Annotated in this window: 46 protein-coding genes, 1 pseudogene and 1 riboswitch (1 of these 48 only partly in view); of the genes and pseudogenes, 41 read left to right on the top strand and 6 right to left on the bottom strand. The window is 49.1% G+C overall.

What is annotated here, in order from left to right; genetic code table 11:
• Nucleotides 1-542 precede the first annotated feature (542 nt).
• From QP860_RS05760 to QP860_RS05710, 11 genes and pseudogenes are all read left to right on the top strand, one after another.
• Nucleotides 543-1,652 (top strand): annotated as a pseudogene (locus QP860_RS05760) (PTS sugar transporter subunit IIC); the annotation flags it as partial.
• Between the two features lie 314 nt (nt 1,653-1,966).
• Entirely contained in the window at nt 1,967-3,553 is a 1,587-nt protein-coding gene (locus QP860_RS05755; protein ID WP_284912336.1) for a sensor histidine kinase, read from the top strand.
• Entirely contained in the window at nt 3,531-4,286 is a 756-nt protein-coding gene (locus tag QP860_RS05750) for a response regulator transcription factor (RefSeq protein WP_284912335.1), read from the top strand. The genes QP860_RS05755 and QP860_RS05750 overlap by 23 nt, the downstream gene beginning before the upstream one ends.
• On the top strand, nt 4,276-5,292 hold the full coding sequence (locus QP860_RS05745) for an extracellular solute-binding protein (protein ID WP_070616683.1): 1,017 nt from the start codon (nt 4,276-4,278) through the stop codon (nt 5,290-5,292). The genes QP860_RS05750 and QP860_RS05745 overlap by 11 nt, the downstream gene beginning before the upstream one ends.
• A gap of 285 nt (nt 5,293-5,577) precedes the next feature.
• Nucleotides 5,578-5,691, top strand: a riboswitch (FMN riboswitch).
• 138 nt (nt 5,692-5,829) lie between these two features.
• The gene (gene ribD, locus QP860_RS05740; RefSeq protein ID WP_070616685.1) at nt 5,830-6,930 is read left to right on the top strand and encodes a bifunctional diaminohydroxyphosphoribosylaminopyrimidine deaminase/5-amino-6-(5-phosphoribosylamino)uracil reductase RibD; all 1,101 of its coding nucleotides are present in this window, start codon (nt 5,830-5,832) and stop codon (nt 6,928-6,930) included.
• Nucleotides 6,915-7,550 carry a riboflavin synthase gene (gene ribE / locus QP860_RS05735; RefSeq protein WP_070616687.1) on the top strand — a complete coding sequence of 212 codons (636 nt, stop codon included), beginning with the start codon at nt 6,915-6,917 and terminating at the stop codon, nt 7,548-7,550. The genes ribD and ribE overlap by 16 nt, the downstream gene beginning before the upstream one ends.
• A gap of 13 nt (nt 7,551-7,563) precedes the next feature.
• Nucleotides 7,564-8,772: a bifunctional 3,4-dihydroxy-2-butanone-4-phosphate synthase/GTP cyclohydrolase II gene (locus tag QP860_RS05730; RefSeq protein ID WP_070616688.1), complete on the top strand. Its 1,209-nt coding sequence runs from the start codon at nt 7,564-7,566 to the stop codon at nt 8,770-8,772.
• 1 nt (nt 8,773) lies between these two features.
• Entirely contained in the window at nt 8,774-9,256 is a 483-nt protein-coding gene (ribH, locus tag QP860_RS05725) for a 6,7-dimethyl-8-ribityllumazine synthase (protein ID WP_070616690.1), read from the top strand.
• Between the two features lie 139 nt (nt 9,257-9,395).
• Complete coding sequence (locus QP860_RS05720) at nt 9,396-11,264, top strand: flavocytochrome c (protein WP_284912334.1); 1,869 nt, start codon at nt 9,396-9,398, stop codon at nt 11,262-11,264.
• Nucleotides 11,265-11,840: 576 nt separating this feature from the next.
• The gene (locus QP860_RS05715) at nt 11,841-13,058 is read left to right on the top strand and encodes a sodium/glutamate symporter (RefSeq protein WP_070616694.1); all 1,218 of its coding nucleotides are present in this window, start codon (nt 11,841-11,843) and stop codon (nt 13,056-13,058) included.
• 114 nt (nt 13,059-13,172) lie between these two features.
• Nucleotides 13,173-13,676, top strand: coding sequence for a VanZ family protein (locus QP860_RS05710; RefSeq protein ID WP_070616696.1), 504 nt, complete (start codon nt 13,173-13,175; stop codon nt 13,674-13,676).
• A 74-nt stretch (nt 13,677-13,750) separates the two neighbouring features.
• On the opposite strand, the gene QP860_RS05705 is transcribed toward QP860_RS05710, so the two are convergent.
• A complete protein-coding gene (locus tag QP860_RS05705) occupies nt 13,751-14,863 on the bottom strand; it encodes a mechanosensitive ion channel family protein (protein WP_284912333.1) in 1,113 nt (370 codons plus the stop codon).
• Nucleotides 14,864-14,963: 100 nt separating this feature from the next.
• Between QP860_RS05705 and QP860_RS05700 the strand changes: the two genes are divergently transcribed.
• From QP860_RS05700 to QP860_RS05655, 10 genes are all read left to right on the top strand, one after another.
• Nucleotides 14,964-15,977: an amidohydrolase family protein gene (locus QP860_RS05700; protein WP_070817355.1), complete on the top strand. Its 1,014-nt coding sequence runs from the start codon at nt 14,964-14,966 to the stop codon at nt 15,975-15,977.
• Nucleotides 15,978-16,065: 88 nt separating this feature from the next.
• Nucleotides 16,066-16,506: a lipocalin-like domain-containing protein gene (locus tag QP860_RS05695; RefSeq protein ID WP_070616701.1), complete on the top strand. Its 441-nt coding sequence runs from the start codon at nt 16,066-16,068 to the stop codon at nt 16,504-16,506.
• Nucleotides 16,507-16,520: 14 nt separating this feature from the next.
• Nucleotides 16,521-17,276 (top strand): SDR family NAD(P)-dependent oxidoreductase, encoded by a 756-nt coding sequence (locus tag QP860_RS05690; protein WP_284912332.1) that lies wholly within the window; start codon nt 16,521-16,523, stop codon nt 17,274-17,276.
• 379 nt (nt 17,277-17,655) lie between these two features.
• Nucleotides 17,656-18,954: an SLC13 family permease gene (locus QP860_RS05685; RefSeq protein WP_070616705.1), complete on the top strand. Its 1,299-nt coding sequence runs from the start codon at nt 17,656-17,658 to the stop codon at nt 18,952-18,954.
• A 379-nt stretch (nt 18,955-19,333) separates the two neighbouring features.
• The gene (locus QP860_RS05680; protein WP_284912331.1) at nt 19,334-20,032 is read left to right on the top strand and encodes a DUF969 domain-containing protein; all 699 of its coding nucleotides are present in this window, start codon (nt 19,334-19,336) and stop codon (nt 20,030-20,032) included.
• Between the two features lie 5 nt (nt 20,033-20,037).
• Nucleotides 20,038-20,961, top strand: coding sequence for a DUF979 domain-containing protein (locus tag QP860_RS05675; protein ID WP_070617108.1), 924 nt, complete (start codon nt 20,038-20,040; stop codon nt 20,959-20,961).
• 21 nt (nt 20,962-20,982) lie between these two features.
• On the top strand, nt 20,983-21,633 hold the full coding sequence (gene pcp / locus QP860_RS05670) for a pyroglutamyl-peptidase I (protein WP_070616710.1): 651 nt from the start codon (nt 20,983-20,985) through the stop codon (nt 21,631-21,633).
• 596 nt (nt 21,634-22,229) lie between these two features.
• Nucleotides 22,230-22,886: a TVP38/TMEM64 family protein gene (locus tag QP860_RS05665; RefSeq protein ID WP_284910713.1), complete on the top strand. Its 657-nt coding sequence runs from the start codon at nt 22,230-22,232 to the stop codon at nt 22,884-22,886.
• 82 nt (nt 22,887-22,968) lie between these two features.
• Nucleotides 22,969-23,862: a methylated-DNA--[protein]-cysteine S-methyltransferase gene (locus QP860_RS05660; protein WP_284912330.1), complete on the top strand. Its 894-nt coding sequence runs from the start codon at nt 22,969-22,971 to the stop codon at nt 23,860-23,862.
• A 28-nt stretch (nt 23,863-23,890) separates the two neighbouring features.
• On the top strand, nt 23,891-24,637 hold the full coding sequence (locus QP860_RS05655) for an SDR family NAD(P)-dependent oxidoreductase (RefSeq protein WP_284912329.1): 747 nt from the start codon (nt 23,891-23,893) through the stop codon (nt 24,635-24,637).
• 72 nt (nt 24,638-24,709) lie between these two features.
• Here QP860_RS05655 and QP860_RS05650 read toward each other — a convergent pair whose 3' ends face one another.
• Nucleotides 24,710-25,210 carry an ECF transporter S component gene (locus QP860_RS05650; RefSeq protein ID WP_070616719.1) on the bottom strand — a complete coding sequence of 167 codons (501 nt, stop codon included), beginning with the start codon at nt 25,208-25,210 and terminating at the stop codon, nt 24,710-24,712.
• A gap of 246 nt (nt 25,211-25,456) precedes the next feature.
• Between QP860_RS05650 and QP860_RS05645 the strand changes: the two genes are divergently transcribed.
• From QP860_RS05645 to lplA, 13 genes are all read left to right on the top strand, one after another.
• Nucleotides 25,457-26,944, top strand: a complete 1,488-nt coding sequence (locus QP860_RS05645) for an FAD/NAD(P)-binding protein (RefSeq protein ID WP_284912328.1) — start codon at nt 25,457-25,459, stop codon at nt 26,942-26,944.
• 9 nt (nt 26,945-26,953) lie between these two features.
• Nucleotides 26,954-27,547 (top strand): sugar O-acetyltransferase, encoded by a 594-nt coding sequence (locus QP860_RS05640; RefSeq protein ID WP_070616723.1) that lies wholly within the window; start codon nt 26,954-26,956, stop codon nt 27,545-27,547.
• Between the two features lie 59 nt (nt 27,548-27,606).
• A complete protein-coding gene (locus QP860_RS05635; RefSeq protein WP_070616724.1) occupies nt 27,607-28,071 on the top strand; it encodes a hypothetical protein in 465 nt (154 codons plus the stop codon).
• A gap of 15 nt (nt 28,072-28,086) precedes the next feature.
• A complete protein-coding gene (locus QP860_RS05630) occupies nt 28,087-28,446 on the top strand; it encodes a metal-sulfur cluster assembly factor (protein WP_070616726.1) in 360 nt (119 codons plus the stop codon).
• A gap of 138 nt (nt 28,447-28,584) precedes the next feature.
• Entirely contained in the window at nt 28,585-29,175 is a 591-nt protein-coding gene (locus tag QP860_RS05625) for a YdcF family protein (protein WP_070616728.1), read from the top strand.
• A gap of 237 nt (nt 29,176-29,412) precedes the next feature.
• Nucleotides 29,413-30,744, top strand: coding sequence for a branched-chain amino acid transport system II carrier protein (gene brnQ, locus QP860_RS05620; protein WP_083294273.1), 1,332 nt, complete (start codon nt 29,413-29,415; stop codon nt 30,742-30,744).
• A 112-nt stretch (nt 30,745-30,856) separates the two neighbouring features.
• The gene (locus QP860_RS05615; protein ID WP_070616730.1) at nt 30,857-31,807 is read left to right on the top strand and encodes an LCP family glycopolymer transferase; all 951 of its coding nucleotides are present in this window, start codon (nt 30,857-30,859) and stop codon (nt 31,805-31,807) included.
• 54 nt (nt 31,808-31,861) lie between these two features.
• A complete protein-coding gene (locus tag QP860_RS05610; RefSeq protein ID WP_070616732.1) occupies nt 31,862-32,773 on the top strand; it encodes a DUF975 family protein in 912 nt (303 codons plus the stop codon).
• A gap of 343 nt (nt 32,774-33,116) precedes the next feature.
• A complete protein-coding gene (locus tag QP860_RS05605) occupies nt 33,117-34,169 on the top strand; it encodes a methionine ABC transporter ATP-binding protein (RefSeq protein ID WP_070616734.1) in 1,053 nt (350 codons plus the stop codon).
• Nucleotides 34,166-34,846 carry a methionine ABC transporter permease gene (locus tag QP860_RS05600; RefSeq protein WP_371325972.1) on the top strand — a complete coding sequence of 227 codons (681 nt, stop codon included), beginning with the start codon at nt 34,166-34,168 and terminating at the stop codon, nt 34,844-34,846. Before QP860_RS05605 ends, QP860_RS05600 begins: the two co-directional genes overlap by 4 nt.
• Nucleotides 34,847-34,872: 26 nt before the next feature.
• Complete coding sequence (locus tag QP860_RS05595) at nt 34,873-35,790, top strand: MetQ/NlpA family ABC transporter substrate-binding protein (RefSeq protein WP_070616736.1); 918 nt, start codon at nt 34,873-34,875, stop codon at nt 35,788-35,790.
• Nucleotides 35,791-35,928: 138 nt separating this feature from the next.
• Nucleotides 35,929-36,444: a GNAT family N-acetyltransferase gene (locus tag QP860_RS05590; protein WP_070616738.1), complete on the top strand. Its 516-nt coding sequence runs from the start codon at nt 35,929-35,931 to the stop codon at nt 36,442-36,444.
• Nucleotides 36,445-36,454: 10 nt separating this feature from the next.
• Entirely contained in the window at nt 36,455-37,474 is a 1,020-nt protein-coding gene (gene lplA / locus QP860_RS05585; protein WP_070616741.1) for a lipoate--protein ligase, read from the top strand.
• A gap of 472 nt (nt 37,475-37,946) precedes the next feature.
• Here lplA and QP860_RS05580 read toward each other — a convergent pair whose 3' ends face one another.
• Together QP860_RS05580 and spxA are read right to left on the bottom strand one after the other, a co-directional pair.
• Complete coding sequence (locus tag QP860_RS05580) at nt 37,947-38,594, bottom strand: adaptor protein MecA (RefSeq protein WP_070616742.1); 648 nt, start codon at nt 38,592-38,594, stop codon at nt 37,947-37,949.
• A 270-nt stretch (nt 38,595-38,864) separates the two neighbouring features.
• Nucleotides 38,865-39,260, bottom strand: a complete 396-nt coding sequence (gene spxA / locus QP860_RS05575) for a transcriptional regulator SpxA (protein ID WP_070430294.1) — start codon at nt 39,258-39,260, stop codon at nt 38,865-38,867.
• Nucleotides 39,261-39,710: 450 nt separating this feature from the next.
• Between spxA and trpS the strand changes: the two genes are divergently transcribed.
• The 3 genes from trpS (at nt 39,711) to pepF (ending at nt 43,791) form a co-directional block, all read left to right on the top strand.
• Entirely contained in the window at nt 39,711-40,703 is a 993-nt protein-coding gene (gene trpS, locus QP860_RS05570; RefSeq protein ID WP_284912327.1) for a tryptophan--tRNA ligase, read from the top strand.
• 245 nt (nt 40,704-40,948) lie between these two features.
• Nucleotides 40,949-41,968: a competence protein CoiA gene (locus tag QP860_RS05565; RefSeq protein WP_070616744.1), complete on the top strand. Its 1,020-nt coding sequence runs from the start codon at nt 40,949-40,951 to the stop codon at nt 41,966-41,968.
• Between the two features lie 26 nt (nt 41,969-41,994).
• Entirely contained in the window at nt 41,995-43,791 is a 1,797-nt protein-coding gene (gene pepF, locus QP860_RS05560) for an oligoendopeptidase F (RefSeq protein WP_070616745.1), read from the top strand.
• A gap of 96 nt (nt 43,792-43,887) precedes the next feature.
• Here pepF and QP860_RS05555 read toward each other — a convergent pair whose 3' ends face one another.
• Both QP860_RS05555 and QP860_RS05550 read right to left on the bottom strand, forming a co-directional pair.
• A complete protein-coding gene (locus QP860_RS05555) occupies nt 43,888-44,625 on the bottom strand; it encodes a DsbA family protein (protein ID WP_284912326.1) in 738 nt (245 codons plus the stop codon).
• A 33-nt stretch (nt 44,626-44,658) separates the two neighbouring features.
• Entirely contained in the window at nt 44,659-45,249 is a 591-nt protein-coding gene (locus QP860_RS05550) for a CYTH domain-containing protein (RefSeq protein WP_284910730.1), read from the bottom strand.
• A 357-nt stretch (nt 45,250-45,606) separates the two neighbouring features.
• Between QP860_RS05550 and QP860_RS05545 the strand changes: the two genes are divergently transcribed.
• The 4 genes from QP860_RS05545 to metA form a co-directional block, all read left to right on the top strand.
• Nucleotides 45,607-46,401: an NAD kinase gene (locus QP860_RS05545; protein ID WP_067975559.1), complete on the top strand. Its 795-nt coding sequence runs from the start codon at nt 45,607-45,609 to the stop codon at nt 46,399-46,401.
• Between the two features lie 34 nt (nt 46,402-46,435).
• A complete protein-coding gene (locus QP860_RS05540) occupies nt 46,436-47,359 on the top strand; it encodes an RluA family pseudouridine synthase (RefSeq protein ID WP_284912325.1) in 924 nt (307 codons plus the stop codon).
• 31 nt (nt 47,360-47,390) lie between these two features.
• Nucleotides 47,391-48,761 carry a magnesium transporter gene (mgtE, locus tag QP860_RS05535; RefSeq protein WP_210382781.1) on the top strand — a complete coding sequence of 457 codons (1,371 nt, stop codon included), beginning with the start codon at nt 47,391-47,393 and terminating at the stop codon, nt 48,759-48,761.
• 466 nt (nt 48,762-49,227) lie between these two features.
• Nucleotides 49,228-49,697 carry the 5' portion of a homoserine O-acetyltransferase MetA gene (gene metA / locus QP860_RS05530; RefSeq protein ID WP_070616751.1) on the top strand. It continues 469 nt past the right edge of the window, so only the first 470 of its 939 coding nucleotides appear in the window; it begins with the start codon at nt 49,228-49,230; its stop codon lies off the right edge, out of view.

Here is a 49,697-nt window from a genome sequence, read left to right as displayed (position 1 = left end):
GAAGACTGAAAGTCTTCGGCGGATTTTGGTGAAGAGGAGCTATTTCTGCTAGCCTGAACCCGACTAGATGTGAATTATGGATAGTCGGCGTAAGCCGTTACTAGCCGTTTGAAGCTCGCTAGGTGAGGGACCATGGCCCGAACCGGTGCCATGGCTCTATAACGACCAAAAATTAAAGCGGAACGCATGCTCATTAGCACATTTTTTCAAAAAAGTATAGAATTTTCCACATTCTAGCCTACTTTTCCCCTATTTAAGCCTTTTCATTCCTTCTATAATTCAACTATAGAAGTTATGAGGAGGTTTTTCTTGTGTTTGAACAGGAATCCCGGGCCATTTTGGCTGCACTAGCCGGCTCGGACAACATTAAATACATCGAATTAGTGGATGAGGGGATTGAGTTGGAACTCAAAGACCTCTCCTTAGTGAAATTGGACCAATTGGCCAGCCTGGATGGCATCCAATCCCTGGACCTGGACGGCTACCAGCTGACCCTCCACATCCAGAACAACCGCCAGGAGATCTACGAGAAGGTCCTGGAAATGATGGATGGAGGGGAAGAAGCAGAAGCTAAGGAAGAGAAGAAGGAATCCGTCTTCAACAAGGCTATTAAGGCCATTACAGCTTCCTTGTCACCAGTTGTTCCAATCATGGCCGGGGCTGGCCTGGGCAAGGTCATTGTCCTGGTCCTCAACCTAACAGGGGTCCTGGCTGAGGACGATAGCTTGTACATCTTCCTCAAGTTTATCTTCGATACGTCCTACTACTTCCTGCCCGGCTATGTGGGCTTCTCGGCCGCCAAGGTCTTCGGGGCTAACCGCTACCTGGGCGCCTTCATGGGCTTGATGACCGTCCACCCTACCTGGGTTAAGATGATTGAAGCGGGGACGGACGTCAACTTCCTGGGCTTCCATATTCCCCTGATTGAGTATGACACGACCCTGGTTTCGGCCCTTCTGACGGTCTGGATGATGTCTTACATTGAGCGCTTCTTCCGTAAGTACATCCCTGACATGATCAAGGTCTTCGGCGTCCCACTGATGACCATGTTAGTCACGGCACCGCTGACCTTCCTTGTCTTCGGTCCGGTCGGCGACTGGGTGTCTCATGTGATTGCAGACGGTTCGGTTTGGCTCTATGACAACATTGGCTTCATCGCCATTCCCCTCCTGGCTGCTGCTTATCCTTGGTTGGTTTCCATCGGGGTCCACAAGTCGCTCAGCCCCATCTCTATCACCCTGGTGGCGGAACAAGGCTACGACCCCATTATCCGGGTGGTTGCCCTCTGCGCCAACATGTCCCAAGCCGCTGCTGGTCTCGCAATCGGTCTGCGGGCTAAGAACAAGGAATTGAAGTCCCTGGCCTTTTCAACCGGACTGACTGCCTTACTGGGTGGGACAACCGGTCCTGTCATGTACGGGGTTAATCTCCCACTGAAAAAACCGATGTACGCTTCCATGATCGGTGCCTGCGCTGGTGGGATCTTCGCTAGCTTGATGAAGATGAAGGCCTTTATCTATGTTACACCAGCCCTCTTGAGCCTGCCCATGTGGGTGTCTAAGGACCAGTCCTACTTGGTGGAAGCCATCATCACTATTTTGATTGTGACTGTTGTTACCATCGTGGCCCAGTTCCTGCTCGGCTTCGATGAATCGGATTATAAGGTCAAAGACTAAGCGAATCGGAACAGGAATTCTGTCTTAAAAGATGGAATTTCTGTTTTTATATTGTTATCAAATAGCGTTGGTGGGCATCCGTCTGCTTTAATTTTTGTTCTTTGGGGCTGAGTAAAGAAATCAAAGAGGACTTTTTTTCCTCCACCGGCATTGAGGTGAGAGGTAATACCAAATCACAAGCGCTACCGGCATTAGCACCGAAGAAGATGCCGTTTCCCTGAAACCAATGAAATTTAATTCGTGTTTTTTCTTTTAAATGGTCTATACTAGATAAGCAAGGAGGTGGGCTGATGGCTAAGACATTTCGGGAATCTTTGGAGCGAGATATGGTGCGGATTGGGACGCTCTTGGTGGTCCTGGTGTCGACAATTCTTGTTCTCGTCTTTATGGCCTATGCCTATATTGAACAGACGACCCAGCTGCGGCGGGATACGGCGAGAATCGAAGCGGCTTTTGCTGATGATTTGGCGGGAGTGGACCAGATTCTCCAAGAGATGTTAGGGGCGGAGGGGGCAGACCGCGACTTGGCCTACCGCTTCTACCGGACCCAGGCGGAAAAAGAGTTGGAGGGCCAGTTCTTCTTGTTCGATGGGAGCGGGCGAGAGGTCTTTAATACTGTAGCTGGCCAAAAGCTTCCGGAGACCTACCGCGAGCTCCTGGTCCAATCTAAGGAGGGGGCAGGCCGGCTAACCTACTTCGATGTGGCGGGCCAGCCTTACTTGATGGTCTACCGCCGCCAGCCTCATAAGATTGCCGTTTACCTGATCAAAGGAACAGACCTGGTCCAAACTAAGCACCCTTACGCGGCTTCTTATGTCCTCCGCAATCCCTATGGCCGGGTCCTGGCGACTGATCAGGCTGGCCTGGAGATAGACCCGAACAACAGCAGGCGTTTTGCCTTGGCCAACAACCAGCTCTATCTTAGCCAACAGATGCATCTACCCAGCGGCTTTCAGCTCCAGACTCAGATTCTCTTCCTGCCCATTCTTTCCCTCTTGGCTGTTTCTCTGGCGGGTCTCTTGCTTTTGATCCTACTGATGGTGGGCTTGACCAACCACTTCGCGGCTTACCTGGCCAAGCATAATAGCCGGGCCATTGACCGCTTGGTGGGCGAGACCCAGTTGATTTCCCAGGGGGACCAGGACCGCCTCCAGGGGGACTATGAGGCGGAATTTGCCTACCTGGCCCAGGCTATGAACCAGATGCTGGGGCGGATCCGCCAGCTTAACAATGAACAGATTGACTTGGAGCGGGACAAGCTGAATTATGAGCGCAAAATGCTAGAGGCTCAATTCAACCCCCACTTCCTCTACAATACCCTGGAGACCATCCGGATTACCAGCCAGTTCGACCCTCAAGTCTGCAGCCAGCTGATTCGGTCACTGACAACGATTCTCCGCTATTCCATGGGCGGCAAGATGGCGGATGCAGACCTGGCTGAGGATTTGCAGGTGATCGACCACTATCTCCAGGTGACCCAGGTCCGCTTTCCCCAGTTTTCTTATCGTATTAGCTGTCCGAAAGCCCTGGACCAGGTCCAGGTTCCCCGGCTCTTCCTGCTTTCGGCTATCGAGAATGCTATCAAGTATGGGCGGGACCAGCGGCCGGACTTGCGGATTGAGCTGACCGTGGGCTGCCAGGATGAGCGTCTCTTCTTTTGTCTGGCAGATAATGGGCCGGGCTTTAGCCAGGAAGCGCGTGAGCACTTAGCGGCAGACTTGGCCAACAACCGTGGCCAGCATGGCTTGATGAATTCGATCAAGCGCCTGCGCTATCTCTACCCTGAGGCCCAGCTAGAAGTTAAAGACTTGGACCAAGGAGCTTGTCTAATCTATTGGATAAGGAGGCCGGATCATGTACCGGATTGTGATTGTTGAAGATGAAGAATGGATTCGTAAGTGGCTTGTCTACGGGGTGGACTATGCCCAGCTGGGATCCGTGGTGGTCGGAGAGGCCTCCAATGGCCAGGAGGGGGCAGCCCTGATCCGCAATAGCCAGCCCGACTTAGTGCTGACCGACATCACCATGCCGGTCATGGGAGCCTTCGAGATGTTTGACGCGGTCGCTGACCAATCTTTTGAGAAAATTATTATCTCAGGCTACAATGACTTCGCCAATGCCAAGGAAGCCATCCGTTATGGGGTGGTGGACTTTGTGACTAAGCCTATCGACGAAGGGGAACTTTTGGCTTCTGTCCGGGCGGCCTTGGACCGGCTGCAGCCCGAAGCTGGAGGGGAAGGCCTAGCAGATGAACTCCTGGCTGGACTCGTCGCAGACAGTGATGCCCTCGTCCAGGAGGTCCTCGCTTATGTTCACGCCCATTTCAAGGAGAAATTGACCATGGCACGGATGGCCCACGCTCTGGGTTACAGCGAATCCTACCTCTACCGCAAGATCAAGGCCAGCCTGACCGTTAGTCTGAGCGACTATATCCAGCGCTACCGCATTGCTCAAGCCGTCCAGGTCTTAGAGGCCCATTCGGACATTCGGATTGCAGACCTGGCTACTGACCTGGGCTTCTCCGACTATAATTATTTTGACCAGGTCTTTAAGAAGTATGTGGGTATGACTCCCACTGCCTTTAGGAAGGGGATAGGGGATGAAAAGTAAGACTAAGATTGGGGTCGGATTGGCTATAGGCCTGGCGCTTATCTTGCTTCTGTCTCTCTTTTGGCGGCCAGAAAAACTAGAAGCAGAGCCTGCTGATCTTGTGATTTACACACCTAATTCGGAGGGCGTCCTGGCGACCCTGGTCCCAGCCTTCGAACAAGCCTATGGGGTCCGGGTTGACCTGGTCCAAGATTCGACGGGCAAGCTGTTTGACCGGCTCAAGTCAGGAGAGGGAGAGCCCAAGCCGGACCTAGTCTTCGGTGGGGCGACGCTCTGGTACGAAGCCAACCGGGATTATTTTATTCCCTATGCGGCCAAGGGAGCTGAGGCCCTGCCTAGCATCTACCGGTCCCAGGACCAGACCTACACCCCCTATGCCATGGAAGGGACGGTAATTCTAGCCAACCGCCAGTTAACCCAGGGACTGACCATCCATTCCTATGAAGACCTGCTTCATCCTGCCCTTAAAGGAAAGTTCGGTCTAGCAGACCCCCGCCTTTCGTCAAGCGGCTTCTCCCAGCTTGTGACGATTCTTTTGGCCAAGGGGGGCTACCAGTCGGATGCGGCCTGGGCCTATGTGCGTCGGCTCTACTCTAGCCAGGAAGCCCAGATCTATAAGGAGTCCTCGGAGGTCAACCAGGACCTGGTCCAAGGCCAAATCGCGGTCGGCTTATCAACAGAGGCCGTAGCCCAACAACTGATTGCCGATGGGGCCGACCTGGAATTAATCTACCCCGAGGAAGGCACTCTATACCTGCCAGCTGGAGTCGGAATCGCCAAGGGGACTAAGCATCTGAACTTGGCCCAGGACTTTGTCGACTACCTGCTCTCAGACACGGTCCAGAACACCCTGGCCGAAACCCTCTACCAGCGGCCCATTCTGCCCGACCAAGGCCAGGCTTCCGACCTCCGCGATTGGCAGACTATCAACCACCTGTCCGACGAAAGCTGGGATATCCTCGACCACCAAGAGCAAATTCGAGGACGTTTTGAAAATAGGGTGTGAGCAAGAGCGCTTAGCTTTGGATGCTTGGAGTAAGTTGGAATAAGGGCAAGCTATACTTGCACGTTTCCAACTTGCGAAAGCACTCCAAAGCTGCTCTTGCGAACCCGACTAGATAGGGTGTGAGCAAGAGCGTTTAGACTTGGATGACTGGAGCAAGTCAGAATAAGAGCGAAGCATTCGCTTGTTTCAAGAAAGTTCGACCCTGCCTGTCAAGCTTGATGTAAGCCTTTCCAGCATATGCCTTGACTTTGTTAGGGGGGCTGGCTATAATATAGGCAGTTGAATATCTATCTTCAGGGCAGGGTGCAAGTCCCTACCGGTGGTAAAGCCCACGAGCCGCAAGGTTGATTTGGTGAGATTCCAAAGCCGACAGTATAGTCTGGATGAAAGAAGATCGAAAGAAGAAATTAGCGCTTTTGAATGCTCTGAAATGATAATGATCGTTTCAGAGTATTTTTTTATTAGCCAAATTAAATCTTTTCTTTGTAATGTCTTGGATAGCTCTATTCAAGGCATTATTTTTTTGGAGGTGTTTCGATGCGAGATGAAGAATGGATGCAGCAAGCTCTAGACCTGGCTGAAAAGGGTCGGGGCTGGGTTAATCCGAATCCCTTAGTGGGGGCCGTGATCGTTAAGGAGGGCCGGGTCTTAGGTCAGGGCTACCACACGGCTTACGGCAAGCCCCATGCGGAGAGGGAAGCCTTGGCTGCCTGCACAGAAGATCCAGAGGGGGCAACGCTTTATGTGAATTTGGAACCTTGTTGCCACTATGGGAAGACCCCGCCTTGTACGGAAGCTGTGATTGAAAGTGGGATCCAGCGGGTAGTTGTCGGAGCCCTAGACCCCCATGACAAGGTTGCAGGTAAGGGGGTCCAAGCCCTCAAGGAAGCGGGTCTGGAAGTTAAAGTTGGCGTCCTAGAAAAAGAATGCCAGCACTTAAACCGGGTCTTTGAGAAATTTATCGTCAGCCACAAGCCCTATGTGGTGGCCAAGTACGCTATGACCCTGGATGGTAAGATTGCCACACGGACGGGGGCTTCGCGCTGGGTGACGGGGCCGGAAGCCCGCCAGCGTGTCCACCAGACCCGCCATGCGCTTTCAGCGATCATGGTGGGGGTCAATACCATCCAGGCTGATGATTCCCTCCTGACTTGCCGGCTGGATGGGGGCAAGGACCCGGTCCGGATTATCTGCGATTCAGAGCTCAGAACGCCCTTAGACAGTCAAGTCGTCCAGACCGCTGACCAAGTACCTACCTACCTGGCAACGACCTGCCGGGATGCCGACCGACAAGCCCCTTACCGGGAAGCGGGCTGTGGCATCATCGAATTGGGGCGTCGCCAGGGTCACTTAGACCTGGCCGAATTGATGACCCAGCTCGGGAAGATGGACCTGGATAGCGTCCTCTTAGAAGCAGGGGGCACACTGACCTGGTCAGCCTTGGCGCTGGGCTTAGTGGATGAAGTCCATTCTTATATCGCTCCTAAGCTATTCGGTGGCCAGGCCATGTCGCCGGTCGCTGGCCAAGGTGTTGAGACGCCGGACCAGGCCATCCAGCTGGAAACCTTTGCCTGGTCCCGAGTCGGTAAAGATTATTTGATAGAAAGTAAGGTGGTGAGTGGATGTTTACCGGATTAATTGAAGAAGTGGGGAAGATCAAGGCCATCAAGAAGTCTTCCCGGGCCTGCGTGGTCCAAATTGGGGCCGCCAAGGTTTTGGAGGAAATTCAAGTAGGGGATAGTGTGGCGGTCAATGGCATCTGCCTGACCGTGACCGATTTCGACCGCTCTTCTTTCACGGTTGACGTGATGCCCCAGACCTGGCAGATGACCGCCCTGGCCCAGCTCGAGCGCGGGTCTAGCGTCAACCTGGAACGGGCCATGGCAGCTTCGGACCGTTTTGGTGGCCACTTTGTTTCGGGCCATATTGATGGTAAGGCCCAGGTTCAAGCCATCCGTCCCCAGGGCAATGCGGTGGTCTATGATTTTAGGGCAGGCAAAGCCCTCTTGGACGATATGGTCAACCAGGGCAGTGTGGCCATTGATGGGATCAGCCTGACCCTGGTCCAAGTCGACCAAGGGGGCTTCCGGGTGTCGGTCATTCCCCACACCCTGGACCAGACCAACCTGCCACAGAAGAAGGTCGGCGACTGGGTCAATATTGAGACCGATATGATTGGCAAATATGTGAAACGTTTTATGGCTAAGGCAGAATCTTCTGACCTGACCGAGCCATACTTGCGCGAGCAAGGATTCTAGGAGGAGGACAAGGATGTTTAAAGAACGTGTGGAAAAGGCATTAGCTGCCCTTAAAGCAGGCAAGCTGGTGCTTGTCATGGACGATGAGGACCGTGAAAACGAGGGGGACTTGATCTGTGCTGCCGAATTTGCGACCACAGACAATGTCAACTTCATGGCTAGCCAGGCAAAGGGCTTGATCTGCATGCCGATGAGCGAGGATATCGCCCAAAAACTCGACTTTCAGCCCATGGTGGCCCACAATACCGACAACCACCAGACAGCCTTCACGGTTTCTATCGACCATGTGGCTACGACGACAGGGATTTCAGCCGAAGAGCGGGGCTTGACAGCTCGCCGAGTCGTGGCTGGGGAGGCCCGTCCTAAAGACTTCCGCCGGCCGGGTCATATGTTTCCCTTGGTGGCCAAAGCGGGTGGGGTCCTGGAACGCAATGGCCATACGGAAGCGACGGTTGACCTGATGCGCCTGGCTGGCTTAGAGGCTTGTGGGCTCTGCTGTGAAATTATGGCAGACAATGGTCAGATGATGCGCGGCCCAGAACTCAAAGCTTTTGCGGCAGCCCATAACCTGACCTTCCTAACCATTCAAGACCTCCAGGCCTACCGCAAGCGCTATGACCAGCTCTTGGACCGGGAGGCGGATGTGGCCCTGCCGACCCGCTATGGAGACTTCCGCCTGGTCTGCTTCGTTGACCGCCTGACCGGCCAAGAGCACTTGGCCCTGACCATGGGCGACTTGGACCAGGCTGAAGACGTCATCTGCCGCCTGCATTCGGAATGCCTGACTGGGGATGTCTTCGGGTCCGAGCGCTGTGACTGCGGGGCCCAGCTCGACCAGGCTCTGGCTCAGATTAGTCAGACGGGGCGGGGCGTTCTTCTCTATATGCGCCAGGAAGGCCGGGGGATTGGCTTAGTCAACAAACTCAAGGCCTACCACCTGCAAGAGGAAGGTCTGGATACTCTGGAAGCCAACCTCGCCCTGGGCCAGCCTGCTGATGCCCGGGAATACTATCTTGGGGCCCAGATGCTTCGGGCCTTGGGCGTTCAATCGGTTCGCCTGCTGACCAACAATCCTGACAAGGTCCAAGAACTCGAAGCCAATGGTATGCCGGTTAGCCAGCGCCTGCCTCTGGAAATTCCAGCCAATGCCCATGATGCCAACTACCTATTGACCAAGAAGATTAAGATGGGACACTTATTAGACTTAAAGGAGGACAAGTAAAATGACGACATTTGAAGGAAACTTATATACTGATGACATGAAAGTGGGGATTGTTGTTTCCCGCTTCAATGATTTCATCACTTCGAAACTCTTAGGAGGTGCGGTGGACAGCCTCAAGCGCGAAGGGGTAGCGGAAGAGGCCATCGATGTGGCCTGGGTACCCGGCGCTTTTGAAATTCCTTTGCTGGCTAAGAAAATGGCTGAGACGGGCCGCTATGACGCCATTATTTGCCTGGGTGCTGTGATCCGCGGGGCGACTTCCCACTATGATTATGTCTGTGCTGAGGTCTCCAAGGGTATCTCCCAGGTCTCCATGGCGACGGGCCTCCCTGTCCTCTTCGGTGTTATCACGACCGATACCATCGAACAAGCCATCGAGCGGGCTGGGTCCAAGGCAGGTAACAAGGGTTCTGAGTGTGCTCAAGCAGCTATCGAAATGGTCAATGTTATCCGCGCCGTGGAAGGGCCATCTGATAAAGCTTAATCGTCAATTTTTTAATTCAAAGAGAAGTAGCCGGGAACCAGTGCGGCTACTTTTTTGTTTTAGGAGGCTTGGACACTGAATAATTGCCTGGAATGTGTTACTCTTATTGTGAGAATAATCACGAAAGAGGGGAAGCAAAATGACTGATCAAGAATTGCGTTACCAGCCGGGGACCTACCAGGTGGAAGCAGCTGGACATAACAGCGCCTTGCCTATGGAGGTTGAAATCTCGGAAGACCGGATTGAACGGATCGAAGTTGATTCCAGTTCGGAGAGTAAGGGGATTGCCAATCCGGTGTTCGTCAAGGTGCCGGCTGACATTATCGAAGGCCAGACCTTGAATGTGGATGCGGTCTCAGGAGCGACAGTCTCTAGCCAGGGGATTATTGACGGGGTAGCGGAGGCCGTACGCCAGGCGGGGGCTGATCCTGATATTCTGAGAGCCCGGCCCAAGGTCCAACACCAGGCGGCAGAAGCCCTGGAAGAAACGACAGATGTCCTCGTGGTTGGGGGCGGGGGTGCTGGTTTGGCTGCCGCAGCTGCTGCTATCCAAGAGGGTAAGCAGGTCATTGTCCTGGATAAGTTCCCAGCTATTGGGGGCAATACTGTGCGGACAGGTGGCCCTATGAATGCAGCTGATCCAGATTGGCAAAATCAGTTTGCTGCTTTGCCAGGTGAAGGGCACACGCTAGAAGAGATCGCAGCCACGCCAGAATCAGAGATTGATGACGAATACTTAGAAGACTTCCGTGAACTCCGCCAACAAATCCAGACTTACCTCGAAAGCAGTGAAGAGGACGAGACCTATCTCTTTGACTCCGTCCTCCTCCACCGCATCCAAACCTATTTGGGTGGCAAACGTGCAGACTTATCTGGCAACCGAGTTTACGGTAACTATGACTTGGTTAAGACCTTGACAGACAATGTTTTGGACAGTGTGAACTGGTTAACTGAACTTGGTGTCGACTTCGACCGCGACCATGTTGACATGCCAGTGGGGGCTATGTGGCGGCGGGGTCACAAGCCACGTTCCGATGAAGGCTATGCCTATGTCCACACCCTTGAGAGCTTTATCGAAAAAGAGGGGGGCAGCATTTATACGGAAGCTGATGTGACTGAGCTGATCCAAGACGACCGAGGCCAAGTCATCGGCGCAAAAGGGACCTACCAAGGCGCGCCCATGCGGATTGAAGCCCAGGCTGTCGTTTTAGCTACGGGTGGCTTTGGGGCCAATACCCCCATGCTCCAAGAGTATAATACTTACTGGGAACGGATTGATGATGACGTCAAGACCTCCAACTCACCTGCCATTACGGGTGACGGCATCCGCCTTGGTCAAGCAGTCGGCGCTGACCTAGTGGACATGGGGATGATCCAAATGCTCCCAACTTGTGACCCAGAGAAAGGGGCCCTTTTCACAGGTCTCCAAGTTCCGCCAGCTAACTTCCTCATGGTTAACCAGGAAGGCCAGCGCTTCGTCAATGAATTCGGCACGCGGGACGAAATTTCGGCCGCAGCGATCGCTAATGGCGGCCTCTTCTACCTGATTGCGGATGAACCCATCAAGGCCACGGCCTATAACACCAGCCAGGAGAAGATCGACCAGCAAGTCGCTGAGGGGACCCTCTACAAGGCTGAAACGGTCGCAGATTTAGCTCGGCAGATTGATATGGATCCTGAGCAATTGGAAGAGACTGTGAAAAAATATAACTCTTATGTGGAAGCTGGAGAAGACCCTGATTTCAACAAGGGAGCTTTTGATCTTAAAGTAGAGGAAGCCCCCTTCTATGCAACGCCGCGCAAGCCGGCCATCCACCATACCATGGGCGGCCTGCGGATTGATACCCAAGCCCAAGTCCTCGATGCAGATGGCCAAGCTATCCCAGGTCTCTATGCGGCAGGTGAAGTAGCAGGCGGTATCCACGCAGGCAACCGCTTAGGCGGCAACTCCCTAGCCGATATCTTCACCTTCGGACGGATCGCCGGCAAAGAAGCCAGTCAGTCCTAAAGGGTGAGAGAAGATGTGTGTAGAAAGGGGCCTCTGGAGCAAAAGGACAGAGAAGGCTATAAGTCTTCGACGACCATTTGTGAAGAGGAGCCCTTTCTACATCCTCGAACCCAACTAGAAAGGGTGAGAGACTTGGCAGTTAGCTTTCCTTCACTGGATCAAGTCAGCAGAGCCAGTCTGACAGACTGCGGCGGGGACTTGTGAAGTGACAGGAAAGCTGCCAAGCCGAACCTGACTACCAAGACTGAGAGAGCTGGCGGGAGAAATAGACCTCTGGAGCAAAGTGCATAGGGTGAGGCCAAGCGTATTTAGCTTGGGCTAGTTCAAAGTTGAGAAAAGAGACTGCTTAGGAGGGCTAGTCTCTTTTCTTTTTATTGCGAAACGTAAAATAATCTAACGTATTATGTTATGGTTCAGCCACTTCTATAGCAAAAATAAGCAATTCATTTCAATGTTATGCGTCAATTCGCCTTATCAGTAAAAAAATATTTTGTTTACGATATATTTTATAACATAATTCTTTTAGATTATGATAAAATAGTAAGTAAATAAAACTGATTAATGCGAGGTGCGCTTATGCTAACTATTGAATTTGATAGCATCCAGTCCATGGGTTTTGCTGTTTTAACCCTCTTATTTGGGAAATGGATCATCAATAAATTCCCCAAGCTAGAAGAATACTCCTTGCCTCCAGCCATTGTAGGGGGATTGATTTTCGCCATTGTAAATACGATTTTGAGGCTGGCTAATTTGATGGTAATTAAGATCGATACGGAATATGCCATGCTCTTTATGGTGATCTACTTTACCACCATCGGCTTTGAGGCGAGTTTGCAGGCCCTGGTTCGCGCTAAGGGGATTGTCAGTAAATTCCTCTTTGTTTCGATTTTAGCCATCTTTGTCCAGAATTTTCTGGCTTTAGGTCTGGGTAAGGCTTTCGGCATTCCAGGCCCTCTCGCCCTCTTACTGGGATCGCCAGCCTTAGTCGGTGGTCCAGGAACAGCTGCAGCGGTTTCGCCTTCCATTGAGGCTCTGGGCTTTGATACGGCAACTTCGGTCGGTGTGATTGCCGCCACCTTGGGCATTGTCCTCGGTTCGGTTTCGGGTGGGCCGGTAGCTTCCACGGCTATCAAGAAGCACAATCTTTCAGCTAAGGATCCGGATGCTTCAGCCAATACGGGTGACCGCTACAAGTCACATAGCCAGCGGCAGAAGATGACGGGGGAACGGATTGCAGTCATGCTTTATGGCACCCTGGTCGTTATCTTTTTGGGGATCTTCCTGACCAAGATCTTGAATTTCTTCGTCGGTTATTTGGTAGGCGGAATCAGCTTCCCCCTCTATATCGGCCCCATGATTGTGGCTGCTACCGTGCGGAATATCTCAGATGCTCGGGATAAGCCAATCCTAGATGATGAGGCGCTGGGCTTTACCTCTGATATTTCCCTCAATATCTTCCTGTCCCTGACCATGGTGGGCTTGGAGCTCTGGACCATCCTCGATATGGCTATCCCAATGCTGATTATCATTGCCCTGGAAGCTATAATCACCATCGCCTTTGCTCGCTATGTGGTCTATAAACTGATGGGGAACAATTACGACGCAGCAGTGATGACAGCCGGTTTTATCGGTTTCGGGATGGGGTCTTCCTCCAATGCCATGGCCTGCATGCAGCAGCTTACTAAGGAATACGGACCAAGTCCCTTGGCCTTCCTGGCTGTTTCTATCGTCGGCGCCCTTTTCATTGATTTTGTGAATATCTTTATGATTTATGGCTTTATCAACTTCCTCTAGTTGTCGAAGCAGCCGAGCTCGATTAGCCGAGTTCGGCTTTTTTTGAGTAAAAGTTTTACTTTATCTAGGGCCCTTGTGCTATACTTAGGGAACTTTAGGAGAGGAGGGGATGTGATGTCTGATAAGCGTTTGTCTTGGATAGCGCTAGCTTTGATTGTTTTAGTTTTTATAGGGACCTGGTTTTCTTCGTCTATGCCTTACGAAGCCCAGAGCCTCCAACCTATCCTGCGCCGCCTGCTAGCGGGTGAACCTTTTGCTGGGCTCTTAGCGCCGATTCGCTTTACTTATGCGGGAGAAAAAATTAGCGTTGATGCTTTATCCTATGCAGGATTTGTGGAATTTTTTATCCGCAAGGGGGTACACTTTGTGCTCTTCGGCAGCTTGGGGGTCCTCCTCTACCTGGCCCTCCGCCCCTACTGCCAGGGGTGGGGCCTGACTTTCTTGCTCAGCCTGGCTCTGACTTTTGGTTTTGCTTCCTTTGATGAGCTCCGCCAAACGATTACGGTTAACCGGTCAGGTTTGCTGGAAGATGTCTTCTTGGACACAGCTGGGGCCTTGTGCTTGCTCTTAATCTACCAGCTGATTGAAAAGATTTTCCGCAAGAGGCCAGTTGAATAGTTTGCTCTTGATATAAAAATAGCCTTGTCCCTCCTTCTTATGAAGTGAGAGGCAAGGCTATTTCTATGTCATTTTTACTGGCTATCATCGGATGTATGCTCTTTGTCTGTTTTGTTATCCATAGGGTTGAGGATGCGGACGTCTTGGCGGGGGTAGGGGAATTCGATGCCGCCTGCTTCAAAGAGTTTGAAGATTTCATAGTGGATTTCGGTGGTGATGATTTGTTCGCGCTCGTTGTTTTGTTGGCTGAGCCAGAACCAGAGCTCAAAGTTAATGGAAGAGTCCGCGAATTCGGTGAGGAAGACCCGGGCCTTGGGTTCATCGAGGATTTCTGGATACTGGGCTTGGACGTTCTTCAGGGCCTGGAGGAGGAGTTGGCGGGCCAGTTGGAGGTCTGAATCATAGTCGATGCCGACAGACACGGTGACACGGATTTCTGGATCGCCATAGGACCGGTTAACGAAGGAGTTCTCGAGGAAGTAGCTATTAGGGATCAGCATCCGCTCATTGCGGCGGGTCCGGACAATAGTCTCGCGGATGCGGATTTCTTCAACCGTTGCGACGGTTTCGTCCACTTCGATCAGGTCGCCGACGCGGATGGGCCGGCTGAAGAGGATGATCAAACCGGAGATGAAGTTGTTCATAATATTGCGGATGCCGAAGCCGACGCCCACCCCGATCACGCCAGCGAAGACGCTCAGGCTAGTCAGGTCGAAGTTGAGCTGCTTGAGGGTGACTAGGACCACTGCTATCAGGACAATATAGGTGAAGAGGGTGGTGATGGTCGCCTGGGCTCCCGGATCAATGTCATAACGGCGGAAGATGGAAGGCAAGAGGAAGCGTTTGACCCCATTGACGAAGCGGATGGCTAAAAGAATAGCAAAGCCAACTGAGAAGAGGAGGAAGGTAGAGACATCCGTTTGTCCAAGCTTGAAGAGGGGGTTGAAGAACCAGCGAGACTGAGAAAAATAGGAAATAAAGAAAATAATAAAAACAAAAGATGCCAGCCAGTTGAGGATGGACTGGAGCAGGAGGGAGAGGGAATGGTCTCGGTTGAAGCGATGGAGAAGCTTACGGCAGAGGAAGTAGAGGGCAAGGAGGAGGAGAAAACTGAGCAGGCCGGCAATCCAGTAGCCGACCCCGTGGGCACTGAGATAGTCGAGCCAGTCTTTGAGAATATGGGTCATGGGGCACCTTCTTTTTTTCTTTTAATTATAGCAGACTTAGCTTTCTCTTTCGCCTTTGAGGCTATTTTACCTATAATAGTAAGTAGAAAGGGTGGGAGAAATGAAATTAATTACGGTAGAAGAACACTATATGTCAAAAGCTATCAACGACCAGTACCAGGCTTTGAACCAGGCCGACTTATCGCCTGAGCAGGAGGCCAAGGCTTCCTTTGTTTCTGAATATCTGAATCAGATGGTTGAGACCGGGGGACCGATTGTCGACTTAGACCAAAAACGTCTAGCTTATATGGACCAGGCCGGGGTTTCGGTGCAAATTCTGAGCTATGGCAATAACAGCCCCATGGATCTAAGAGGAGAGGCGGCTGTCGACCTGGCCCGGCAAGCCAATGATGACTTGTTTGAGGCCTGTCAGAAGCACCCCGATCGCTTCTATGGACTGGCTTGTTTACCGGTGGACCAGCCTCAATCGGCTGCAGCGGAATTGGAGCGGACGGTCAAAGACTTGGGCTTCAAAGGGGCTCTGCTCCAGGGTACTTTCCAGGAAGAATTCCTCGATAATGACCGCTATGATCCAATCTTTGCCAAGGCGGAAGAACTGGGCGTGCCCCTCCAGATCCATCCGGGTGAGATCAAGCAGGACGTGCTCAAGGCCTATTATAAAGGGAAGTGGTCGGACCAAGTTATGAATGTCTTGTCTGGCCATGGCATGGGCTGGCACTATGAAGCGGGGGTCCACATGCTGCGCTTGATTCTCTCAGGCTGCTTTGACCGCTACCCCAGACTCCAATTGGTTGCCGGCCACTGGGGAGAAGGCCTGCCCTACTTCCTCGAGCGCTTGGATGAGAACCTGCCAGTGGACCTGACCCACTTGGACCACAATATTGCCTATTATCTCAAGCATAATTTCTACTATACGCCCAGTGGGATGTTCTATGACGGCCCCTTTAAGCTCTGCTTGGATTACTTTGGCGCGGAACGGATTGTCTGGTCGGTAGACTATCCTTATGTGATCCGAGACAATGCTTGGGACTATCTGGCTAATTTTGGATTGGCTCAAGAGGACCTCGAAGCTATCGCCTATGCCAATGCAGAAAAACTTTATGGACTAGGGTAATTGTATTTATAGAATAATAAAACCCGCCCCTCTTGAATAAAGCGTGCTATAATGAAAGTGATATTGAAAAAAACAAGGGGGAATTTTCATGACAGAATCGATGCGTGACCAAGTGATTGGGGCTTGGAAATTGATATCCTATCAAACGACTGATGCGTCCGGTCAAGTGGTCTATCCTTTAGGTGAGGATGCTAAGGGCTTCATCCTCTATACACCGGATGGCTATATGTCCGCCCAAATCATGGCCCAAGGACGGCCAGCCTATGCGTCAGGGGATCTCCACAAGGGGACCCAGGACGAAATGGCCCAAGCTGCTGAGGGCTATCTGGCCTATTCCGGGCGCTATGAAATCGATGAAGACAAGGGGGAATTGACCCACCATATGGATGTCTCCATGAACCCAACCTGGCTCGGTCAGTCCCAACCTCGCGTGGCCCAAATTGTAGATGGCAAATTAAAGATTTATAACGGACTCAAACCTGAAGACCAATTAGTTTGGAAACGTGCGGAAGACCATAGTCAAGCTTAAAGGAGGCTATTTAGATGAGTGAACGTACAGTAGTTGTAACAGGAGCAGCCCAGGGGATTGGCTATGCTATTGCTGAGCACTTTGTTAAGGCTGGAGACTGGGTGGCTATCTTGGACCTGAACCAGGAAGCCGCTGAAGAAGCTGCCCAAGCGCTCGGTCAGGCACAAGGCTTTGGGGGCGATGTGTCGAAGGAAGACCGGGTCAAAGCTGTGATGGAAGCGATTATCGACGAGCGTGGGGCCATTGATGTGCTCGTGAACAATGCAGGGATGCAATACATTTCTTCCGTTGAAGACTTCCCATATGAGAAATTCCAACAAGTCTTTAATGTGATTATGGGAGGGACCTTCCTCTGCATCAAGTATGCCCTACCTTCTATGAAAGCCCAGTCTAAGGGCCGGATTATTACCATTTCCTCAGGCCACGGCCGTCGCCCGGATAAATACAAGTCCGCTTATTGTGCGGCTAAGTCCGCCCAAATTGGCTTCAGTAATGTGGTAGCCAAGGAATACGCCCAGGATGGGATTACCGCTAACTGTGTCCTGCCTGGCCCAACCCACACCAAGTTGATCGACAATCAATTAGCTAAATTGGCTGAGGAAGATGGCACGAGTGAAGATGAAGCGCTCAAGACCCATATTATCGGCGGCCAATGGTTAGGACGTCTCTTGGAAGCCGATGAAATTGCTTCTGCTGTCTACTTCCTGGCTTCCGATGCGGCAGCTGCCATTACCGGGGAAGCACTCGGTGTAACCGGTGGCGAAGGCTAGTAAAATTAAAAAAAGATTAAAATTAGCTTGACTATCTCTTAGACTGTGTTATTATAAGGATAATTTCATAAAGAAACGATGACGAAGTAGTAGTAGCCAGTCCTCGTCAGCCTAGAGAGTCCCTGTTTGCTGGAAGGGGACCTGATAAGCTGGTGAACTCGACTTTTAGGATGAGCCGATGACTCAGTCTGAGTGCTCAATGCCAGCATCTGGTGCCCCCATTAACCGGCATTCCCCTAGGGGAAGAGAGTTGGCCAGTTTTGCCTGGCAACAAAGGTGGTACCGTGCTAGCGCACCCTTTGAGGACCGCAGAGGTTCTTGAAGGGTGCTTTTTTATTTGAGGATTCGTCTGAATATTCTAAAATAGGAGGAAATGTAAATGAATAGTCTTATTATTTTTGGCACCATTATCTTGGCAATTGCGATTGGGGAGCGTTTCCGTTTAAACGCAGGTCTTGTCGCGGTTGCCTTCGCTTACTTGTTAGCTGTCTTCGTCTTTGGCTTTACGACGGACCAAGTCTTTGCGCTCTGGCCGATTGAGTTATTCATGGTGATCTTTGGAGTTTCCTTCTTCTTCAGCTTCGCTAAGATGAATGGAACTTTAGAAGCGGTGGGCCACCACATGATCTACCGCTTCCGCCACCATACCTCGCTTATTCCCTTGGGCCTCTATCTGACTGCAGCCCTCTTATCTGGTTTGGGGGCAGGGACTTGGGGTTCTGTGCCGATTGTCGGAGCCATTGCCCTCCAGCTCTGCCGGCAGACTAAGATGAATGAGACAGTGGCTGCCATCTCCGTTATCCTAGGTGGGATGAATGGCGGGAATATTCCTTTTGGTCCTCACGGTGCAATCATCCTGGGTGTTCTCTCTGAATCGGGCTTTGCTGACCAGGCGGCTGAGATGACTTGGAAGATTTTCGGTGTGTCGATCCTCTATCCCCTGGTGCTTATTGCCGGGCTTAGTCTCTGGCAACACTACAGTTACGGTCAAGAGAGTGTAGAAATTGATCCCCCTCAAGCCTTTACTTCCAAGCAAAAACAAACCTTGGCCTTGATTGCCTGCTTTGCTGTGGTGCTCTTGCTTCCCGCCATGATTACCAACTTTACCGACGCCTTCCCAACCTTGACTTTTATTAGTGAACACATCAACCTCAGCTTCTTGACTATCATCTTCGGGATTATTGCCTATATGATGAACTTGGCGCCCCGGGACAAGGTCTTTGACCAGATTCCTTGGCAGACGATTTGGGTGGCCTGCGGGATGACCTTCTTGATTAGTCTGGGGATTGAGCTGGGCATCACGGAAGAGATGGCCAAGCTGATCTCTTACATGCCTAAGCTAACGATTCCGATTGTCCTAACGGTTCTGTGTGGCCTGATGTCGATCTTCAGTTCAACCATCGGCGTCCTAGCACCCCTCTTCTTCCCAGCCTTGGCTGCCATTTCGGGTGCGACGGGTTGGCCAGTTCTTCTATTGGCCTGCTTGGTCATTGTGGGCGGCTTCTCAACAGGAGCTTCGCCTTTCTCCGATACGGGTAGCCTCTATTTGGCGACTGGCTCTTACTGCCAAGACAGCCAGCGCGCCCTCTACCGCCGCCTCTTGTTCAAAGTGGCCCCAACTTGTATGGGAGCCGCCGTCGCAACGGCCATGGTCTTATCAGCGGCGGCTATTTTATAAAATGACCGGCATATAAAATCTAAGAAGCACATGAAACAAGCGCATTGTGTGACAATTTTCCTGTCCCAATGCGTTTTTTTTGTAGCTAACTTAAAACCTTACTGAAGCATTTTTATACTGTTACAACAAATTTAGCAATTAATATTATGTTAGCTATTCCTAAAGTGTTATAATAATAAGTAGATTTTATAAAAAATTTGAATTTTTTAATGTTGATGGCTAGTAATCAAGAAATCAATACAGGTTATTTTTTGAGCAGGAGTGGAGCTTTGAAGTTGACCCTTAGCCATGGCTCTTCAAGGGGCAAATTCAAAAAGCAAAACGGATGCCCATCAAGAGACAAATTTTAAAGAATTCATTACAATTGGAGGAAAATTTTATGTCCTATCTACCCTTACTGGGCATCCTGATCATTGTGGTCGGCTTTGCCTTGAAGTTGGACACCATTGCGGTGGTGGTTATTGCAGCTGCTGTTACCGCTCTTGCTTCTGGGATGTCCATTACTGAATTTTTGACCAGCCTGGGGGACGCCTTTGTGGCCAACCGCTTGGTCACGCTCTTTGTCCTAACCCTTCCCATTGTGGGCCTGTCGGAGCGTTACGGCTTGAAGGAGCAAGCCGTCCGCCTGGTCAACCGCATCCAAGGCTTGACGACAGGGAAATTTCTCAGCCTCTATCTCTTGATCCGGGAAGTGGCGGGGATTATTTCTGTTCGCTTGGGCGGCCACCCCGCCTTCGTCCGTCCCCTAGTGGAACCCATGGCCCAGTCTGCCGCCAAGGCTCGTTACCAAAAGACGGACGCTAAGAGCCTGGAATTAATCAAGGCCCAGTCGGCTGCCATGGAGAATATCGGGAACTTCTTTGCCCAGAATGGTTTCGTTGGCGCAGCGGGCACCCTGCTCATTGTCGGCACCATGGAATCCTTGGGTTATCCTGTTGCTGCTGCTGAGATTGCCATGGCTTCCTTAGTTGTTGCCTTTCTAGCCTTCGTCTTTGGCCTGCTTTCAAACTATATCTTTGACCGCCGGCTGGACCGGTTGAATGGCTATTCTAAGTCGGATAAAGGAGGAAGGGACTAATGACCATGGAAGTATTATTTAGCTATGTTTTAGAATTTTTCTTTATTTTGTCTGGTCTGATCTTCTTCTATTCTGCCTACCAAGGGGCTCAGGATCGAACGAATCCCAAGCGTTGGGGGACCGCAGCTTTTTGGGCCATTCTAGGTTTGCTCTTTGTCTTTGGCCGCCTCTTACCTGGTCTGGTTTCTGGGATCTTGGTGGTCCTCTTGGGTGTCATCACCTTGTTCAAGCAATTCGGTGCAGGGACGGCCTTTGTTGAAGACAAGGCTAAGCAGGAAGCAGCTGCTAAGCGTTTTGGCTGGAAACTTTTCTTACCGGTTTTGGTCATGGCCCTGTCCGCTGTCATTGTGGCCCGACTGATTCCAGAGTCCAGTGCCTCCTCGATTGGGATTGGCTCGCTCTTGGGAACTTTGGTCGCCTTGGCTCTCTTTAAGCCTTCAGCCAAGGAGGCCCTCTATGAGACGGATCGGATGACCCAGCAAGTCGGCACGACCAGTATCTTGCCCCAACTGCTCGCTGCCCTGGGTGTGATCTTTGTCAACGCCGGGGTCGGTGAGATTGTGGCCCAAATCTTGGCAGGCATTGTCCCAGCTGGGTCGAAGTTCTGGGGGATTGTGGCCTATGTCTTGGGCATGGTCTTCTTTACCGCTGTGATGGGGAATGCCTTCTCCGCCTTTACGGTTATCACGGCAGGTATCGGGGTTCCCTTTGTCCTGATGCAGGGGGCTGATCCAGTTGTTGTAGGTGCCTTAGGGATGACAGCCGGTTTTTGTGGGACATTATTGACACCGATGGCAGGGAATTTCAACGCCCTCCCTGTGGCCTTGCTTGAGATGACTGATCCCAATGGTGTCATCAAGCGCCAGTTGCCCTTTGCCCTTATTATGATCGTGGTCCATATTGTTCTCCTATATATTTGGGCCTTTTAATAAAAGAAAGGAGCTTTATCGATGAAAATTTTAGTTACAGCTTTTGATCCTTTTGGTGAGGATAAGATCAATCCGGCCACTGAAGCCGTCAAAACACTCCCTGACCAAATTGCTGGAGCAGAAGTCATTAAGTTAGAAATTCCGACAGTCTTTGTGAAAAGCGCGGAGGTCGTGAGCCAGGCCATCGCAGACCATCAACCTGACTATGTGGTCAATGTGGGCCAGGCAGGGGGGCGCTATGCCTTAACCCCAGAACGAGTGGCTATTAACTGGGATGATGCTCGAATTGCGGATAACGAGGGCAAGCAACCCATCGACCAGCCTATCCAAGCGGACGGACCAGCAGCTTACTTCTCTAGCCTCCCCATCAAGGCCATGGTAGCGGCCGTTAAGGAAGCCCAATTGCCTGCAGAAGTCTCCAATACAGCCGGCACCTTCGTCTGCAACCACATCATGTACCAAACCCTCTATCTGATCGACAAGACCTACCCAGAAGTTAAGGGCGCCGGCTTCATCCATATCCCTTACCTCCCCGAACAAGTTGTCGACCGTCCCAACACCCCATCCATGGGCCTCACCGACATCAGCCGAGGCCTAGAAGCCGCCATCTCAGCCATCGTCGCTTATGACGGCAAAGAAGACCTCCACAGCGTAGGAGGAAAAACGCATTAAACAAGGGTGTGAGCAAGAGCGTTAAGCTTTGGATGCTTGGAGTAAGTCGGGATAAGGGCAAGCACCGCTTGCTCGTTCCCGACTTGCGAAAGCACTCCAAAGCTGCTCTTGCGAACCCGACTATGCAGGGTGAGAGCAGTTGCGTCCAGACTTGAATGACTGGAGCCCAAGCGGAAAAGAGCGGCTTTAGCCGATCGTTCCGATTGGGTGAAGTCACTTCAAGTCTGCAACTGCGAACCCGACTATGCAGGGTGAGAGCAAGAGCGCTTAGCTTTGGATGCTTGGAGCAAGGCAGAATAAAGAGCGAAGCATTCGCTCGTTTCTGACTTGTGAAATCACTCCGAGTCTGCCAAGTCGAAGCGGACTAAAGGGTGTGTGGGCTGACGCTTAATTGACCAAGCTCCAATTAAAAGTTCCTATTGTAGCTTGACACACCGAATGAATCCATCCCCGAAAAGTGGTGGGAGTCCAAAGCCTATCCAGCAACTCTTCTCGATAGGCAGACAGGACTTCCATCGCTTTTTGATATTGAAACGTTTTCACAAACTGTTATAATGAATAGAGAAAGTTATTATAGAAAGGAGCTGGCTAGCCTAGTGAGTAAAAAAATTAATTGGTCGAAATGGGGGCGTTGGCTGGCCCTAGGATTACTCGTGCTTGTGAGCTGGTGGATCTTTAAGACCTTTAATCTCAACCGGGTCAGGGACTTGGTGATGACGAGTTCCTATGCTGAAGGGATCTATGTACTCTTGTGGACCTTCCTGCCTATGGGTTTCTTCCCGGTGCCTATCCTGGCTCTGGCGGGGGGAATGGGCTTCGGTCTATGGAAAGGATCGCTGCTGACAGTGATTGGGGCAAGTTTTAATATGTCCTTTATGTTTTTAATAGCCCGCTACCTCTTCCGACGCCCTGTACAGAATTTCCTTTATGAACGTTATCCCTCCACCCAGGAGATCTTGTCCAGCAAACCCAGTCGCTTACGCCTAGTGCTGGCCCTTGCCCGCTTGATTCCTCTAATTCCCTATAATATTGAAAATTATGCTTTTGGTTTAACGGACATTACTTTTATCGACTACTTGCTGATTTCCTTAGTCACCATCTTGCCGGGAACCCTGATTTATGTCAATGTGGGGGACAAGGCGGTCGCGCCTAACACCTGGGACTTTGTCTTAGCGATTGGCCTTCTTCTGCTTCTAGTGGTTGGAACAGCCTTTCTTACCAAGTATATGCGCCAGCCGGAAGATAAGGACTAGCTTTTTACTTTCATCTCTGGATAAAATTTTGTACACTTGACTTGAAGCTTGGAAGGGTCAGATTCAATGAAAGGGGCCTAGGATGCTGAGTGCTTATTATCAATCTAAATTGGGAGTCATCCAACTGACTTATCAAGGGCGAAGCTTATATGGGCTTGCTTTTGACGATGACCTGCCCCAAGATGGTCAACCGGCAGAGAGCTGCCCTGAATTAGAGGAAGTTTGCCAGGCCTTAGATGCTTATTTCGCCGGGCAAGCCGTCCAGCTAGCGCCTGAGAGCTTGGTTCTCCAGGGAACGCCCTTCCAGGAGCGGGTTTGGGCTTTATTAAGAGAAATCCCCTATGGCCGGGTGACGACTTACGGGGACCTGGCTCAGACCTATGAAGACCGCTACCAGGCCCCCATGTCTGCCCAGGCAATCGGCGGCGCAGTAGGGCGCAATCCCATTGCCTTATTGGTTCCTTGCCACCGGGTGGTCTCTAGTCGGGGACAACTGACGGGCTATGCTTATGGTCCCCATCGGAAGCAGGCCCTCTTAGAAGGGGAAGGTCTGACCTTTGATGACCGGGGACAAGTCATTAATTTTTCGTCAATTAAATTAAAAGCTAAAGGAGCTGAAGAAATGGCAAAAAAGGATAAATATTTGGTCAAGTATGACCGTTCGCGCGAATTAGATAGCTTCAAAGTCAAGGGCTTTCGCTGCTATGACGGTTTGGATGTGATTGATGATCTGAAAGTGGGGACGGCGGTGGACCTCTTGGCAGAAGCGGATAATCCTTATGATTCAGATGCTGTCCAAGTGGCTTATAAGGGCCATCAGTTAGGTTATCTCCCTGCAGATGACAATCACTTCATTAGCCAATTGCTTTATTTTGGCCATGGGAATATTCTAGAGGCACGGATTTTAAGCCTAAACTTTGACCAGGGCATAGAGCCTCTGATCACCATTCAAGTTCGTATCAAAGATAAACGTTAAAGCAGAATACCAAGGAGGATATTATATTATGTTATTAGAAAATAAAGTTGCCTTAATTACGGGTGCCGGTTCTGGTTTTGGTCGGGCGACGGCCTTACTTTTCGCCAAGGAAGGGGCCAAAGTTGCTGCGGTCGATATTAATCGTGAAGCGGCTGAAGAAACCGTTAGTCAAATTGAAGCAGCAGGGGGACAAGCCCTGGCTATCCAAGCTGATGTGGCTGACGAAGCGGCTGTCAAAGCCATGGTTGAAGAAACTGTTGAGGCTTACCAAAGCATTGATATTCTCTTCAATAATGCGGGCATCTATGTTCCAGGCAATGTGGAAGAAACACCGCTCGATGCCTTCCAGAAGAGTTTGGCCATCAATGTTACGGCGGCTTTCCTAGCTTCTAAATTTGCTATGCCTTGTCTCAAGGAAAACAAGGGGAATATCATTAATACGGCGTCTGCTGCCGGTCTGATCGGCTTCCCTGATGCGGTCTCCTATGCCGCTACTAAGGGGGCAGTGGTGTCTATGACCCAGGCGATTGCCGTGGACTATGCCAGTGAGGGAATTCGCTGCAATGCCATTTGCCCAGGCACAGGTAAAACGGGGATGACTAATGAACTCTTGGAAGACCCTGACATTGCCCAAGGCTTCCTAGCACCTATCCCTATGCAACGCTTTGGGGAAGCGGAAGATGTGGCTAAAGCAGCCCTCTTCTTAGCTTCGGACCTTGGTTCTTATACGACGGGTCATGCCCTCCCTGTTGACGGCGGCTGGACCATGAGCTAATTCGCCAGGCTTAATTGTAAAATTAGAAAGGACCTCCCTCATCTTCTTGTTTGATGAGGAAGGTCCTTTAGTTTAGTCTTCTATAAAAGCTTGGAGGGCAGGTAGGCGGAGGCGACGGATGCTGCGGTTGAGGGGGATAGCTACGAGGATACCGAAGATATTTTGCAAGGAGTTGCCAGGAATGGATGGGATGGCTGCGGCCCAGTTATAGAGGATCCCTGTCCCAATGGCATAGCCGACCATCATCCAGATACTAGCTAGGATGAGCGCTGTCCAGTTGCCACCAGGTAATTTTTTCTTAGCTAAGCAACCAGCAATATAACCTTGGAGGCCGTGGATGATAAAGGAAAAGACAATCCACTGGGGATAGCCGGAGATGAGGTCGATAAGGGCCCCGCTGGCTGCACCCACGATGCCGCCAGCTACTGGGCCAAGCAAGAGGGCAGAGGCATAGATGCCTGCATCACAGAGGGTGAAGATCCCGCTAGTGGCTGGAATAGGGATAACTACTAGGATCGATAGGGCAGTGGTAAGTGCCGTCAGAACGGCGATTAAGGGAAGCTTAGTTTTCATGCAAAGGACTCCTTTATCTTAATATTTCTTTAATCTTTAGTATAAGGAGTTTTGGGCTAAACTGCAAATATTTGTGTAAGGGTTCACATGTTTGAACTTAAAGTCAAAGAGAGACTCGCCTTCAAATAATAGGGACTAAGCGAAGCTTCTGCTGAGCGTTTACTTTAGTCTGCAGAAGCTTTCGCCTTCTAGCTTAGAAATGTTATAATAAAGAAAGTAAAAGCGAACAAGGAGCGACTAGAGACAATGGAAAAAATTGCGATTATAGGTTTAGGGATTTCTGGCTCAGCTTGTTTGGCAGCCTACCAGCACTTGGCTCAGTCCCATGACTTTGACTTAGTTGTTTTTGACCGTGAGCCTTATTTGGGACGGGGGATCCCCTTCACAGAGTCTTATGAAGGGGCCCTGATGAATACTCGGAATGCTGGTCTGACCTATGACCAAGCTTATTCCGGTGATTTTGAAACTTGGCTTAAGGCCAAGGATCCCGACCGCGACTGGCCTGAATATAGCTCCCGCTATCTCTTTGGAAGCTATTTAAGAGAACGGGTGGGGACGCTCTTGGAGAATCTCCAGGCCCAGCTGGTGAAGGAGTATGTGGCTAAAGTCAACTTCGACCAAGAGGCGGAGACTTGGTGTCTTGAGACCGAATCTGGCCAGGTCTACACGGGCTTCGACCGCATCCATCTTTGCTGTGGGGACTTGGGGACCAATGACTTCTATCGATTGGAAGGAACGTCACGCTATCTCAACCAGGCCTATCCCCTAGAGGCTGACCGCTATCAGATGGATGAGGAAGGGTTGCGACGGGTGGCCGTGATTGGAACAAGTTTATCAGCTATTGATGTGATTAAATACCTGGCTGATATTTGCCAGCCCAATCAAATTCTGGCCTTCTCCCGGGGCAACCAATTTCCGATTGTGAGCGGTAAGGAGGCCGAAGACCTGGCCTGGGCTTATCTCAGTGAGGAGAATTTTCAGGCAGCCCAGGAAGCGGAAGAGGGGCTGACCTACCAGCAGGTCGACCAGTGGATCCAGGCCGACTGCCAGAACCTAGGCCTAGATTGGGCAGACTGCCAGGAAGTGAGTCTCAGCCAAGGAATTGAAGGGATCCGTCGTGCGATGGATTGGACCAGCCAGGGAGCACTTTTGGAGGCCTTGGCCACCCGGGTGACCCGCCTCCTCTTCCACTACTGGCAATATCTGAGCCTAAGCGACCGTCAACAATTTGCGGACAAGTACGACAAGGTCTTTTCCCTGGCCAAGGGTAAGATGCCCTTGGCGTCGGCTCAGCGTTTGTTAGACCTAGCCGATGAAGGCTGCCTCAGCTCCTGTTCGGGTGTTGAAGAAATTATTTATGATAAGCAGACTGGGCTCTACTACCTGCTCGACCAGGAGGGCATGATCATTGAAGAAGTGGACTATATTGTCAATGCGACGGGGATCAATCTCGATTTAAGGCAAGCTTTGCCCCAAGATAGCCTCCTCTATGACTTGCGTGATCAAGGCTGGTTAAATCCTGATCCAGCCCAGGGAGTTAGCCTGGATGTTAACCGCTACCAGCTAATTTCTCCGCGCTTTGGGCGCTTAGACCATGTCCATCCCCACGGCCTCTTAATTGCCCCCTCGGTCTACCACAATAATTCAACGACTACCATCCAACGCTATGCCCAGGATGTGATCAACTGGCACTATTGCGGCCAAGACTACCGACAATCAGGACTCTGGCCTTAGGAGGTATATATGTTAAGTCACTATGAAAAAATGCGTGCCGGCCAATGGTACGACGCCAATTATGATCCGGATATCCTCGCCAAGCGAGAAGCAGCAAAAAGCAGGGCCCACCGCTTCAACCAGATCGATCCTGCTGATCGCAAAGAAGCTGAGACTGCCTTAGCTAAGCTACTAGGGGACCTGCCTGAAGGCCTGGAAGTCATGGCGCCGCTTTATGTGGACTACGGCGACAATATTCACTTCGGCAAACACTGCTTTGTCAACCACGCCTGTTACTTTATGGATGGGGCCCGGATTGAATTTGGGGACCATGTCTTTATCGGCCCTTATTGTGGCTTCTATACGGCTGCCCATCCCCTGAGGGCAGAAGCCCGCAATGCGGGCTTGGAGCAAGCCCGACCTATTAAGGTTGGTTCTGACTGCTGGTTCGGGGCTAATGTCTCAGTGATGCCAGGTGTCAGTATCGGTTCAGGCTCTGTAATTGGGGCCGGGTCGGTGGTTACCAAGGATATCCCAGAGAACTCCCTCGTCATGGGGGTCCCCGGCCAGGTGATTAAGACGATCGACCAGGACCAGGGCAATTCATTTACAAATGAGCCTTAGAATGTTAGAGTTAAAAAGCGAGTTCTTGAAAACGACAACAAAATAGTAAGGAGTTTGTCATGCCAGCAATCCAGGATATTTTAAGCCAATTATTTAAAGAAATGAAGGTTCCTGTAGAATACCGGCCTTTAGATGGTGGCCAGCACCTCTTTGCCTTAGCTTATCAGTTAGGGGAAGACAAGGTCGTGCCTTGCCATATCATTGCCCGGGACTTTAACGAGGGAGAAGCCACCACGGACTTTCAAATTAACTACCGCCAGCTCTGCCAGGTGGAAGACTACCAACAGACGGCCAAGGCCCTCGAAGTCATCAATGATTTGAACCGTGAACGGAGCGGCTATTACAACCTGATCCTCTCGGGCGATGGGGAAATCTATACGCGCTGCTTGTCGCGGACCGGTGAGGACGTCCGGGTTCTCTATGAGCTCATGACTTTGGGTGCTAGCGTTGCCCGGGACCTCTATCCGCGACTGGAGCAAGCCATCAACAATAAGACCGTCAAAGTCGCTGAACGATCCGAATAAAGAAAGGAAGTTTATATGAGTGAAGAAAATTTTACCGACCTTTCCAAATTTGAAGATTTGAAACTCATGGACGAAGCCCTCTATGAGGAGTGTATCCAGGCCTTAGAGCAAGTCATTGACCCGGAACTGGGCATTGATATTGTCAACCTGGGGCTGATTTACGACTTGCTCTATGACGGTGAGGGCCATCTCCTGATTAAGATGACCCTAACCACTATGGGCTGTCCTCTCCAGGATGTGCTCATGGAATCGGCGGCCATTGCCCTGGATGATGTCGATACGATTAAAGAAATGAAGATTGACTTGGTTTGGGTGCCTGCTTGGACAACCAAACGTCTTTCGCGTTACGCCCGCATCGCTTTAGGGATTCGCTAATTGATTGAAAAAAGTAAGGGGCCGGCTTGGGACATCCCTCGCTTGGTCCAGAAAACTTGGACCGATGGAAAGCCTAGGGAGGGCACTGTGAGGACTTAGGTCTCTTAAAGAATCACGACTAGGCTTGGAAAGGTGCATATGAAACGATTTTTTTTAGGAGCCATTCTAGCTCTCGGGCTAGCTTTGGCTTTTATTTCTTTGTCATATTTTGTGATCATGGATCATTTAATTGTGGATGAGACGCCCAAGCAAGCTGATGTGATTATTGTGCCAGAGGGGATGATTACTGAGGAACGGGCCGAGAGGGCGGCTAACCTTTACCGGGGAGGCTATAGCCGGTCTGGTAAGCTGATTGTGTCGCCCTATGACCAAATTAATGGCGCATACTATGCCGAACATGGCGTGCCAGAGTCCGCTATCGTCAATGATGCCACAGCGACCTCTACCTATGAGAATGCGACCCATAGCTTGAAGATGATGGAAGAGGCGGGCTATAGCTCCGCTTTGGTGGTTTCCTCAGACTATCATATGTTGAGGACCAAGATGATCTTCGAGCGAGTTAACCGTCGCTATGACTTCGATCTTACCTTCGTTGCTGCCTACCACCGCCAGGGGGATCATTGGGTGACTTGGAAGGAAGGACCGGACTATATCCAAGACTTTGCCCAGCAAGAATTCTACAAGTACTGGGCTTATCTCTTGTATCTTTACCATTTTGTGAACCATTAGGCTGGAGTGTTTGGGCTCCAGCTTTTTTAGTGAATTGCGCTGGAGAGCATACCTTGCACTTTTGAATTTGGACCTTAAAACTTTATTGGATAAGATGATTTTATCTTCAGAAATAGGGGAAAATGATAGAATAGAGATAGTTATGGGCTTATCCTCATCATAAATTAATTTAAGTACCTTTGATTTATGCTAAAATTTTAATCATTGGTATAAATTTGCGAAAGAGGAGTGATTGCATTGAAGAATCAACACCAGACTTTGAGCTGGCGTCAGTCAACCGTCATCGGGTCTATGTTATTTGGCTTATTTTTTGGGGCTGGTAATCTGATTTTTCCCGTTCAAATGGGGCAGGAAGCTGGAGCTAATCTCTGGACGGCTGCTCTCGGCTTTGTGGTAACAGCGGTGGGCTTGCCCCTCCTATCTGTGGTAGCTATTGGAGTGTCGGGATCTAAGGGACTCAATGATATGTCGGAGCGGGTCCTTCCCAAGTACGGGCATATCTTTACGGCGCTCTTGTATTTTGTTCTCGGGCCGCTTTTATCGATTCCCCGGACAGCGACGGTGTCTTATGAAATTGGCTTTAGCCAGTTTACCCAACATCCGCTTTTATTATTTGCTTATTCGATTTTCTTTTTTATTTGTGTGGCTTATTTCTCTCTCAAGCCTTCAGGGATTATGACCTGGGTGGGCAAGTGGATGAATCCGGTCTTTCTCATTTTTCTAGCCTTGATTTTAGCGGGCGTTTTATTGACTGCTGATAGTTTTTCCTTTACCGCTTTCCCGGTTGCTCCTAAGTACCAGGAGGCCCCCTTTCTTCAAGGTTTCTTAAATGGTTATAATACCATGGATGTGATTGCTGGTTTGATCTTTGGCATCTTGGTGGTGCGGTCCATCCACCAAGTTGGTGTGACAGAAGACCGGGACGTAGCCATGGGAACCATTAAGAGTGGGGCCTTGAGCATGGGCTTGATGGCTGTGATCTACTTCCTCCTAACCATGTTGGGGGCCCGGAGCTTGGAAGATATTGACCTGGCTCAAAATGGGGGCGAAGCCTTGATCCAAATTGTATCCACTAAGTTTGGCGTCTTTGCGGGGATCCTGCTCTTCGTAGTCATGTTTGTGGCCTGCCTCAAGACCGCCATTGGCCTTATCATCTCCTGTGCGGAAACCTTTGCGGAGATTTATCCCAATTTGCTCAACCAGGAGAAATGGACCTATGTTTTCATTGGTATTTCCTTTGTGATTGCTAATGCGGGCTTGAATGCGATCCTAGCTTGGGCAGTTCCCTTTCTGGCCTTTATGTACCCCCTCTCGATTGTGATTGCCCTCCTTCACTTGGTGCCAGCTTGGACGAAGCGACCAGTGATTATGCGCTGGACCCTGGGCTTTACCCTGGTTCCTGCCTGTTTTGACCTCCAGCATGCCCTGCCTACAGGATCGATTGCAGCATTGGATCATTTTGCTGGGGCCGTTTTTCCTTTTTATAACTATGGTTTTGCCTGGGTCCTACCAGCCATTCTTGGCCTATTAATTGGTCTCGTTCATTCCTACGTTATTAGAAAAGATTAAGCGATTTATTCAAAACTCCAGTTGGTAATGACTGGAGTTTTTTGATTATAATTGTACTGTTGGCTAAAACACTTTATAATAAAAGTAGAATACGATGATAGAAAGGAAGGGTATGATGCCTCAACGTGACCACTACCGACGGCACAAGAGGAGAATATGGCCTTGGATCTTGGCCGGACTTGTTCTCTTAGTCCTCATTGTTCTAGGGGGGACTTACTTTGGTGCTAAGCAGGTAGCAGATGACCTCTATGCGCCAACTCAGGGGAGGGACCAGGACAAGGGGGCAGGTCAGCGGGATCCAGAATTAGGGGAAGATCCCATCTCTGTCCTCTTGGTAGGTATGGACTCAGGCAATGGGCGGACCACTGGAGAACAGAATACGGATGCCCTCATCTTGCTGACTCTCAATCCCAAGACAGGGTCCGCTAAAATGCTGAGTATTCCCCGGGACACCTACAGCGAACAAGTTGGCACGAAGATCAATGCAGCCTACGGACAAGGGGGGATTGAGGCGACCATTGGAGCTGTCCAAGAGCTCTTGAATGTTCCTGTTGATTACTATGCCTTGGTTAATATGACTGGGCTAGTGAATATTGTGGATAGCCTGGGTGGCATCCAGGTCGATAATCCCCTCAGCTTCAGCAATATGGGTTATAGCTTCCCTCAAGGTCGTATTACCCTCCATGATGGTCAGGAAGCCATGGCCTATATCCGCATGCGCTACGAAGATCCGGAAGGGGACTTTGGCCGTGCCCGGCGTGAACAAGTGGTTCTCAGAGGAATCCTAGATTCTCTGCGTTCCGTTCAAAGCCTGACCCACCTCAAAGACTTATCAGATATTGTCCGCCAAAATGTCCGTACAGACCTCCAGCTGTCCGATATGATGGTCCTGGCCAAGGACTACCGCAATACGGCCGACGCCATTGAACAGGGGGTTCTCAAGGGAACGGATGATATGTCAACAGGAACTTATCTGAGCATTGTCTCAGAAGAAGACCGCCAAGAGGCTTCCAACCGTCTGCGCCAACACCTGGAACTGCCTAAAGCATCGCTAAGTGACTAAGGGCAAGCTTCCACCTAACCGTACACTTTGCAAGCCATTAAGGAGGCAATTCAAATGAAACTTGACCTAAGTAATCGAACCATCCATCAGCACGAAAAAACTATCAGTCACAGTAATTTTTGGCGCATTTTAGGGGATATGGTCATTAGCTTTATCGTTGTTTTTGCCATCGATTATCTCATTGACCAGGTAATTAGCTTGGATCCCCAGGAAGGTCTCAGCCTTCGCTTTGGCCTAGTTCCCTTACTCAATCTGATCTCAACGCTAGCTTCCAGTCTCTTCTCTATGGGGATCATGTGGGGCTTAGTACGTCTGGTCCGCCATGGCGGCTCCTATGACCAGGGAAGCTTGGTTCAGCCCTTTAAAGAAAAATTGGGCCGTAATATCTTAGCCCTCTTCCTCCTTGCCTTAATCGGCTTAATTCCAACGATAGTGATAGGGCTGGCTTCTGGCTTCGGTTTGATCGGTGCCAGTATACTGTCTACTGAAGCTTGGCAAGCTGATGCAGCCTTCTTTGGGATTTTTATTTTAGCAGGAATTATACTAGGGATTGTCGTCACTTGGTTGGACTTATCCCTGGCTATGGTTTCGCCGCTCTTAGGTGATTATCCAGAGATGGGGGCTTGGCAAGTGATGAAGGAAAGCTTCCGTATGATGAAGGGCAACCGCTGGAAACTTCTAGGCTTGATCCTAACTTATATCTGGATTCCAATCCTAATCCTCATTGCCAGCATTGTCGCTTTCTTTGCTTACGCCATTGCTGCAAGTCCTGTTCAAGGCCCTAGCTATGTCCTGGCTTTCTCACTCTTCTTCTTTGCCCTCTTAGTTGCGGCTTTAATTGGACTCTATTACGGTCTGCGCCTGAATGTGGCCAAGGCCCTCTTCTACACCGCTCTAGTAGATAAGGAAAAGGGAACGTCTTGTTTCCCTGGACAGGGTCTAGCAGGGCAAGGGGAAGCCCTCTAAGCGATTTAATTAAGCTCAAGGCCTTGTGCCTTGGGCTTTTTTAGTGATCATGAATAAACAATTCACAAAAAGCTAGGAAAAGCTTGCCTTAAATGATAAAATGATGTGCAATCTCCGTGTTTTATCATTAAGTAGTGATCGTTATAATCGATCAAAGGCTATTGGAAATCAATGCTTTCTAAAAGCTAAAAAAATGATAAAATAAATTAGTATAGATACTTGTCTACTTTTCTTAGAAAAAGTAGATGAAAATGAATCGCTGAGGTTCATTGGCAGTTAAGGAGCCAGCCATGTATATGTATTTGGACTGAGGCTTCAATTGAGAGAGTAAAGGATGATGGCTATGATTGATTTACAAAATGTCGATGTCAGCTTTGATACAGCAAGTGGCAAAGTCCATGCCGTTCGAGATGTGAGCTTGTCGATTGCTAAGGGTGAAATCTTTGGTGTGATTGGTTATTCTGGGGCCGGGAAGTCGACCTTAGTCCGTACTATTAACATGCTCCAAGCTCCAACAAGTGGAACGGTGCGGGTGAGTGACTATGAAATGACCGCACTCAACGATAGTGACTTAAGAAAGGCCCGCAAAAATATCGGGATGATCTTCCAACACTTCAACCTGATGAATGCGCGGACGATTGCCGGCAATGTGGCCTTCCCCCTCCAGGATTCAGGCTTATCCAAGGAAGAAATTCGTGAAAAAGTGGACCGGCTCTTAGAACTGGTTAATTTATCGGACCGCCGGGATGCTTATCCTTCCCAATTATCCGGGGGACAAAAGCAGCGGGTAGCCATTGCCCGGGCCCTAGCCAATGACCCTGATGTTCTCCTCTGTGACGAGGCGACATCAGCCTTGGACCCTAAGACAACCCGGTCGATTTTGCAATTGTTAAAGACTGTCAATGAACAGCTCGGAGTAACCATTGTCATTATTACCCATGAGATGAGCGTGATTAAAGAGATCTGTGACCGGGTAGCGGTCATGCAGGATGGTTATGTCATGGAAGAGGGATCGATCTTTGATATCTTCTCTAATCCACAGACGGAATTAACCAGGAACTTTATCGAGTCAGCGAGTCCTACTGAGAAGGGGATCGCTTCCGTCCTAGCCAATTCCCAGTTGGTCGATGTGAACTCGTCTGATCGGATTATCCGTATTGACTTTGCGGGGGCGGATACAGGAGACCCTCTGGTAGCCCGGCTAGCACGCGATTTCGGCGTTCTTCCAAGTATTCTTTATGCGAATATTGAAGTTCTCCAAGGCATTCCGACAGGGACCATGTTGGTATCGATTAGTGGGGATGATCAAGCCATGGCTGATGCCGTTAAGTTTATTGACGACAATGGCGTTAAGTGGCGGGAATATCAAGTTGAAGGAAATGGTGGTGTTGAATAATGGATTTTTTAACGAATTTATTGCCTAATGTGAGTGAAATTCCAGACGAATTTGTCACAGCGACGATTGAAACGATTTATATGACCATCCTGACCTGTATCATCGGTTTTGCCCTGGGGATTGTGGTGGGGATCTTCCTCGTTCTGACCATGCCGGGTGGCTTGAAGGAAAATCGTGTGGCTTACAGCATTCTGGATAAGATAGTGAACATCTTCCGTTCCATTCCTTTTGTTATTATGATGGCTCTCTTAGTGGGCGTTACCCGCTTTATCGTTGGGACATCAATCGGGACAACGGCTGCTATTGTGCCACTTGTTGTAGCTACAGTGCCTTTCTTCGCCCGTCAGATTCAGAATGCCTTGATCGAAGTGAATCCGGGTGTGATTGAAGCCGCCCTCTCTATGGGTTTGAGCACTTGGCAAATCGTTAGTCGTGTTTATCTTAAAGAAGCGCTGCCAGGTATTATCCGGGTTTCTGCCTTATCGATCATTAATGTGATTGGCTTAACCGCTATGGCTGGTACCATCGGTGGTGGGGGCTTGGGTAACCTAGCCATCACCCGGGGTTACAACCGTTTCCAAACCGATGTGACGATTGTTTCAACTATCATTATTCTGATTATTGTCTTTATTTCACAAGCGGTCGCTGACTGGTATGTCCGCCGCATTGAGCATTAGATTAACAATTAAAGGAGAATTTATTTATGAAAACAAGTTTTAAAAAATTAGGGCTCTTAACAGCGGCTGCCTTTGCCTTGGTAGCTTGTTCGAACGGGGCTAGCAGTGATGACCAAGCAAGCAGCGATTCATCCGCTGAGCCAACCAAGCTAAAAGTAGGGGTAGTTGGTGATGTGGAACGCGAAGTTTGGGAAGATGTTGCAGAGCGCGCTAAGGACAAGGGGGTTGACCTAGATGTCCAAGTCTTTACTGACTATGTTCAACCTAATAAGGCTTTAGCTGATGGGTCACTCGACCTTAACGCCTTCCAACACATGGCCTTCTTGCATGACTTCAATAGCAGTGAACAACAAGATCTCCAACCTGTCGGCTATACCTATATTTCTGCCATGGCCGCTTACTCCGACAAGGTTGAGTCATTGGATGATCTCAAAGATGGCGCTGAAATTGCGATTCCTAACGATGCAACCAATGGCGGTCGGGCCTTGCTCCTCTTAGAATTAGCGGGCGTTATTGAAATTGATGACAACGCCGGCATTTCACCAACCCCTAATGATATCACTGAGAATCCAAAGAACGTTAAGATTACTGAATTGGATGCGGCTCAAGTGCCACGTTCACTTGGGGATGCTGATGCCGTTGTTGCCAACACTAACTATGCCGTAGATGCTGGCTTGAATCCCTTTAAGGATGGAATCTTCGTCGATACTGAAGATTTAGCCAAGGTTGGGACCCAGTACAAGTGTATCATCGCCACTCAGAAAGATCGGGCCAATGATGAAGCCATTAAGAAGGTTGTTGAAACCTATCAAACGCCTGAAACAGAGGCCAAGATTAAGGAAGTAACCGATGGCGCTGACCAAAAGGCTTGGTCTGATAATGATAATATCTCTGCAGATTATAAGGCTCTCGATGAGCAAGTGAAGGCTGCCAAAAAGAAATAGTATTGATTAGCTGGTTTCCCAGTATAACTTTGGAAAAAGTGTGCTGGGGACTAGCTTTTTTCTTGGCTTGGCTCGGTCTAGATGAAAGCCTTATCTTTTGCTATAATGTAAGTATCTTATAAGGAAAGAAGGCCGACTATGGAAAGTGTAGCTTATCGCAAGGCCAGCTTGGCTGATCTCGATCGATTAGAAGATATTTTGAAGGCTAGCATCCAATACTTGGCCGACCAGGGAGTGGACCAGTGGCAGAATGGGGAAGTAACCATTGACCATCTTCGCTCAGTGATTGAGGCTGACCAGGCCTATGTCTGCTTAGATGAAGGAAAAAACATTTTAGCCTTTTTCGTCTTAGCTGATGAAGACCCAGCCTATGATGACTTAGCTGAGGGGGCTTGGCAGACAGAGGCCCCTTACTATGCGATCCACCGGGTGATGATCAGCCTTAAGCAAAGAGGTCAGGGCCTCAGCTGGACTGTCTTCGCAATGATCAAAAACATTGCTAAAGCAGATGAGAAGCGGTCGCTGCGGGTGGATACCCATCCAGATAATCGAGTCATGCAGCATATCCTTGAACGGGAGGGCTTTAAGCGCACGGGGTCGACTTACTTAGCCAATGGGGGCTTTCGCTGGACCTATGACTATGCATTAATTTAAGGAGGAAACGATGTATTACGTAAAGAATGAATACCAAGGTGAAGAAATCTATGATCCTAGGCTTAATTTAGCCATTGAATACTATTTACTCAATGAGAAACGTTTAGATGAGCCCATTCTTCTTTTTTATATTAATGAGCCTTCTATTATTATTGGTAAAAACCAGAACACCCGGGCCGAAATCAACCAGGACTATGTGCGTGACCATAATATCCATGTCGTCCGCCGCTTTTCTGGTGGGGGTGCGGTCTACCATGACCTAGGCAATATTTCCTTCTGCTTTATCACCGATGACGATGGTAATTCCTTCCGCAATTTCAAGAAGTTTACAGACCCTGTGATCGATGCCTTGCATAAGATGGGGGTTGAGGGAGCAGAGTTACGCGGTCGCAATGACTTGGTGATTGATGGCAAGAAGTTCTCCGGTAATGCCATGTACAGCCACAAGGGCCGGATGACCGCCCACGGGACCCTGATGTTTGACGTGGATATTTCGGTAACGACAGAGGTCTTAAAGCCTAAGAAAGAAAAATTAACGTCTAAGGGGGTTAAATCAGTTCGCAGCCGGGTGACGAATATTAAACCTTTCTTGAACGATGATTATCAAAATATTTCTATCCATGAATTCCGTGAAATTCTATTGAAATTTATTTTTGATGTCGATCGCCTAGACCAAGTCAAAGAGTATCAATTGACGGATGAAGACTGGGAAGAAATCTTCCGCTTTAGAGATCGCTATACCGGCAATGATGATTGGAATTATGGCAAGGATCCAGACTATGAACTGATCCGCGAAGGCCGGACGCCAGCTGGTCAAATTGAATTTCAATTCAATATCTCTAAAGGAAAAATTCAAGAAATTTCAATTTATGGGGATTTCTTCGGCCTGGGCGAAATCTCCGATGTAGAAGAGGCCCTCAGAGGCTCGGACTATACGGAAGAGGGTTTAAGAGAGACTTTCTCAACCCTTGATATTAATAAATATTTTGGCAACATCTCCGTCGAAGACTTGATTGACTTGATTTATTAGTTGCTCAGGGAAGTGGCATGTGTGAGCAAGTTTGCCTGTCTTGGTTTTGTTCTCAAATTTTCATAAAGAAGGGAAAAGCCCCAAAACGATCCGCTGAGTGATGGTTTTGGGGCCTTTGTTATGCTGTTAGAGGATTCATTTTGTTGGCGATGGCTTGAAGGAAGGCTAGCTAATTTGTCTACTGAGGGCTCGCCTCGCGATAGTTTATCTAAAGAATATGTATTTTAGTAAAAAAGAAGCTAGCCAGACTGAATTATAGCTGGTTAGCTTCTTGGTAGGGTGCTTATGTGGTCAAAGTCTTATTCCGACTTACTTTAATCATCCAAGCCTAAACGCCAAGTCTCACACCCTGGTCTAGTTGGGTTCGAGGATGCAGAAAGGGCTCCTCTTCACAAGTCTCCGCCGCAGTCCTTTAGACTGCTCTGTTGACTTGTTCCAGTGAAGGAAAGCTAAGCGCCAGCCCTCACACCCTTTATTTAAAGTTTTGGGCGATGGTTTGGTTGGCGCGGCCTTCTGCTAGGATTTGGCCGTGTTCTCTTAGGACTGCTTGGTTGATGGATGGAAGTTGTCCGTATTCGAGGGCACAATAGATGGCGTTCTCGATGGTTCCTGGATCATATTCAGTCGGGTTAAAGGTTAAAAGATAATAAAATTGGCCGCCTAGCTGGTAGAGGTCGACTTGGACATCTCTTAGGGGATAGGCGTGGCTGAAGGCGATAAGGTCATCGAATTTTTGGAAGCCAAGAATGACCTGATTCCAGTCTTCTTGGTCCCAGTCCTTGCTCAAGATACTATCTTCTTCGTCTAAGGCACTTTCGCCTTCTTCGATAATATCGAGCAATTTCTTATAGGCTCGGCGCTCTTCTTCAGGGGAGGTTTCAGGTCCTGTCTTGCTGATATAGAGATCAATTCCTCCCTTTTTAGGCATCACTTGGAAGGTGAGGGCTTCCGAGTCTTGGAAGCGCCGGGAGGTATCCATTTCTTCCAAGACAGATAGGAAGAAACTTTCGACAGCCTTCTGGTCACTAATAATATCGGTGAAGGAAATTCCTCGGTCGACGAGGTCTTCTGACGCGATAAAGACACGCATAGTATTTTCATTGATATATTCCATTTCCATTGGGTCTCACCTCAATCTCTTGCTGTTTATTCTAGTCTATCGTAAAAAGCGAGAATAGTAAATTGATTCTGATTGAAAAATGCGAAAAGAAGCAATTTTAAGCTTTTTTGCTTGAATGACACAGAAATCTTTGGAAGAATAAAAGTGTATAGCCTTTAAGTAAGCATCCGCTCTGCTTTTGAATTTGCTTTTTAGGACTAATTGTCAATGTTAATTAGCTAGGGAAGTAAATAAAAAAGAGTGCGTAAAACACACTCCTTAGATGAATTATTAGCCCATCTTACGTAAAGCTTCATGCAGTTCAATCTTACGAACTTTACGAGGTAGGAAGCGACGAATTTCATCTTCGTTGTATCCTACTTGCAGGCGCTTCTCATCCATAATAATTGGACGGCGAAGTAAGCCTGGCGTTGTTTGAATTAAATCAAACAGTTCATTCAAACCGATTTCTTCAAGATTGAGGTCCAATTCTTGGAAAGCCTTAGATCTTGTTGAAATAATTTCTTCAGTCCCATTTTCAGTCATACGTAAAATGTCTTTGATTTCATCTGAACTGAGGGGATCGGAAAAGATATTGCGCTCTTCGTAAGCTATGTCGTTCTCTTCTAGCCAAGCGCGCGCTTTACGGCATGAAGTGCAACTTGGTGACGTGTATAATTTTACCATTTGCATCTCTCCTTAAGAAATGACTAATGCATCATTCAACATACTTATTATAACAATTATTAAAATCCATTTAAAGCTACTTTCGAAAGTAAGAATTTGATTAAATACGAAGATGGGTTAAAAGCCTGACATGAAGGGCTTTTAAATTGTAAGTAATTTGTAAAGAAATGGATTTATCTACAATAAAGAAAAAATAAAAACATTTTTTGTATTTTTATTTCTTTTTTTATTCACTCGCAATAATTAAAGCTTAAGATCTCGCGCCTTTTAAGGAGATATAGTTTTTTGGAATAAAAATGTGCAACTCATTATTCTACCACAGATCTGATTTAATACCATTAAAAGCAACTTTTGAATTAAAAGTCGCAGGAAAAAAACAGTCTTCTACTGAATTCCTTGAGGGCTAATGCTATAATAAGAAGGTAATTTACTAACTAGGAGGAAGCAGGAATGAAAAAAATTTTTTCAGGGGTTCAACCGAGTGGTATCCCGACCATAGGGAACTATGTGGGCGCGCTCAAGCAATTTGTTGACCTGCAAAATGACCACGATACCATCTATTGTATTATGAACCAGCATGCCATCACGGTGCCCCAAGATCCAGAAAGCTTAAGAGAGAATACACGGCATTTAGCGGCTCTCTATCTTGCCTTGGGGGTCGATCCAGATCAGTCAACCATCTTCGTACAGGGGGATGTTGCGGCTCATGCTAAGGCAGGCTGGTTGGTCCAATGCCTGATTCCTCTGGGCGAGTTGGAACGGATGACTCAGTTTAAGGATAAGTCAGCCAAGAAACAGTCTGTTATGTCAGGGCTCTTGACCTATCCAACCTTGATGGTGGCAGATATTATCCTCTACCATGCCGACTTAGTGCCTGTGGGGGATGACCAGAAGCAACATATGGAACTGACCCGGAATTTTGTGGACCGCTTTAACAAGCGCTTTGCCAGCAAGGACCAGCCTATCCTAACCAAGCCAGAACACTTGACGCCTAAGTCAGGGGGCCGGATTATGAGCTTGCAGGATCCAAGTCAGAAGATGTCCAAGTCAGATGATAATCAGAAGGCCTTTATCTCGCTCTTGGATGAACCCAAGAAGGCTGCTAAGAAGATCAAGTCTGCTGTGACGGATTCTTCTGGTGTCATTAGCTATGATCCTGAAGAAAAACCAGGGGTCTCCAATCTCTTAGACATCTATTCAGCTTTCTCGAATCGGAGCATTGACGACTTAGTCACTGAGTATGAGGGTTCAGGCTATGGGGCCTTTAAAGGCGACTTGGCTGAAGTGATGGCTGATTTCTTATCACCGATGCAAGCCCGTTATTATGACTTGCTCGAGTCTGATGAACTGGAAGATATCTTGCGCGAAGGGGCTAAGAAGGCAGAAGTCATTGCCAACCAAACCCTGGCTGAGATGGAAGATGCTATGGGGCTGCGTTATTAATGCAAGTTTTATAGTCAAAGCAAGCAAGTTTCCTATCAAAAAGGGGACTTGCTTTTTTATCTGCTCGTTATTTAAATTGTCTGGGTGAGCATACGTTTACTTTTTAAACAAAACTAGCCGCTATTAATTTTTTTCGATTACTCGTCATCAAAAAAATTAGAGCATCTTTTTGGCTTCCTATATTCTAAATAAACTTTCGTGGATTTGGCGCAATTTGGTTTATATATCTATAGGAGGTGCGTGAGATGTTTTTTGCACATATCGAAAATAATCAATTGATTGCAGCGAGCCAGGTGGGGGCTTTGGAGAGCCAGCCGCGCTTTTATTGTCCGACTTGCCACAAGCAAGTAAACTTCTGCCAACCGCGGCGAGGTCGCCCTTACTTTGCCCACCAAGCTAAGCGTTCTACTGGGGGAGGGGAATCTGACCGCCACCGGGCTTCTAAGGAACAAATGGCCGAAATCCTAAGGGCAGGAGGCTATGAGGTCTTGACGGAACTGCCTATCGATACGATTAAACGACGGGCTGACTTATGCGTAGATAAGCGCTGGGTTTTAGAGATCCAATATGCGCAAATGTCAGCTGAGGAAGCAGGGCAGCGGACTAGTGATTATCATTTTGCAGGCTTTAATTTGCTCTGGTTGCTCGGCCACCAGTCGCCCCACTTCAAGCTGCGACCAGCTTATTTAAAGCGTTTGTGGCCCTTCCTCAAGCCCTTTGCCCAGCTAGGCCTCTGCCTGCCTTATTGGCACGAGGAAGCGGCTGATGTTCGTCTATATGCTCTTGATTATTATGGGAGGCTCGGGACAGTCTACCGGCTATCGCTCCCGGACTACCTCGCCCTCTGTCAGTTGACAGGCTGGGAGGAGGATTTCAACTTTAGTCAACTGATCCCTAAGCAGGCCATCCATAGTCTGTCTCCCTCACATTACCAGCGTCGCTTACTGGAGATCCTAAGGCGGCCCAGCCAGTCGGAGCGGCGTTTGCTCAATTGCCTCTATCAGGTCGGCCTCTCTCTCATGGATTTGCCCCAGATCTTGGTCTTAGTCACAGACAAATCTTTACTCACTGAAGAGCCCTTTTGGCTAGTTTTAGCCTATACTTACTTGGTTAACCAGGGCTTTTTGACTCGAGAGGACTTGGCCCAAGCCTTGTCTTGGCGCCCGCATCCTGTTTTTGAGTTAGCATTAAGAGAAGATTTTTTGAACTATCTCTTCCAGAGCTTGCCTCAGTTTTTGAAGGCGGGTGAGACTATGCTAGAATAGGAAGAGAGAATAAAGGAGGATATCATATGTCAGAAATTAAAGAAGCCCAAGCCAGAGAGGCTATGGATCCCGCCTACCAGTGGGACCTGAGCTCAATTTATGCCCAAGATGAAGACTTTGAAAAAGATTTAGCTAATTTTAGCCAACATTTAGACCGTCTCGCCCCTTACCAAGGCCAGCTCCATAAGGGGGAAGACCAGGTGATTGGCGCCCTAGAGGTTCTTTTAGAGATTAGCCGGCAACTGGAACGGCTCTATGTCTATGCCCATCTCAAGCACGACCAGGATACGACTAACGCCAAGTATTTGGACTATAATAACAAAGCCAGTGGTCTCTTGACTGAGGTCTCAAGTGCTCTGTCTTGGTTTGAGCCTGAAGTCTTGGCCTTGCCCGATGACAGTTTGGACCGCCTCGCTGAGCGTGAGGATTACGGGCAATTCTTTAAGGAATTGAGAGACCAGAAGGCCCATGTCCTTGATCCTGAATTGGAAAAGGCCCTAGCAGCAGCGGGTGAAATCTTCTCTAGCCCAGGACGGATTTTTAGCATGATTAATAACGCTGACTTAACTTTTGAGCCGGTTGAAGCGGCGGATGGTCAGAAAATTTCCTTAACTCATGGGAGTTATGGCCGCTTATTAGAACACTCGGACCGCAACTTGCGCCGTCAGGCCTTCCACAATCTCTACCAGGGCTATGAAGGCTTGATTCATACCCTGGCCGAGAATATGAGTAATAATGTGAAGAGCCACAATTACAAGGCCAAGCTCCGTCACTATGATAGTGCACGCGAAGCTGCTCTGGCGCAAAATCATATTCCCGTGGCTGTCTATGATCGTCTGGTAGAAAAGGTGAACGACCACCTAGGAGACTTCCACGACTACTTAAACTTCCGTAAAGACCAACTTGGCTTGGAAAAGATGCAGATGTATGACCTCTATACGCCCCTAGCTGGTGAGGCGCCTATCCGCTTTACTTTTGAAGAGGCTAAGGCACTTACCCGCAAGGCCCTAGCGCCCCTCGGCCAGGCTTATTTGGCTGATCTGGAACAGGCCTTTGAGGAAGGCTGGATTGATGTCTATGAGAATATCGGTAAAAGGTCAGGGGCTTATTCATCTGGTGCCTATGACACCAAGCCTTATGTTCTGCTCAACTGGCAAGATTCCTTAAATGATGTCTATACTCTGGTCCATGAACTGGGTCACAGTATGCATTCTTACTACACCCGCAAGCACCAGCCTTATGTTTATGGAGATTATTCGATCTTCTTGGCTGAGATTGCCTCGACCACGAATGAGAATCTCTTAACTGAATATCTCTTAGCGACCGTGGAAGATACGGAGACCCGGATCTATATTCTCAACCAATACTTGGATAGCGTGAAGGGGACGCTCTTTAGACAGACCCAGTTCGCTGAATTCGAACAGTGGATGCATGAAGAGGCAGCCGCAGGGCGAAGTTTGACGGCAGAGACCCTCAATAAGGCCTATTTCGAACTCAACCAACGCTACTACGGGTCAGCTGTTGATCCTGAAGACCAGACGATTGCTATGGAATGGGCACGGATTCCGCATTTCTATTATAATTTCTATGTCTACCAATATGCGACAGGTTTCTCTGCTGCCAATCGTTTGGCTGAACGGATTAGTCGTGGGGAAGAGGGGGCTGTTAGTGCTTACCTAAGCTACTTATCAGCGGGCTCTAGCGATTACCCGATTCAGGTGATGCAGCGCGCTGGTGTGGATATGACCAAGGGTGACTACTTGGATTCTGCCTTTGTCCAATTCAAGGCTCGCCTCCAAGAACTGAAACAATTAATGGCTTAAAAAAGCTTCCTTTATTAAAAATAGAGAACAAGAAAAAAAGAGACCCAATCTTGAAGAGCTGGCGAGTTAAGCTGGCTTTTCAAGGGGTCTCTTTTTTTATTTATTGAGTAGGCGCAGGTTGCCGGTGTTAATGGTGGACACTTGGCTTTTGTTGGCCTTGTTATGATAATGGCTGGCTTGGTAATTGAATAAACTATCTTCTGTTGGATGAATCATTTGGTCGGTGATATAGTCCAGGTTGTCCTTAGTGATATCCTGGTCTAATTTGAGACCGTAGCGAAAATCCAAATTGTCGAAGATGACCAGGCTAGGGTTAGAACGAATCTTCATCTGCTGGGCGATTTTGAGATCTGTATGGTAAGACTTAAGGGCAGAACCAGAATCAATATCTTCCTGCCACATCCCGAGGTCGACGCGGGCTTCTTTGGCGAGTTCAAGCATTCGTTCTTTGGTAAATTCTTCTTCAGCGAGACCAAAGTGCTCCTGCATGGTCATGAGAAATTGTCGGCCCACTCTCTTGCCTTGGAGCAAGGCAGCCTTGTAGCCCACTGCAATCTGGTGCATGTGGCAGTAGAGGCGGTTGCGCTCGCCCAGGCTAAGCTTGGTCCAGTTTTTTTGTTTTAAGTATTCGTTGAATAAGCGGAAGTCATTACAGGCAATGAAGCGATAGTACACTCGCTTGTCGGTATGCTCCATAAAGTCTAGAACTTCCTCTTCACAAGAATGGCAATTACTTCCCATTGGGTTAACGAATAGGAAGAGCTCGAAGACATGGTCGTGGTCTTCTGCGGTTAGGTCGGTCGTCTGCTTGTGAGAATACTGAAATTGCTTCATAAGGCTGATAACCTCCTTCCAATTGAGCCTATGCTAAAATGTATAATCCGGAACAGTCGCTTGCATACGGGCGACTTTGACGGCAGCAGGTCGCCGTTCAATTTGCCGTTCCTCTAAAAAGTTTTGGAAAATTTGCCAGCCTTTTTGGGAACTGTTGACCTCCATCTCAAGTTCATAGTCTTGGTAGTGGTCGAATTGGCAGGCATCGAGGACAAGGAGCTGGCCTTGGTAGGGGAGTTCCCGCCTCAAGGTCTGGAAGTGCCCAATCATTTCCAGGCTTTGCCAGGTGATACCAGCCTGATTGAGGACCTGCTTGAGACTCTCTTTGATGACGGGGCGTCCCTGGGCTAGACTGGCTGTAACTTCTTCTACTGAGAGTATCTCCGTATATTCCCGCATCTCTTGGTCAGCTTGGCGGACCTTAAGGGTGAGGTGCTGGTAGTTATCCGCTTGGCGAATACGTAAGCCCATTCCCCTGGCTTTGAGTTGCCGGTCAGCCGTATCATAATACATATTGTGTAAGTGTTTGATCCTTTGCTCGCAATCTTCAAATTCGCTGATAAGCGTCTGGTACTCAGTTGGGGAAAGGATATTCTTATATTCGATTTCAACTTCTTCTTCCATTTGATCGCTCCTCCCCTTCCCTGTTTCAAGGCCATTATAGCAATTCTCAGGGGAGATAGAAACTAATGTGCTTGGCTGAAGTCTCATAAGATTAAATTTAGGATGACCAAAAAATAATCTTTAATCATATGAATTGTAACTGATAAAGAAGGACTAGGCAAGGTTTTGCGCTTATTATAATTGAATATAAAGTTTATAGATAAAGACTATTGCTCAGGGCTTTAGTGGAAAATGAGCTAGAAGAAAGCGACTTTGTCACGGTTTATGTCTTCATGAGAGAGGGATTTTTTCTAGCTTATTAAGCTTTTTATGATAAAATAGGGGTGTTTGTTTGAAAAGAAAGGGGGACTGGCTCGCATGAAAGTTGCTATTGTAAATAATCCAAAGACACAGTCCTTGGCAGTAAAAGAAAAAATACTAGAATTGTTTTTAGAGCGGGGGATCTTGCTTGACCAAGACCAACCGGATATCGTGATCAGTATAGGCGGGGATGGCACCTTGCTCCATGCCTTCCATGCCTACCAAGACCAGCTTGACCGGGTGCGGTTTATCGGCTTACATACTGGCCACCTAGGTTTCTATACGGACTGGAAGGACAACCAAGTGGCTGAACTGGTCGATGCCATCAGCCGGGACCAGGGTGAGCATGTCTCCTACCCCCTCTTGGAAGTGCGCCTCGTTCATAGTGATGGGCTAAGCAGCCGACGCTTGGCTCTGAATGAATCGGCTATTCGACGTTATGAGGGGACCATGACTTGCGAAGTTTATATCCGCGATGAGCTCTTTGAAGTCTTTCGAGGGGATGGCCTTTGTGTATCGACTCCCACTGGCTCAACTGGGCTCAATAAATCCTTAGGGGGAGCTGTGGTCCATCCGCGTTTGCAGACCCTCCAGCTGACAGAGATCGCCTCGCTCAACAACCGGGTCTTCCGTACCTTGAGCTCTTCGATGTTGATTGCACCGGATGAATGGATTGTGCTCCGACCAGGTGATGGGGAGATTTCAGGCGTCTATTTGTTTGTTGACCAATATTCAGCCCCTCTAGAGGAGGTTAAGCAGATTGAATTTCGGATTGCCGAAGAGCGGATTCATTTTGCACGTTACCGTCACTTACACTTTTGGAACCGTGTCAAGACAAGCTTTATTGGTTAGCTCTGCATAGGACACGAGGGAGGAATGAAGCACTGTGTTATCTTTTGAATGGACGGTCCACCAAGACATGTATGTTCGTACTTTTTTGCGGGGGAAGGGGATTTCGCGCCGTCTCCTAGCTCGGATTAAATACCATGGCGGGGAGGTCCTCTTGAATGATGAACCCCGTTATGTGGGGACCCAGGCCGTGGTGGGTGATCGGATTAAAGTCTTAATCCCAGATGAAGGGAAGCAGGAGGAGATTGAGGGGATGCCAGGGCCCTTGGAAATTCTCTTTGAGGATGACCATTATTTGGCTGTCAATAAGCCGGCCTATTATACTTCGATTCCTTCTTTCCATAATCCCCAGGGGTCGATGGCGAATATCTTGAAGGCCTATTACCAAGCACAGAATTATGATAACCAGGTCATCCATGTCGTGACACGCTTGGACCGAGATACCAGCGGCGTGATGCTTTTTGCCAAGCACCAATTTGCCCATTCGCTCCTGGACCAGAGCTTGCGTCAGGGCGGGATTGATAAGCGTTACTGGGCCTTTACCCCTGACCCTCTGCAGCCCAAGGACCAGGGTTTTATTGAAGCGGGCATTGGTCGGAAGCCGGGCTCGATCATTGAACGTCGGGTTGACCCAGACGGTAAGCCGGCCTTAACGGAATACCAGCTCTTGCGGGAGACGGCAGCTGGTTACCTCTATGGGGTCCGCCTCCATACCGGGCGCACCCATCAGATCCGTGTCCACTTTGCCCATGCGGGAGCGCCCTTGTATGGTGACAGCCTATACGGCGGAGACCTGGCAGCCGGTCTTGACCGCCAGGCCCTCCACTGCCGGAGCTTATCCTTCAAACACCCCTTGACCGGCGACCACTTGCAGATTATTGCCCCTTTAGCTGATGAATTGTCGGATTGGCAGACGCGTTATTTTGAAGACCAAGAGAAAGAGTGTGAAGATGGTAGATAAAAAAGAAGTCCAAAACGCTGAAAATCCTGAAATCTATGAAAGTCAACAAATGACCGATGAAGAGGTTTTTGAAGGGGTCATGGCCTGTTTGAGGCGAAATGACCGGGTGGCTTTTCGTGAAGAATTCTTCAAAAACCATACCTTTGTTCAAGCTCAGATTTATTTGAATTTGGAATTTGCTGACCGCCAGCTCGTCCATGAATTCCTGGAGCCCCAGGAGCTGGCTGAAATCTACGATATTATCGATGATGAAGATGAAAGCCTGATCTTAGCCTTCCTGAATGAAATGAATGACCAGTATTCGGCAGTGGTCCTGGGCGAGATGTACACCGATAATGCTGCGGATATCTTGAATGACCTGAAACCGGAGAAGATGCGAACCTACCTGCGCCTGATGCCGAAAGCGCGAGCGGATGAACTTAAGGTCCTGATGAATTATGGGGATGAAACGGCCGGGGGGATTATGACCACGGAGTTTGTCTCGATTAAGGCCAACCAAACCATCCGTTCAGCTATGACCCTGCTTCGGGCCAAGGCCGAAAATGCGGAGAGTATCTACTATCTCTATATTGTTGACGATGATAACCGCTTAGTGGGCGTTCTCTCCCTGCGTGACCTCATCCTCAGTGAAGGCCATGTCCTAGTCTCTGATGTCATGTCTAGCCGGGTGATCTCGGTGGATGTCGATGAGGAGCAGAGCCAGGTGGCCCGAACCATTAAGGACTATGACTTCTTCGCCATTCCGGTGGTGGAAGCAACCGGCGAATTGCTGGGGATTATTACCGTTGATGATATCCTCGATGTTATGGATGACGAAGCCATGGCCGATTATTCTGGTCTGGCAGGGGTGGACGTGGATGAGCAGTATGAGAGTCCATCCAAGTCTGCCAAGTCCCGGTTACCCTGGTTGATTACCTTGCTTTGCCTGGGTATGGGGACATCGAGCTTGATTAGCCAATTTGAAGGCATGATTTCAGAAGTCGCTACCTTGTCCCTCTTTATCACCCTGATCACAGGGACGGCAGGGAATGCGGGGACCCAGTCCTTGGCCGTGGCGGTTCGCAAGCTTGCCTTGCCTGATGACCAGTCGACCTCGCTTTTTTCGATGATTATGCGAGAAATTGTAACGGGGCTCCTCTGTGGGGCGATTACAGGTCTGACCATTATGTTGATTGTTGGTTTCTGGCAGTCTAACTTTGTCTTAGGGGCTGTGGTTGGAATTGCTATGCTCTGTGCCATTACTGTAGCCAACTTAGCGGGGAGCTTGATCCCCATCTTAATGGACCGTTTAGGCTTCGATCCCGCCGTTGCTTCGGGTCCCTTTATTACGACCTTGAGTGACTTGACTTCGGTATTAATTTACTTTACGATCGCGGCGCAATTCCTGCCTTTGTTGATGTAATTATCGAGCTAAGACCGGAAACTTGATTTTAGTTTATAAATAGATTAAAATAGTGATAGTTTAGTGATATCAAGATTAAAGCGAAGAACAGATGAGTAGATGGTGGCGCGGCACAGAGAATCCGGTAAGCTGAGAACGGATGCGTTGAAGCGATTGAATATGGTCTGTGAGCAGGGAAGGATAGAATAAGCCGTATTTAGGCTCGTGAGTCCTTCTGTTTAGTGCCCATTAAAGCACTGCCATAGCTTATGGCGAATGAGGCAGGCTGTTTAAGCCTGTAAACTAAGGTGGTAACACGTTATCAACGTCCTTACAGTGGAGTACTGTAGGGACGTTTTTATTTGATAGGAAGCTCAAAAAGCTGACCTGATGTTTAGCCTGGCTAGCTAGTGGTTAAAGAATAGTTTTCATATCAATGACTTGTGAGCAGGAGCAACGTTTCGAATGATATTAGGAGGTTGAGGATATGCCGATTAAAGTTGCAGGTAATTTACCAGCGATTCACCGTTTAGCAGAGGAAAATATTTTTGTTATGAATGATCGACGGGCGGAGATGCAAGACTTCCGTACCCTTGAAATTGTGATTGTGAATCTGATGCCGACTAAGGAAGCGACCGAAGAGCAGCTGCTCCGTCTATTGAGTAACTCGCCCTTGCAGGTCAATATCACTTTTCTTCATACGGCTAGTCACACTTCTAAGCATATTTCGGAAAAGCACTTGCGAACTTTCTATCGGACTTTTGAAGATATTAAGGACCGTTACTTTGATGGGATGATCATTACTGGGGCGCCGGTGGAGACCATGCCCTTTGAAGAAGTCAATTACTGGGAAGAGCTTGAGGCCATTATGAATTGGAGTGAGGGCCATGTCTTCTCCACCATGCACATTTGCTGGGGGGCCCAGGCTGCCCTTTATCATCATTATGGGATCAATAA

Source organism: Aerococcus sp. UMB1112A (genome assembly GCF_030230715.1).
In the GTDB taxonomy this organism is placed as follows: Bacteria; Bacillota; Bacilli; order Lactobacillales; family Aerococcaceae; genus Aerococcus.
Note: the sequence above shows the minus strand (reverse complement) of the source record. Positions and strands in the feature narration are given on the sequence as shown.

Excerpts from the sequence above, each read along its gene's own strand:
- QP860_RS05730 (WP_070616688.1), top strand. The coding sequence starts at position 7,564 with ATGTTTAAAGAACGTGTGGAAAAGGCATTAGCTGCCCTTAAAGCAGGC.
- QP860_RS05715 (WP_070616694.1), top strand. The coding sequence starts at position 11,841 with ATGCTAACTATTGAATTTGATAGCATCCAGTCCATGGGTTTTGCTGTT.
- QP860_RS05550 (WP_284910730.1), bottom strand. The coding sequence starts at position 45,249 with ATGGAAGAAGAAGTTGAAATCGAATATAAGAATATCCTTTCCCCAACT.
- lplA (WP_070616741.1), top strand. The coding sequence starts at position 36,455 with ATGTATTACGTAAAGAATGAATACCAAGGTGAAGAAATCTATGATCCT.
- QP860_RS05720 (WP_284912334.1), top strand. The coding sequence starts at position 9,396 with ATGACTGATCAAGAATTGCGTTACCAGCCGGGGACCTACCAGGTGGAA.
- QP860_RS05605 (WP_070616734.1), top strand. The coding sequence starts at position 33,117 with ATGATTGATTTACAAAATGTCGATGTCAGCTTTGATACAGCAAGTGGC.
- trpS (WP_284912327.1), top strand. The coding sequence starts at position 39,711 with ATGAAAAAAATTTTTTCAGGGGTTCAACCGAGTGGTATCCCGACCATA.
- QP860_RS05610 (WP_070616732.1), top strand. The coding sequence starts at position 31,862 with ATGAAACTTGACCTAAGTAATCGAACCATCCATCAGCACGAAAAAACT.
- QP860_RS05705 (WP_284912333.1), bottom strand. The coding sequence starts at position 14,863 with ATGACCCATATTCTCAAAGACTGGCTCGACTATCTCAGTGCCCACGGG.
- QP860_RS05680 (WP_284912331.1), top strand. The coding sequence starts at position 19,334 with ATGTCCTATCTACCCTTACTGGGCATCCTGATCATTGTGGTCGGCTTT.
- pepF (WP_070616745.1), top strand. The coding sequence starts at position 41,995 with ATGTCAGAAATTAAAGAAGCCCAAGCCAGAGAGGCTATGGATCCCGCC.
- QP860_RS05595 (WP_070616736.1), top strand. The coding sequence starts at position 34,873 with ATGAAAACAAGTTTTAAAAAATTAGGGCTCTTAACAGCGGCTGCCTTT.
- QP860_RS05745 (WP_070616683.1), top strand. The coding sequence starts at position 4,276 with ATGAAAAGTAAGACTAAGATTGGGGTCGGATTGGCTATAGGCCTGGCG.
- QP860_RS05755 (WP_284912336.1), top strand. The coding sequence starts at position 1,967 with ATGGCTAAGACATTTCGGGAATCTTTGGAGCGAGATATGGTGCGGATT.
- ribH (WP_070616690.1), top strand. The coding sequence starts at position 8,774 with ATGACGACATTTGAAGGAAACTTATATACTGATGACATGAAAGTGGGG.
- QP860_RS05615 (WP_070616730.1), top strand. The coding sequence starts at position 30,857 with ATGATGCCTCAACGTGACCACTACCGACGGCACAAGAGGAGAATATGG.
- ribE (WP_070616687.1), top strand. The coding sequence starts at position 6,915 with ATGTTTACCGGATTAATTGAAGAAGTGGGGAAGATCAAGGCCATCAAG.
- QP860_RS05645 (WP_284912328.1), top strand. The coding sequence starts at position 25,457 with ATGGAAAAAATTGCGATTATAGGTTTAGGGATTTCTGGCTCAGCTTGT.
- QP860_RS05545 (WP_067975559.1), top strand. The coding sequence starts at position 45,607 with ATGAAAGTTGCTATTGTAAATAATCCAAAGACACAGTCCTTGGCAGTA.
- QP860_RS05695 (WP_070616701.1), top strand. The coding sequence starts at position 16,066 with ATGACAGAATCGATGCGTGACCAAGTGATTGGGGCTTGGAAATTGATA.
- QP860_RS05630 (WP_070616726.1), top strand. The coding sequence starts at position 28,087 with ATGAGTGAAGAAAATTTTACCGACCTTTCCAAATTTGAAGATTTGAAA.
- QP860_RS05580 (WP_070616742.1), bottom strand. The coding sequence starts at position 38,594 with ATGGAAATGGAATATATCAATGAAAATACTATGCGTGTCTTTATCGCG.
- QP860_RS05555 (WP_284912326.1), bottom strand. The coding sequence starts at position 44,625 with ATGAAGCAATTTCAGTATTCTCACAAGCAGACGACCGACCTAACCGCA.
- QP860_RS05750 (WP_284912335.1), top strand. The coding sequence starts at position 3,531 with ATGTACCGGATTGTGATTGTTGAAGATGAAGAATGGATTCGTAAGTGG.
- QP860_RS05675 (WP_070617108.1), top strand. The coding sequence starts at position 20,038 with ATGGAAGTATTATTTAGCTATGTTTTAGAATTTTTCTTTATTTTGTCT.
- QP860_RS05660 (WP_284912330.1), top strand. The coding sequence starts at position 22,969 with ATGCTGAGTGCTTATTATCAATCTAAATTGGGAGTCATCCAACTGACT.
- spxA (WP_070430294.1), bottom strand. The coding sequence starts at position 39,260 with ATGGTAAAATTATACACGTCACCAAGTTGCACTTCATGCCGTAAAGCG.
- QP860_RS05625 (WP_070616728.1), top strand. The coding sequence starts at position 28,585 with ATGAAACGATTTTTTTTAGGAGCCATTCTAGCTCTCGGGCTAGCTTTG.
- pcp (WP_070616710.1), top strand. The coding sequence starts at position 20,983 with ATGAAAATTTTAGTTACAGCTTTTGATCCTTTTGGTGAGGATAAGATC.
- ribD (WP_070616685.1), top strand. The coding sequence starts at position 5,830 with ATGCGAGATGAAGAATGGATGCAGCAAGCTCTAGACCTGGCTGAAAAG.
- QP860_RS05685 (WP_070616705.1), top strand. The coding sequence starts at position 17,656 with ATGAATAGTCTTATTATTTTTGGCACCATTATCTTGGCAATTGCGATT.
- QP860_RS05655 (WP_284912329.1), top strand. The coding sequence starts at position 23,891 with ATGTTATTAGAAAATAAAGTTGCCTTAATTACGGGTGCCGGTTCTGGT.
- QP860_RS05565 (WP_070616744.1), top strand. The coding sequence starts at position 40,949 with ATGTTTTTTGCACATATCGAAAATAATCAATTGATTGCAGCGAGCCAG.
- QP860_RS05710 (WP_070616696.1), top strand. The coding sequence starts at position 13,173 with ATGTCTGATAAGCGTTTGTCTTGGATAGCGCTAGCTTTGATTGTTTTA.
- QP860_RS05650 (WP_070616719.1), bottom strand. The coding sequence starts at position 25,210 with ATGAAAACTAAGCTTCCCTTAATCGCCGTTCTGACGGCACTTACCACT.
- QP860_RS05700 (WP_070817355.1), top strand. The coding sequence starts at position 14,964 with ATGAAATTAATTACGGTAGAAGAACACTATATGTCAAAAGCTATCAAC.
- QP860_RS05640 (WP_070616723.1), top strand. The coding sequence starts at position 26,954 with ATGTTAAGTCACTATGAAAAAATGCGTGCCGGCCAATGGTACGACGCC.
- QP860_RS05690 (WP_284912332.1), top strand. The coding sequence starts at position 16,521 with ATGAGTGAACGTACAGTAGTTGTAACAGGAGCAGCCCAGGGGATTGGC.
- QP860_RS05635 (WP_070616724.1), top strand. The coding sequence starts at position 27,607 with ATGCCAGCAATCCAGGATATTTTAAGCCAATTATTTAAAGAAATGAAG.
- QP860_RS05590 (WP_070616738.1), top strand. The coding sequence starts at position 35,929 with ATGGAAAGTGTAGCTTATCGCAAGGCCAGCTTGGCTGATCTCGATCGA.